At 43.8% G+C, this 53,677-nt stretch carries 47 protein-coding genes, 1 tRNA gene, 1 riboswitch and 1 other annotated feature; of the genes, 30 read left to right on the top strand and 18 right to left on the bottom strand.

Annotated elements, in window-relative coordinates; genetic code table 11:
• Positions 1 to 153 precede the first annotated feature (153 nt).
• The 6 genes from Q8865_02005 to pheS form a co-directional block, all read right to left on the bottom strand.
• The gene (locus Q8865_02005) at positions 154 to 819 is read right to left on the bottom strand and encodes an SH3 domain-containing C40 family peptidase (GenBank protein ID MDP4152203.1); all 666 of its coding nucleotides are present in this window, start codon (positions 817 to 819) and stop codon (positions 154 to 156) included.
• Positions 820 to 950: 131 nt separating this feature from the next.
• A complete protein-coding gene (locus Q8865_02000; protein ID MDP4152202.1) occupies positions 951 to 1,241 on the bottom strand; it encodes a hypothetical protein in 291 nt (96 codons plus the stop codon).
• A 117-nt stretch (positions 1,242 to 1,358) separates the two neighbouring features.
• Positions 1,359 to 1,958, bottom strand: a complete 600-nt coding sequence (locus Q8865_01995; GenBank protein ID MDP4152201.1) for an ECF transporter S component — start codon at positions 1,956 to 1,958, stop codon at positions 1,359 to 1,361.
• An 85-nt stretch (positions 1,959 to 2,043) separates the two neighbouring features.
• Positions 2,044 to 2,171: riboswitch (FMN riboswitch) on the bottom strand.
• Positions 2,172 to 2,220: 49 nt separating this feature from the next.
• On the bottom strand, positions 2,221 to 2,469 hold the full coding sequence (locus tag Q8865_01990) for an IreB family regulatory phosphoprotein (GenBank protein MDP4152200.1): 249 nt from the start codon (positions 2,467 to 2,469) through the stop codon (positions 2,221 to 2,223).
• Between the two features lie 78 nt (positions 2,470 to 2,547).
• The gene (gene pheT, locus Q8865_01985) at positions 2,548 to 4,932 is read right to left on the bottom strand and encodes a phenylalanine--tRNA ligase subunit beta (protein ID MDP4152199.1); all 2,385 of its coding nucleotides are present in this window, start codon (positions 4,930 to 4,932) and stop codon (positions 2,548 to 2,550) included.
• A gap of 17 nt (positions 4,933 to 4,949) precedes the next feature.
• The gene (gene pheS, locus Q8865_01980) at positions 4,950 to 5,969 is read right to left on the bottom strand and encodes a phenylalanine--tRNA ligase subunit alpha (protein MDP4152198.1); all 1,020 of its coding nucleotides are present in this window, start codon (positions 5,967 to 5,969) and stop codon (positions 4,950 to 4,952) included.
• Positions 5,970 to 6,002: 33 nt separating this feature from the next.
• Positions 6,003 to 6,222 (bottom strand) — a binding site (T-box leader).
• A 139-nt stretch (positions 6,223 to 6,361) separates the two neighbouring features.
• Here pheS and Q8865_01975 point away from each other — a divergent pair.
• From Q8865_01975 to Q8865_01960, 4 genes are all read left to right on the top strand, one after another.
• On the top strand, positions 6,362 to 6,877 hold the full coding sequence (locus tag Q8865_01975; protein MDP4152197.1) for a hypothetical protein: 516 nt from the start codon (positions 6,362 to 6,364) through the stop codon (positions 6,875 to 6,877).
• The gene (gene alr, locus Q8865_01970; protein MDP4152196.1) at positions 6,878 to 8,086 is read left to right on the top strand and encodes an alanine racemase; all 1,209 of its coding nucleotides are present in this window, start codon (positions 6,878 to 6,880) and stop codon (positions 8,084 to 8,086) included.
• Positions 8,087 to 8,305: 219 nt separating this feature from the next.
• Positions 8,306 to 8,659, top strand: coding sequence for a type II toxin-antitoxin system PemK/MazF family toxin (locus tag Q8865_01965; GenBank protein ID MDP4152195.1), 354 nt, complete (start codon positions 8,306 to 8,308; stop codon positions 8,657 to 8,659).
• 17 nt (positions 8,660 to 8,676) lie between these two features.
• Complete coding sequence (locus tag Q8865_01960; GenBank protein ID MDP4152194.1) at positions 8,677 to 9,150, top strand: hypothetical protein; 474 nt, start codon at positions 8,677 to 8,679, stop codon at positions 9,148 to 9,150.
• 49 nt (positions 9,151 to 9,199) lie between these two features.
• Here the strand turns inward: Q8865_01960 and Q8865_01955 are convergent, their stop codons facing one another.
• Positions 9,200 to 11,179 carry a DUF6259 domain-containing protein gene (locus Q8865_01955; protein ID MDP4152193.1) on the bottom strand — a complete coding sequence of 660 codons (1,980 nt, stop codon included), beginning with the start codon at positions 11,177 to 11,179 and terminating at the stop codon, positions 9,200 to 9,202.
• A gap of 170 nt (positions 11,180 to 11,349) precedes the next feature.
• On the opposite strand from Q8865_01955, the gene Q8865_01950 reads away from it, so the two are divergent.
• Positions 11,350 to 12,288 carry an AraC family transcriptional regulator gene (locus tag Q8865_01950; protein MDP4152192.1) on the top strand — a complete coding sequence of 313 codons (939 nt, stop codon included), beginning with the start codon at positions 11,350 to 11,352 and terminating at the stop codon, positions 12,286 to 12,288.
• A 44-nt stretch (positions 12,289 to 12,332) separates the two neighbouring features.
• Here the strand turns inward: Q8865_01950 and trpA are convergent, their stop codons facing one another.
• The 9 genes from trpA to Q8865_01905 form a co-directional block, all read right to left on the bottom strand.
• A complete protein-coding gene (gene trpA, locus Q8865_01945) occupies positions 12,333 to 13,121 on the bottom strand; it encodes a tryptophan synthase subunit alpha (GenBank protein ID MDP4152191.1) in 789 nt (262 codons plus the stop codon).
• On the bottom strand, positions 13,114 to 14,301 hold the full coding sequence (gene trpB, locus Q8865_01940; GenBank protein ID MDP4152190.1) for a tryptophan synthase subunit beta: 1,188 nt from the start codon (positions 14,299 to 14,301) through the stop codon (positions 13,114 to 13,116). Before trpB ends, trpA begins: the two co-directional genes overlap by 8 nt.
• Positions 14,301 to 14,921, bottom strand: a complete 621-nt coding sequence (locus Q8865_01935) for a phosphoribosylanthranilate isomerase (GenBank protein ID MDP4152189.1) — start codon at positions 14,919 to 14,921, stop codon at positions 14,301 to 14,303. The genes trpB and Q8865_01935 overlap by 1 nt, the downstream gene beginning before the upstream one ends.
• On the bottom strand, positions 14,914 to 15,696 hold the full coding sequence (trpC, locus tag Q8865_01930; GenBank protein MDP4152188.1) for an indole-3-glycerol phosphate synthase TrpC: 783 nt from the start codon (positions 15,694 to 15,696) through the stop codon (positions 14,914 to 14,916). Before trpC ends, Q8865_01935 begins: the two co-directional genes overlap by 8 nt.
• A 9-nt stretch (positions 15,697 to 15,705) precedes the next feature.
• Positions 15,706 to 16,716 (bottom strand): anthranilate phosphoribosyltransferase, encoded by a 1,011-nt coding sequence (trpD, locus tag Q8865_01925; protein ID MDP4152187.1) that lies wholly within the window; start codon positions 16,714 to 16,716, stop codon positions 15,706 to 15,708.
• 2 nt (positions 16,717 to 16,718) lie between these two features.
• Entirely contained in the window at positions 16,719 to 17,285 is a 567-nt protein-coding gene (locus tag Q8865_01920) for an aminodeoxychorismate/anthranilate synthase component II (GenBank protein ID MDP4152186.1), read from the bottom strand.
• Positions 17,286 to 17,294: 9 nt separating this feature from the next.
• Positions 17,295 to 18,767, bottom strand: a complete 1,473-nt coding sequence (gene trpE / locus Q8865_01915) for an anthranilate synthase component I (GenBank protein MDP4152185.1) — start codon at positions 18,765 to 18,767, stop codon at positions 17,295 to 17,297.
• 420 nt (positions 18,768 to 19,187) lie between these two features.
• On the bottom strand, positions 19,188 to 20,459 hold the full coding sequence (locus Q8865_01910; GenBank protein MDP4152184.1) for an adenylosuccinate synthase: 1,272 nt from the start codon (positions 20,457 to 20,459) through the stop codon (positions 19,188 to 19,190).
• Positions 20,460 to 20,704: 245 nt separating this feature from the next.
• Positions 20,705 to 22,810, bottom strand: coding sequence for a glutamine synthetase III (locus Q8865_01905; GenBank protein MDP4152183.1), 2,106 nt, complete (start codon positions 22,808 to 22,810; stop codon positions 20,705 to 20,707).
• Between the two features lie 370 nt (positions 22,811 to 23,180).
• Between Q8865_01905 and Q8865_01900 the strand changes: the two genes are divergently transcribed.
• From Q8865_01900 to Q8865_01860, 9 genes are read left to right on the top strand one after another with little or no spacing between them, the layout of a single operon-like run.
• On the top strand, positions 23,181 to 24,281 hold the full coding sequence (locus Q8865_01900) for a glutamine amidotransferase family protein (GenBank protein ID MDP4152182.1): 1,101 nt from the start codon (positions 23,181 to 23,183) through the stop codon (positions 24,279 to 24,281).
• Positions 24,281 to 25,786, top strand: coding sequence for a glutamate synthase-related protein (locus tag Q8865_01895; GenBank protein ID MDP4152181.1), 1,506 nt, complete (start codon positions 24,281 to 24,283; stop codon positions 25,784 to 25,786). Before Q8865_01900 ends, Q8865_01895 begins: the two co-directional genes overlap by 1 nt.
• A gap of 11 nt (positions 25,787 to 25,797) precedes the next feature.
• Positions 25,798 to 26,226, top strand: a complete 429-nt coding sequence (locus Q8865_01890; protein MDP4152180.1) for a 4Fe-4S dicluster domain-containing protein — start codon at positions 25,798 to 25,800, stop codon at positions 26,224 to 26,226.
• Positions 26,227 to 26,230: 4 nt separating this feature from the next.
• A complete protein-coding gene (locus Q8865_01885) occupies positions 26,231 to 27,466 on the top strand; it encodes an FAD-dependent oxidoreductase (protein ID MDP4152179.1) in 1,236 nt (411 codons plus the stop codon).
• On the top strand, positions 27,459 to 28,169 hold the full coding sequence (locus Q8865_01880; protein MDP4152178.1) for a glutamate synthase: 711 nt from the start codon (positions 27,459 to 27,461) through the stop codon (positions 28,167 to 28,169). Before Q8865_01885 ends, Q8865_01880 begins: the two co-directional genes overlap by 8 nt.
• Before the next feature lie 27 nt (positions 28,170 to 28,196).
• Complete coding sequence (glnA, locus tag Q8865_01875) at positions 28,197 to 29,528, top strand: type I glutamate--ammonia ligase (GenBank protein MDP4152177.1); 1,332 nt, start codon at positions 28,197 to 28,199, stop codon at positions 29,526 to 29,528.
• Between the two features lie 29 nt (positions 29,529 to 29,557).
• Entirely contained in the window at positions 29,558 to 30,127 is a 570-nt protein-coding gene (locus Q8865_01870) for an ANTAR domain-containing protein (protein ID MDP4152176.1), read from the top strand.
• 1 nt (position 30,128) lies between these two features.
• On the top strand, positions 30,129 to 30,989 hold the full coding sequence (dapF, locus tag Q8865_01865) for a diaminopimelate epimerase (protein MDP4152175.1): 861 nt from the start codon (positions 30,129 to 30,131) through the stop codon (positions 30,987 to 30,989).
• The gene (locus Q8865_01860) at positions 30,982 to 32,175 is read left to right on the top strand and encodes an LL-diaminopimelate aminotransferase (protein MDP4152174.1); all 1,194 of its coding nucleotides are present in this window, start codon (positions 30,982 to 30,984) and stop codon (positions 32,173 to 32,175) included. The genes dapF and Q8865_01860 overlap by 8 nt, the downstream gene beginning before the upstream one ends.
• Before the next feature lie 46 nt (positions 32,176 to 32,221).
• Here Q8865_01860 and Q8865_01855 read toward each other — a convergent pair whose 3' ends face one another.
• A complete protein-coding gene (locus Q8865_01855) occupies positions 32,222 to 32,686 on the bottom strand; it encodes a DUF3788 domain-containing protein (protein MDP4152173.1) in 465 nt (154 codons plus the stop codon).
• Positions 32,687 to 32,772: 86 nt separating this feature from the next.
• Positions 32,773 to 32,848: transfer RNA gene (locus Q8865_01850), tRNA-Trp, on the bottom strand.
• A gap of 193 nt (positions 32,849 to 33,041) precedes the next feature.
• Between Q8865_01850 and rlmB the strand changes: the two genes are divergently transcribed.
• The 16 genes from rlmB to Q8865_01770 form a co-directional block, all read left to right on the top strand.
• Entirely contained in the window at positions 33,042 to 33,806 is a 765-nt protein-coding gene (gene rlmB / locus Q8865_01845) for a 23S rRNA (guanosine(2251)-2'-O)-methyltransferase RlmB (GenBank protein ID MDP4152172.1), read from the top strand.
• 11 nt (positions 33,807 to 33,817) lie between these two features.
• The gene (locus Q8865_01840; GenBank protein MDP4152171.1) at positions 33,818 to 36,040 is read left to right on the top strand and encodes a hypothetical protein; all 2,223 of its coding nucleotides are present in this window, start codon (positions 33,818 to 33,820) and stop codon (positions 36,038 to 36,040) included.
• Positions 36,041 to 36,219: 179 nt separating this feature from the next.
• Complete coding sequence (gene fusA / locus Q8865_01835; protein MDP4152170.1) at positions 36,220 to 38,310, top strand: elongation factor G; 2,091 nt, start codon at positions 36,220 to 36,222, stop codon at positions 38,308 to 38,310.
• 126 nt (positions 38,311 to 38,436) lie between these two features.
• Positions 38,437 to 39,261: a ChbG/HpnK family deacetylase gene (locus tag Q8865_01830; protein ID MDP4152169.1), complete on the top strand. Its 825-nt coding sequence runs from the start codon at positions 38,437 to 38,439 to the stop codon at positions 39,259 to 39,261.
• Positions 39,261 to 40,604, top strand: coding sequence for an AMP-binding protein (locus tag Q8865_01825; GenBank protein MDP4152168.1), 1,344 nt, complete (start codon positions 39,261 to 39,263; stop codon positions 40,602 to 40,604). The genes Q8865_01830 and Q8865_01825 overlap by 1 nt, the downstream gene beginning before the upstream one ends.
• 10 nt (positions 40,605 to 40,614) lie before the next feature.
• Positions 40,615 to 41,406 (top strand): glycosyltransferase family 2 protein, encoded by a 792-nt coding sequence (locus Q8865_01820; protein ID MDP4152167.1) that lies wholly within the window; start codon positions 40,615 to 40,617, stop codon positions 41,404 to 41,406.
• Between the two features lie 15 nt (positions 41,407 to 41,421).
• Complete coding sequence (locus Q8865_01815) at positions 41,422 to 42,363, top strand: glycosyltransferase family 2 protein (GenBank protein ID MDP4152166.1); 942 nt, start codon at positions 41,422 to 41,424, stop codon at positions 42,361 to 42,363.
• Positions 42,350 to 43,576, top strand: coding sequence for a glycosyltransferase (locus tag Q8865_01810; GenBank protein ID MDP4152165.1), 1,227 nt, complete (start codon positions 42,350 to 42,352; stop codon positions 43,574 to 43,576). Before Q8865_01815 ends, Q8865_01810 begins: the two co-directional genes overlap by 14 nt.
• Positions 43,576 to 44,757 (top strand): glycosyltransferase, encoded by a 1,182-nt coding sequence (locus tag Q8865_01805; GenBank protein ID MDP4152164.1) that lies wholly within the window; start codon positions 43,576 to 43,578, stop codon positions 44,755 to 44,757. Before Q8865_01810 ends, Q8865_01805 begins: the two co-directional genes overlap by 1 nt.
• 46 nt (positions 44,758 to 44,803) lie before the next feature.
• Positions 44,804 to 46,213: an O-antigen ligase family protein gene (locus Q8865_01800; GenBank protein MDP4152163.1), complete on the top strand. Its 1,410-nt coding sequence runs from the start codon at positions 44,804 to 44,806 to the stop codon at positions 46,211 to 46,213.
• 46 nt (positions 46,214 to 46,259) lie between these two features.
• Positions 46,260 to 47,669 carry a hypothetical protein gene (locus Q8865_01795; protein ID MDP4152162.1) on the top strand — a complete coding sequence of 470 codons (1,410 nt, stop codon included), beginning with the start codon at positions 46,260 to 46,262 and terminating at the stop codon, positions 47,667 to 47,669.
• Positions 47,670 to 47,683: 14 nt separating this feature from the next.
• Complete coding sequence (locus Q8865_01790; GenBank protein MDP4152161.1) at positions 47,684 to 49,999, top strand: EAL domain-containing protein; 2,316 nt, start codon at positions 47,684 to 47,686, stop codon at positions 49,997 to 49,999.
• A 13-nt stretch (positions 50,000 to 50,012) separates the two neighbouring features.
• Entirely contained in the window at positions 50,013 to 50,879 is an 867-nt protein-coding gene (locus Q8865_01785) for a metallophosphoesterase (GenBank protein ID MDP4152160.1), read from the top strand.
• Positions 50,880 to 50,992: 113 nt separating this feature from the next.
• On the top strand, positions 50,993 to 51,982 hold the full coding sequence (locus Q8865_01780) for a glycosyltransferase family 2 protein (GenBank protein MDP4152159.1): 990 nt from the start codon (positions 50,993 to 50,995) through the stop codon (positions 51,980 to 51,982).
• On the top strand, positions 51,979 to 53,490 hold the full coding sequence (locus tag Q8865_01775) for an oligosaccharide flippase family protein (protein ID MDP4152158.1): 1,512 nt from the start codon (positions 51,979 to 51,981) through the stop codon (positions 53,488 to 53,490). Before Q8865_01780 ends, Q8865_01775 begins: the two co-directional genes overlap by 4 nt.
• A partial coding sequence (locus Q8865_01770) for a hypothetical protein (protein ID MDP4152157.1) occupies positions 53,487 to 53,677 on the top strand: 191 nt, incomplete at its 3' end. The genes Q8865_01775 and Q8865_01770, both read left to right, overlap by 4 nt.

The following is a 53,677-nucleotide window of genomic DNA, read 5'->3' as shown; positions in this document are numbered from 1 at the left end:
AGTACGTAGACCCGTTTACGGGTAGCAAGTAACACACTTTTGCAAGTGGCAGACCGTACCAGCGCCTTGAGGCGCCGCCAGAAAAACAGGGCTTTGCCCGCATATGAAGAACCCCCGGCTTTGCCGGGGGGTAACTATTCTAATATAATTAAGTTATGAAATAACTCTTTTTGCACCGTAATAATAAGTCTTATAGTATCCGCTGGTCATACCAGTTATTCGCACAGAGCCTCGCGGATTATTGGAATGAATGAATTTGCCGCCGCCGACATATATGCCGACGTGCTGTATACTGCTTTTTCCGGGAGCGGAAAAGAAAACAAGGTCGCCAGGCTGAAGCTCGCTTTTATCGATTTTTTTAAGTGAAGATGAGGCGTATTGGCTCTTTGCGCCTGTCGGCAGCGAGACGCCGAACTGTTTATACACATAATAGACAAGACCAGAACAGTCAAAACCCTTGGGGGTTGTCCCGCCATATATGTATTTTACGCCTAGATATTTTTTCGCATAATCGACAACCTGTTCCCCTCTGCTTTTAGATGGGGCGTCGGATGCTTTAATATAGCTGGTCGAAACATAACCAGTTTTTCCGCTTGCGCTAACTTTGTCCCAACTGTCGTCCTGACTGATGATTTCTACAGTATCTCCCTTATAAAGGTGAGATAAAACTTCTCCGTTTAGCGACGGCAGCGCTCTGAGCCGGACACCATTACCGGTTATGGTGCCAGATTTCAGGGAAGCGGCGCCCGTTGGCAGTACAGCTAAAGATATAAAAATAAAAAGGGCGATTATAAGATAAAAAACGTGTTGTCTTCGCATCAAAACCTCCTATGTTTGCCTTTTGGCAAATTAATTGGTTAGATTGTACAACTAACGCTTTCTATTATAATCGCCGGTTGTTTGTGATGTCAACGCAAACCAGAATATTACCAGAATTTCACTCTGAAAGCCTATTCAGCCAGAGCTCTTGTAAGCCAAATAGAAGCGACATCGAGTGCGTTATAAAGTCCGTCTTTTTCGGCTTTTTTTATAACCCGATCTTTAGCCGGAATGTCGGTTGAGGTGCGCTGAAGTTCTACGTGCACCTTGCCGGCGGTTGTTTTTCCGTCAACATCCTTGGTGTCTAAAACCTGCATCATGATGACGTAGTCGTCTGAAATACTGCCGTAATAGATAATATCACCACAGCGAACAAGCGGTTTTCCTCTGTATAGTAAAAAATCATCTGCTTTTTTCTTCACCTATTTCGCCCCCACCAAATACTTTAGTAAATATTAGTATACCACGATGAACAATATATGTAAAGAAAAATAGCATATTTTTGCGGACAAATAGAAAAAATGTCCACGAGTCGAATACTATCGGATTTTGCGGATACCATGTATCACCGGAGACAGTTTTTTGTAAATAAGCAGGGTAACGACACTTATGACAAGACCTTTAAAGATATTGAATGGGACAACTGCATACAAAATGTATGTGTTCACGTCAACAATAAGGGAATTGACCGACGCACATGCTTCTAATATCTTATCGATAGGCATCAGTTTTGAATAGAAAGGGATCATTATATATTTGTTTGAGAGCGAGCCCATTACAGTCATTACGGCGATTCCAAGCGAACATCCAAGAAAAGCACCCATTCGCGAATGGCGAAGTTTATAGACATATCCTGCTGTGAGAGACATCGAGCCGATGACGAGAAAGTCTGCAAGCTGTCCTACTCCTCCGGTCTGGGACATAGGAAGGTGAAGAAGGTTCTTCAGCAGTGCGATGATGACCCCAGCCCAGGGGCCGAGTGCAAAGGAGCCAATCAAAACAGGCAGGGCGCTGATGTCGATCTTGAGGAAGGACGGGATAAGCGGCAGTGAAGTCTCAAGAAAGGCAAGCACAAAGCTTATTGCTGTAAGCAGCGCCATTACTGTGAGCTTTCTCGTTGTGATAGAGTTTTTGTTCATTTTGTTCCTTCTTTCTGATAAGAACGGGGGGAAAAATAAGAAGGCCCTGTTTTGCAAGCAAAACAGGGCGCGTTTTTAAGTAAAAGCGTATACTTCTCTCATCCGGACTGTACCGTCGGCTTTGGAATCTCACCAAATCAGCTATGGCTCACGGGCTTAGAGCAAATGCTCATCACCGTCGGTAGGGAATCGCACCCTGCCCCGAAGATACTTATCTAATTTTAATAATATTATAAAGTCATTTAAGGATTTTTGCAAGACTTTATTTTTGGAGATATGAGCGGACAAGCGTTTGAAGCAGCTCATCCCTGTCAATTTTACGGATAAGGCTTCTCGCGTTGTTGTGGTTTGTAATATAGGTGGGATCTTCAGATAGAATATATCCGACAATCTGATTTATCGGATTATACCCTTTTTCGCGCAATGAATCATAAACCTGCTGCATAATGTCTTTGATTTCACGTTCTTTTTCTTCTTTGATTGAAAAGGTAATTGTGTTGTTATCGTTCATGATATTACCTCCATTCCACCTGTACCTTAGCTTAATTGTATATCAGTTAAGCTAATTTTTCAAGGGAAATTTAACAAATCAGGAGCGCAAAATGCATCCTAACTCCTTTTCAAGGCGGGTTATTATTTTTTTCATGACATTTTCTGTTTCTGCATCAGTCAAAGTTCTGTCTTCTGCCCTCAGAACAACGGAGTATGCGACGCTCTTTTTGCCGGCTTCAATCTGCTTGCCTTTATAAACGTCGAACAGGCTGCAGCTTTCCAGTATCTTTTTTGCTGTTTCGCATATAATTTTTTCAATGCTCGCAACGGGAAGTTCCTCGTCACACAAAACGGCAATATCACGGGTGACGGCAGGGAATTTAGGAAGCGGTTTATAAGTCTTATCACCGGGATTGAGCGAAAGTATTGTATTAAAATCTATTTCAGCAGCATAAACGGGCACTTCGATCTCGTAATTGTCTGCAACAGTCGGGTGTATCTGACCGATAACGCCGAGAACAGCGTCTCCTTTTGTCAAGACCGCGCAGCGGCCTGGATGATAGCAGGGATTAGTTTTGAGCGGAGCTGTCTCTACACCTTCAATACCTATAGTACGCAAAGCCTCGATGATTATGCCTTTAATAACGTAGAAGTCGCCGGAACCATACATTCCGGCTGTCAGCACCTTTTTCTCTTCCGGAAGTGTGTCGGCGTTTTCGCCGGGCAAAAATATTTTAGCAAGTTCAAAAAGCGCTGCTTTGGGATTGCGGCGGTTATAGTTCAGTGACAGAGCCTCAAGAAGTGACGGAAGTGCGGTGGTACGCATTACACTTGTATCCTCGCCGAGCGGATTTGTTATAACAACAGACTTTCTTAAGTTTGAATTTGCGGGAATTGCAAGCTTGTCGTATTCTTTAGGACTTATGAAGGAGTAACTGCACATTTCAAACAGACCTAAAGATGCCACAGTGTCAATAAGCTTTCTCTCAAGCTTCTGCACGGGGGTATATCTGCCCTCAATGCTTTCACCCTTGAAGACGGTGGAGGCGATGGAGTTATAGCCGTAAATCCTTGCGACCTCTTCCGCAACATCCGCCATGGCCTGAACATCTCCCCGGAATGTGGGAACAGTGATATTATTTTCTGGCGTTACTTCAAAATACAGACTGCGCAGAATTTTTTCCTGATCCTCGCGGCTGATGGCAGCGCCTAAAAAGCTGTTTATTTTGTCCGGCTCGAAGGGCAGGACACGGGGGCGGGAATCTGTATGGTTTATATCTATTATTCCGTCAACGACCTCGCCACAGCCGAGCTGTTCGACAAGTTCGCAAGCACGGTTTATTGCAAGTAAAGAAATATTGGGATCAAGCCCCTTTTCGAAACGGCCGGAAGCCTCGGTTCTAAGTCCGACTTTTTTAGCCCCGCGGCGAACGGTCGCGGCGTCAAAGTTTGCACTTTCAAATATGATCATGCCGGTAGTTTCTTTTATTTCACTGTTCTCTCCACCCATGACGCCGGCGATGCCGATAGATTTCTCATCATCGGCAATCATCAGAACACTGCTGTCGAGCTTGCGTGTCTGACCGTCAAGTGTGACGATGTTTTCACCGTCTTTAGCGCGGCGCACGATTATATGTTTCCCGCCTATATAATCACGGTCAAACGCATGCATTGGCTGACCGTACTCAAGCATTACATAGTTCGTTATATCTACGATATTGTTTATCGGGCGGACGCCGCTGTGCCTTAAACGCTCGCGCATCCAGCGTGGGGAAGGACCTATCTTGATATTTTTGACCGCACGTGCACAGTATCTTGGGCAAAGATCGGGTGCCTCAACTGTAACTTTAACGTAGTCATCTACGTTGCCGCCATTGCCTTTTACGACCGGCTCTTTGATATCCGCCTTAAGGCCGAAGGTTGCCGCTGTTTCACGGGCAAGACCTATTACAGAAAGACAGTCGGGACGGTTTGAGGTTATCTCAAATTCTGTTATGGTATCGTCAAGTCCTAAGGCAGATTTGATATCCTGCCCTATCTCACAGGGTTCCTCTATAATGAATATGCCGTCCTCAATTGCGTATGGAAAGTCAGAGACAGTCAGCCCGAGTTCGGACAGTGAGCAGAGCATTCCGTTTGATTCTACCCCGCGCAGTTTACCCTTTTTTATGACTGTTCCACTTGGCAGTTTTGCACCGTTAAGGCAGACGGGGATGATGTCACCGGCCTTGACGTTTTTAGCGCCAGTAACGATTTGGATCGGCTCGCCCTTGCCCACATCTACAGAGCAGATGACGAGTTTGTCTGCGTTGGGGTGTGGCGTGACGCTTAATAAGCGGCCGACAACAACGTTTTCAATACCTTCTCCGGCAGACTCATAGCCCTCGACCTTTGAACCCGACATTGTCATTCTGGCGGCATATTCTTTAGGTGTAACATCTATATCCACATAGCATTTAAGCCAATTTGCTGAAAGTTTCATTGTGAACCTCTTTTCTATTAAAGCTGTGCCAGAAAACGGACGTCGTTTTCATACAGCATACGAAGATCATCGATATTAAAGCGCTTCATTGTGATACGGTCAAGTCCGAGACCAAAAGCAAATCCGCTGTAGACCTTGGGGTCTATGCCACAGTTTTGAAGTACCTTCGGGTGAACCATTCCGGCGCCCAGTATCTCGATATAACCCTCGCCTTTACAGAGACGGCAGCCTTCGCCGTGGCAGGCAAAGCACATAACGTCCATTTCGGCGCTCGGTTCGGTGAAGGGGAAGTGATGGGGACGGAACCTGAATTGCGCTTCCGCGCCGTAAAGTCTTCTAGCGAATATTTGAAGTGTTCCTTTAAGATCGCCGAAGGTTATGCCCTTATCGACAACAAGCCCCTCTATCTGATGGAATACAGGGGAATGCGTGGCGTCGATTGCATCTGAACGATAAACCTTTCCGGGGGCTATGATGCGAATGGGGGGCTTTTGCTGCTCCATCACGCGTATCTGAACAGGCGACGTCTGGGTGCGCAGCACCACATTGTCCGAAATATAAAAGGTATCCTGAGTGTCGCGCGCCGGATGATCTTTCGGAATATTGAGCGCCTCAAAATTGTAATAATCGAGTTCGACTTCCGGCCCGTCCGCAATAGAAAAGCCCATGCCGATGAATATTTCCTCGATTTCACGCATGACCTTAGTAAGCGGATGGATCCTTCCGAGACTTCGCGCTGTGCCGGGCATAGTCACGTCGATAGACTCACTCGCAAGTCTTACGGCAAACGCCTTTTCCGAAAGGACTGCGGCACGCTCACCCATTTCCTTCTCAATCATTGATTTGATCTCATTTACAAGCTGACCCATTTTAGGTCTTTCCTCAGGTGAAAGACCACCCATCTGACGCAGAATAGCTGTAAGCTCGCCTTTTTTGCCAAGGTATTTGACACGAAGCGACTCAATATCCGCCTCGCTCTGCACTGTTTTTAGCTCGTTTAAAGCGAACTCTTTGATCTTTTTTAATTGCTCTTTCATACACACACCTCTAAATAAAAAAATCCCCGCCCGCAAAGGGACGGAGAATAAACCGTGGTACCACCCTAATTCCCGCAAGAAAGCGGGCACTTAAGAACCTTAACGCGGCAAACGGCGCAGGCTAATTTATTTTTCACCCGCGCGGCTCGGAAGCGAACTTCAATTTTGAATCAGATAAAGGCACTTTCAGCCGATGGTGCCCTCTCTCTAAAAAACGATAATCAAAATTTACTCTCTTCGTCATAACCGTTGATACATTATCCTAAAATAAATATACCATTAACGAAAAACGATTTCAAGGTCAATGTCATAATTTATATAATATTATTTGTCTATCGAAGATAAGTATGCTAAAATAGTAATAATCATTTTCATGGGGGAACGGAAAATAAATGGAATATAAAATGGACCTTTTCAACGAACACCTTATCAAGGTGAGAAAATCTTTTGGACAAAGCCTTTCACAGGCTCTGATAATAGTTACAGCAGTTTTTTCATCAGTCCTTTTTACAGTGCCTTATTTCGGAACAATCATTCCTCCGCTTTTCTGGTTCGGAGCTTATTACGTTATGCGATATTTCAGCGTTGAATATGAATACAGCTTTACTAACGGCGGCCTTGATATAGATAAGATATACGCCCAGAAGAAAAGGGTGCATGTTTTAAGCGTAAATGTCAAACAGTTTGAAATATTGGCTCCCGTAACTACGGAGACATTTGCAGCAAGAATGCAGGATAAAAATATAAAAAATAGGGTAGACGCTTCATCACATGCCAACACGGCCGGGACTTATTTTTCTGTTTTTAACTTGGAGGACAAGGGCAGGACAATATTGTTTTTTGAGCCGCCGGAAAAAATGATAAATGCTATTAAGTCATATATTCCGCGCCGGGTGGTTGACGAATAAATGTTAGAAAGGTCAGTGGACACATTGGGTTTTGACAAGGCAAAGCTTCGCACATGGGCGGAGGTTGACTTGGATGCTATCGTACACAATTTTCAGCTTGTAAGGGGGCTTGTCGGTTCTTCTAGAAAAATAATGTCTGTGATAAAGTCAGATGCTTACGGACATGGCGCAGCCGCTGTCGCCAAAAGGCTTATCAAAGAGGGAACAGACTATTTTGCAGTTGCAGACCTGGACGAGGCTCTGGAATTAAGGCAGAACGGTATAGATATACCCATATTGATACTCGGATACACAGATCCACGGTGTGCGTCCGTTCTTGCCAAAAATAAAATAGAACAGACCGTTTTTTGCAAACGGTATGCGAAAGAACTGTCGGACTCAGCGGCATTGCAGAATTGCAGTGTAACTGTACATATTAAAGCAGATACCGGAATGAACAGGATCGGGTTTGCCTGCCAGTGCGAAGAGATAATGGAAGACTGCGCAAATGAAATCGAAGAGGCGGTAAAATACCCGTGCCTTTCAGTCAAAGGGATCTTCACACATTTTGCAATCAGCGACGAACCGAAAAAGGAATTTACCAAACAGCAGTTTGAACGGTTTATTAAATTGATACATATATTGGAGATCAGAGGAGTCACATTCCCTTTGAGACATTGTGCAAACAGTGCGGCGATCATCAATTTTCCCGAAACATATCTCGATATGGTGCGCCCCGGCATTATGCTTTACGGACTTGCCCCGTCACCGGACAGCCCTTATGACAAGCTAAAACCGGCAATGACGATCAAATCAACTATTGCGTTTATTAAAACATTAAAATGCGGACAGACTGTAAGCTATGGCAGGACATATTGTGCTGAAAAAGATCTGAAAGTTGCCGCAATACCGATAGGTTATGCGGATGGATACCCCACCGCTATGTCCAGTAAAGGAAAAGTGATCGTTTCTGGCAGGCGAACTTCTGTTCTGGGGCGCGTTTGCATGGATCAGATGATAGTCGACATCTCTGATATTGACGCTTCACAGGGGCAGACTGTAACTGTTATGGGGACTGAGGGCGACGAAACGGTTTCCGCCGATGAAATCGCTTTGATCCGCGGCTGTATCAATTATGAGGTCGTCTGCGGTGTAGCACGCCGCATCCCAAGAGTATATTACGAAAATGGAAATCAGGTTTTTAGCGTTAATTATCTTTTAAAAGAATAAAAAAAAGGTCAAATTATATAAAAAAACGGTACCAATCAAAAGTTTGAAACCTTGCGTTTCTCACAAATAAGCTCATCTCTGTATAATATGTTACTGAAACACACGAATCTTAACACAAAAAATTTTTATTTGTGATTAAAATGGGCAGTGTCATGGCAAGAATAATAGTGGAAGATTTATCTTTCAATATTATTTGTCAACAGCGGAGAGTGAGCATTTGTGACTATAAAAAGAGGAGATATTTACTATGCCGATCTAAGCCCTGTTGTTGGTTCGGAGCAGGGCGGGGTGCGTCCGGTGCTGATTGTTCAGAACGATGTCGGCAATAAATACAGCCCAACTGTTATTGCCGCCGCTATTACAAGCCAGCTGAACAAATCACGCCTGCCGACACACATACCAATAAACTCAGGCAATGTCGGACTTCAGAAAGATTCCGTTGTATTGCTGGAACAAATCAGGACCATCGATAAAAAGAGGCTGAAAGAGAAGATGGGACATTTGGACGAAAATGTAATGAATAGGATCAATGAAGCTATATCCATAAGTTTCGGACTCGAAGGCCTCGATTAAATGAAACGGAGGAAGAAATGAAAAGGAAGAACAAAATACTTATTTCTGCAGTATTTTTGCTGATAATAGCCGGTATAGCTACGGCTTTTGCGGCAACTGCGGGCAGTCAAGACGATCCGCTTGTAACGAAGACTTATGTTGATAATATAAAAGCGGAATTAACTCAGATGATCAACTCTATATCTTCAAATACCACCGGTTCGACTGGAGGCACCGCTGAAAGCGGGTTCACAGCGGTTCAGCTTAATGCGGGGCAGACAGTAACAGCATCCAGCGGCGGAATCGAAGTACTTACAAGACGCGGAGATTTTGTCGCGGTAGATCCTGCGGGTGACGGGATAGTCAATCTGACATCCGGAACAGAGCACCATAACAACGAAATGCTTACGCTTCAGAACCTTTATATGATACCACGTGCTGACGGCAGGGGTGTCAAGGCTCAAAGCGACGGGGCTTGGGTGATGGTGCGTGGAAAATACACGGTAAAATAGAGCTTCATATATAATAAAACGGGATGCAGCAATTTGCTGCATCCCGTTTTTATATAATCACGCAGGCGACGCCGTTTGCCTTTAGGTGAACGGTTTTGCCAGAAATGCTCACATCACAAGGAGTCTTGTTTTCATTCCAGAGTGCAGCCATTCTTTCGGAATCAAATCTATATTCCGCCATATGCACTTTTTCGGGCAGAACGACATCAGTCTCCACTACGTATTTTCCACGATAGAAAAAGCGGCTGTATTTCCTGCGAAGATCGATCAGATATTTGATGTAATTTGCATATTCAGGCTCTCCGGCGATCCCCACAGCACGCCCACGGTAAATGGAAACATCAAACCGGTGTCCGTGTATGAAGGCAAAATTCAACTCATCTTCAAAATCGCTTCTGCAGTCGTGTATGAACCGATTGGTCATGATGGTTTCAGGGAAGGTGCGCCGATAAAGTTTCGGAAAATTAAGCTCGGCGCCCCCTTGGCCTTTCGGTCTGCGATAAAAATTGCCGAAATCACAGCCATGATTGTAGTCGACGTTGCAGGAGAAAATGTCTACTGTATTTTCCGAGCCGAGAGCTTTGTCTCCAGAGCATAGGCCGTGTAATGCTTTGAGGTTCTGAATGCGGAACCACGGATCCATATCCACTCTGCTTTTATGCTTGTGCTCGGGGTTGAAGCAGAGCCAGCATTTATGCCCTCCAATCTGATCGAAGAAAATTGAATCAGGGTTGAAGAACAGCTTTTTTTGCCCGTTTTCGAGCAGCTTATTTTGCCATTCGTCGGTTGCCTGACAAGCAAGCACAAAGGTTTTATAGCCGAAGGTTCTTAGAACGGTTCCGTTGTTTGCAAACTGATAGTGATCTTGGTATTCGTTTTCGTCTATATCGACCGAGCAGATTTTGTGACCGATCTCTTTGTAAAAATCTGTTGCCCGGTCTATCAAAATGCCATTCGTATAAAGAATTGTCCGTCCGCCCATCTCTTGAATATCTGCAATAGCTTTTTTTAGTGCCTCCTCGCCGCCAAGCGCCGGATCGGGTTCATAGATCGGGTAACCGTTATCAAAACGACCTTTCCACCAGCCGAATATCATCAACGTATCCAAACCAAACCGTGCGCCTTCCCGGTACAGGCGCGGCAGATCCGCATATTTCCAAAAAATCTCTCCGTACTGATGTTTTAAAATTACCCGCTGCCATCCAGTCATATTCTGAACCCATTCCGGCTTTGGCTGCGGGCGGCACCAAGAGCTGTGAGCCCAATTGCCATATATGTCAGAGCCGATCTTCCAATTCCCTTTTCTGAGAGCCACGACAGAATGCCCGCAGGAGATTGTTTCACCTGTTTTTGCGAAGGGGTAATGCGCAACTCCTGAAACAAGACGGGGTGATTTTCCTCTGGGGCTGATTCCGCTAAGAAGCGAGCAGATCCGCATCTGTTCGTCATGCCGTCCGATATAGAGAAAATGACCGCCGCTTTCTAAACCGAACCAAGCCATTGAAGCGGGACGTGGGTAGAGGAGAGGCGACCAGATTTCGTTATAGTCCGCCGCCATGTATTCGGTATGGCCGCTCTCAAGAGCCGACCAGGGATTTTTCATCCGCTCGCCGAGCCCCAAAGGACGGTACAGAACATCGTTTTCACGATCTTCATCACAGGCACATGTGAAATCAAAAAAAGGAAACTGGACTTCGTTGACGCGGACGTCCTCTTTATTCTCTACATCAGCCCAGAATTCAAGAAGACCCCCGTTTTTTGCTATATGCAGTGTAAGTTTAACAGCAAAGCACTGCCCGTCATTTGCGGTGACTTTGTCATAATGCACGATTGTTTCTTTTCCATTGGTTCTTACTGTTCCCGTCTGCCTCGAGGATTGTATCAGTATTTCCCTGTAGTACCCGTCATCCAGATGCAGACGCCAAAAGTCGGCGTTTTCGTTATTTCGGAGCGGAAGTCCCTGAGCGCCCCAAACAATCCGGTTAGCATCATCATTGATCTGAAAAGTGAGTATGTTTTTTTCTAACATGTTGCCCTCCTCTTTGTTTGCTATTTTGGATTCAGTATATCACGGAGCTAAACATAGACAAATGCACAGAAGGCTTATTTTGTAGTACAATATTAAACAACCGTATTGAAATATTATAATATTTAATATACAATATACACTATAAAAAAATGGAATAGTGGAAAGAATAAATGGAAAACTTGTTGTATAATATTAACCTGTCAGAACTTCCCCAGACCTTGATGCTGGGGAGGATACGCCAGCCTCTCGGTTGGAGGAACACGGGAAGGAATGCGCCGGCGAATATGTTGATTCTTGTTACAAACGGCAGTATTTCCTTTTGTGAATGCGGGGAAACTAAAAATTTGACACCAGGTGACTGCCTGCTTCTACCGGAGGGAAAGTTTTATACAGCCGCGTGTAGGGAGGAAGCATGCGAATATATTTTTATACATTTTTCTACTATCCGGCCGATACAAGCCATACCGCAGGAATCGGCTGCAAAATTCATGGGAGATCTGATCGCCCAGCAGACTGCATTTCGAGGGAAATATCCATATTCTCTTCCCCCGACGGCTTATGACGGCGTTTTCCTGCGTCCAAAAACTTCGTTGGGACAAAAAGAGGATGCGGCAATGCTGCTGATCGTCAAGTGTGAAGGATATCGCTTTGAAACAGGAATAAACCGCAAACTTAAGACGGATCTGTGTCTTGCAGAGCTTCTTCTGCTCTTAAGCGTACAGCAGGTGGAAGGTCTGTCGGCTCCCTCATCGATTCCACCCGCACTTTACAAACTGCTGACCTTAATTCAGATGAATTACAGCCGCGCGCTTTCCCTTCAGGAACTGAGTGATACATTTAACTTGTCGAAGCAATACATTATTAGGTTATTTAAACAGCATCTCGGGTGTACGGTAACGGAATACATCAACAGCATCAAGCTGTATCACTCTCTGGAACTACTGAAATATTCGACCCTGACAGTCGGCAAGGTTGCCGAGGCGCTTGGTTACAGCAGCACGTATTACTTTTGCAGGCTGTTTAAAAAAACCTACCACATGACTCCAACCGAATATATGAAATCGGAAATGGATTCGGGCCTGCCGGGTGGGGCATTACGAAAAAAATAACAGCTTGCCGGTTAATAGGCAAGCTGTAAAAGATATACCTTTATCTAAATACTGTCTCTCAGCGCTTTTGTAAATTCGCCGACTGAAGTGACAGCTTCGTCTGGAGTTTTTGCCGTCGCCACTTTGTTGACGACTGCGCTTCCGACGATCACACCGTCGCACAGGTGTTTTACATCCGACGCCTGCTGTGGAGATGATATGCCGAATCCGATGCAGTAGGGGATGGGGCAAACGGACTTGATGTCTGCAAAAAAGCCCTCAAGGTCTGTATCAAAGCGGCTTCGCATGCCGGTTACGCCGAGGGATGACACGCAGTATAAAAACCCTGTCGAGCTTTCACATATCATTTTGAGCCTGTCATGCGAGGTCGGCGCGACAAGGGAAATGCGGTGAACGTTATAGCGCTTTGCGTAATCCTCGATCTCATCTTTTTCCTCAAACGGTATGTCGGGGACGATGACGGCGTCTATGCCCACCTCGGCACATTTGCTGAAAAATTTTTCACTGCCGTAAACAAGGATACTGTTGTAATATAAAAGGTAAAGGATAGGAACCTGCGTAACTTTTCGCAGGCTTGAAACGGTTTCCATTATTATATCGAGATTTATTGTGTGCTTGAGCGCCCTTAGGTTTGCCGCCTGTATGACCGGCCCTTCCGCCATTGGGTCTGAAAACGGAACGCCTAGTTCGATTATATCTGCTCCGTTTTTCTCCATTTCAAGCACTAAACGCTCTGTGGTTTTGATGTCGGGGTCGCCCGCGGTAACGAAGGTTATAAGCGCTTTCTTGCCGGATGCTTTAAGCGCTTTGAATTTTTTATCTATCCTATTCATTGATATTTACCCCCATGTATTTTGCGACTGAGTGCACATCTTTATCTCCGCGCCCGGACAGGCATATGACCATTATGTCGTCCTTTGAAAGCTTCGGTGCCATTTTCATTGCCTGGGCAACCGCATGAGCGCTTTCTATAGCCGGAATGATGCCCTCTATTCTGGTAAGGTATCGGAACGCGTTAACCGCTTCGGCGTCTGTTATCGGGTAATACTGAGCTCTGCCGGTTTTGGCAAGGTATGCGTGCTGGGGACCGACACCTGGATAATCGAGCCCCGCGGAGATGGAATAGACAGGCATTATTGCACCGTATTCGTCTTGAAGGTAGAGAGACTTAGTACCGTGCAGGACTGCAACCGTCCCCTTTGTGATGCTTGCGGCATGTTTATCGGTATCTACGCCGAGCCCTGCGGCTTCTGCACCGATAAGATGGACGGAAGGCTCGTCGATGAAATCGCAGAAAGCGCCTATTGCGTTGCTGCCCCCGCCGACACATGCAACGACATAGTCCGGCAGACGGTGGGTTTTGCTGTAAAGCTGCGCTTTTATCTCTTTGCTTATGATACGCTGAAATTCTCTTACAATGGTAGGGTAGGGGTGCGGCCCTATTGCGGAGCCGAGCACGTAAAAGGTGTCGTCAGCCCTTGCCGCCCATGTGCGGATAGCCTCGTTAGTGGCGTCTTTGAGGGTTGCGGTGCCGCTTGTGACGGGCGTGACTTTTGCACCGAGCAGGTTCATGCGGAAAACGTTAAGCTCTTGACGGCGTGTGTCCTCTTCGCCCATAAAGACTTCACATTCCATATCGAAAAGTGCGGCGGCGGTCGCGGCGGCAACTCCATGCTGTCCTGCCCCTGTTTCGGCTATGATCTTTTTTTTGCCCATCCGCTTTGCAAGCAGAGCCTGGCCTAAAACGTTGTTTATCTTGTGCGCACCTGTATGATTTAAATCCTCACGCTTTAAATATATTTGAGCGCCGCCGAGATCCTTTGTCATACGCTCGGCGTAGTAGAGAAGCGACGGTCTGCCCGCGTACTCCCTATAATAAAAATCAAGTTCCTTTAAAAAGTCTTCATCCTTCATCGCCGCATTGAATTCACGTTCCAGATCGTTCAATGCGTGCATCAGTGTTTCCGGCGCAAATACGCCGCCGTATTCGCCAAATCTCCCTTTACTGCCCATTATGACTGCACCTCTCTGATATTATTAATACATTGTTTTATTTTTTCTTCATCCTTAAAACCGTCTGTTTCCGCGCCGCTGCTTATATCGATACAATAAGGTGAGAAACGCTTAACGGCATTGGCGGCGTTTGAATGATTTATGCCGCCAGCTATTATTACCCGGTCGGTATATGAAATATTGATAGCGTTCCAGTCGAACGTTTGACCTGTACCGCCGTAAACGCCGGGGGAAAACGCATCGAGCAAGAATCTGTCGGCAGGTAATTTAAAAAGCGTTTTCTCAGATATGCTGTCTGATACTCGGATGGCTTTCCATATTTCCTTGTCCCAATGTTTTCTTAAGTTTGAAATATATCCGGCATCTTCGTCGCCATGAAGTTGAATTATATCAAGTCCCGCAAGCCTTGCGGTTTTTAATATATCTTCTACGGGACTGTTCACAAAGACGCCGACGGATCGAATATTGTGATTTAATGCAGATATAAGCTTTGAAGCGGTGTCGGCGTCGACCTGACGGCGGCTTTTTGCAAATACAAACCCTGCAAAGTCAGGTATATGTCTGTTTACCGCTTCAATATCCGCCATGCGGGAAAGCCCGCAGATCTTAACTTTAGTCATGATCGCCGCCTCTTATTGCAAAGACGCCCTCCGTAACGCTTGCATATCTCATAAATGCCTCTCCAACAAGCGCAGCGTCGGCTCCGGTCGATTTAACATAAATCAGGTTAGCTGAAGTTAATATACCGCTCTCAGCGACAACCGTTACTGAAGAAGGGATAAGTTTTTTCAGCCTTGCTGTCGTGTTGAGATCGACGCTGAATGTTTTCAGATTCCTGTTGTTTATCCCGATGAGTGGGGGATTTACACGAAGAGCTTTTTCAAGCTCCATTTCATCGTGTACCTCGATAAGGGGAGTAAGTCCGAGAGATACGGCTATGTCGTAGAATTCTTTCAAGTCCGCATCACTGAGCAGAGCCGTTATCAGAAGAACAGCGTCCGCACCGAGCAGATATGCTTCGTATATCTGATACGGCTCGATTATAAAGTCCTTGCGGAGGAGGGGCTTAAATGAAATTTTGCGTATTTCCGATAAGAATGTCGGACTGCCGAGAAAAAAATCCTCTTCGGTGAGCACTGACAGAGCCTGAACGTCGCTGTTCATATATTCGTGCGCTATTTCAAGATGGTCAAAATCTGGGCGGATAAGCCCTTTTGAGGGAGAGGCTTTTTTTACCTCACCTATGAGAGAGATCCTGCCGTCCTGCTTTAAAGCGCTTGAGAAGTCAAGCGGTGTACGTGAAAGAGGGAAGCATTTTGCCTTTATTTCGTCGAGCGAATAGGGCTTGTTTTTTAAACGCTCGGCCTTTTTTGCGGCGATTGTATCTAAAATCATAAATTCCCCTTATATCTCGTTTGTGAATTTGACGACCTCTTTAAGCTTGCCAAGTGCTTTTCCGCTGTCTATTGCCTCAGCCGCCGCCTTGATGCCGTTTTCGAGCGAGTCTGCAAAGCCTGCTATATAAATTGCGGCGCCTGCGTTCATTAGAACGGTATCTCTTTTTGCGCCCTTCTCGCCACCGAGTATTGAAAGGGTGATGGCGGCATTTTCTTCTGCTGTGCCGCCTTTAATATCGCCAGCACTCGCATCATGGAAACCAAGGTCAGACGCGGTGATAATATAATCAAAGATTTTACCGTCTTTGATCTCGGAGACTGTGTTTGGCGCGGTAGTCGTCAGCTCATCAATGCCCTCACAACATAGAACCATGCCGCGTTCAACACCCATATTCAGCATCACGTTAGCGATAGGATGGGTTAGCGTTTTATCGAACACGCCTATAACCTGCCTTTTGGCATCTGACGGGTTTGAAATAGGACCTAGAATGTTGAACACACTGCGTATGCCGAGCTCACCCCTGACGACTGAAACATTTTTCATAGCCGGATGAAATGTACGAGCAAACATAAACCCTATTCCGCACTTCTCAACGCAGAGCTGAACTTTTTCGGGCGGCAGCATTACGTTTATGCCGAGAGCTTCGAGTACGTCTATGCTTCCGCTGCGGCTTGAAATGGCTCTGTTTCCATGTTTGGCTATCGGCACGCCTGCGGCTGCGGCAACGAAAGCGGCTGTGGTCGAAATATTGAATGTGTTGACTCCGTCGCCTCCTGTGCCGACTAAGTCGATATATGCGTTGACGTTTGGCTGTATATGGGTCGCTTTGTTTTTCATTACCTGGGCGCAGCCGGTAATCTCCTCGATCGTTTCACCCTTCATGCGCAGAGCGGTTAAAAATGCGCTGATCTGAGCCGGAGTAGCTCCGCCACCCATCACCATATCCATAGCGCCTATTACTTCTTTACGGGAAAGGTTTTCACCTGTTACAAGCTTTTGAATAGCAGTTTTTATCATGATTATCTAACCTCCAGAAAGTTTTTTATAATTTTGATACCATTATCAGTCAAAACAGATTCGGGGTGGAACTGGATGCCGAAAATAGGATATTCTTTATGCCTTATTCCCATTATGCAGCCGTCCGGGCTATTTGCCGTGACTGCAAGACAATCGGGCAGTGTCACAGGATCGATAACAAGGGAATGATAGCGGCCGGCACGTATCGTATCGGGCAGACCCTTAAAAATTTCAGTTTTATTATTGATTGTTATATCGTCAGCCTTGCCGTGCATTATCTGGGGCGCTTTGACTATAAGCCCACCGAAGGCTTCACCGATAGCCTGATGACCAAGGCATACGCCGAGCATCGGAATCTTCGAGTTTGCTTTGATAAGGTCTATACAGATGCCTGCGCCTGCCGGATAGCCGGGGCCGGGGGAAAGCACGATATGCGACGGGTTTTCGGAAAGCACCTCTCCGGGGCTGAGCTTGTCATTGCGGTATACTTTTATGTCAGGATTTATGCTTCCTATATACTGATAAAGGTTATAGGTGAATGAATCGTAATTATCGATTATAGTTATCATATTTTCCTCCTAGTCGGTGATTTCTCCGGCCTCTTCGATTGCCTTAAAAATCGCGGCAGCTTTGTTTAATGTCTCTTCGTATTCGGTTTCGGGAACCGAATCATAGACGATACCCGCGCCTGCGCCTATATAAGCGTGTTTGTCTTTGAATACAGCGGTTCGTATCGTGATGCAGCTGTCAAAGTTGCCGTTAAAGCCGATATACGAGATAGCGCCTCCATAGCAGCCGCGTCTTACAGTTTCAAACTCGTCTATTATTTCCATTGCTCGAACTTTCGGGGCGCCCGACAGAGTACCGGCAGGAAGCGCGGCACTGAGCGCGTCAAATGCTGTTTTACCGGGGCAAAGTCTACCTTCGACGTCGCTTACCATATGCATGATGTGCGAGAAGCGCAGAATATATTTGAAGTTTGTAACCCTGACTGAACCAAACTCTGAAACCTTTCCGATATCGTTTCTCCCGAGGTCAACCAGCATCACGTGTTCCGCATTTTCTTTTGGATCTTCTTTAAGCTCAGCCGCCAAAGCATCGTCTATTTCCTGTGTGGTGCCGCGCTTTTTCGATCCCGCAATGGGGCTTGTTTTGACAACGCCATTCTTTACGCTTACGAGAAGTTCGGGCGAAGAGCCGGCAATCTGATAACTGTCAAATTTAAGATAGTACATGTAGGGGGATGGGTTGATCACTCTCATTGCCCTGTAGACATTGAGCGGATCGACCGATATTTTCGCCGAAAAACGCTGTGCCAGCACGACTTGAAAGATATCGCCGTTTTTTATATACTCCTTGGCGCGTTTCACGATATCGCAGTATTCGCCGCGTGTCATACTGCTTTTGATAACGGGGAAATCACGGTATTGAACTGCGGCGGGCTGCTTTTTAACAAAGCCGTCCAGCTCGCTTTTGATCTCTGAAATGCGGCGTTGTGCCCTGCTGTACTGCGTTTGAAGGTTGCCTGTTTTGTGAAGGTTCACGATTATGATGATTTTCTGCTTTAAATGGTCGAAAGCTATTATCTCATCCATAAACATAAAGTGTATCTCGGGCAGATTAAGATCGTCATGGGGAGGATTCAAAAGTTTTTCAAACCGGCGCACGGTGTCATAACCAAAGTAGCCGACTGCGCCCCCGCTGAAAACCGGAAGTTCAGGTAAGGAGGGGGAACGGTATTTTTCGCAAAATTCCCGAAGCTTTGAAAAAGGATCGCCGGTATACTCGGTGACCTCACCGTCTGCGTTTGTGATTTTAATGTTATCGCCTTTGCTCTGGAAAGTGAGAAAAGGATTGCGGCCTAGAAATGAGTATCTTGCCATTTCCTTTGAGCCCTCGACACTTTCAAGCAGGAAACAGTAGTGCTCGGATTCGATTTTTTTAAATACACTTATCGGCGTTTCTGTGTCGGCGTAATACTCTGCGCAGACAGGAATGATATTGAATTTTTCCGAAAGTTTGCGGACATCCTCTAAGTTTGGATAGAACATCTCAAACACTCCAATCTAAATTTTTTATTATTAACCGCCGATCTTGGGAAAGTTAAATGTAAATTTCTGCAATGATGCTGCGGAGAATTTTAAAATAAAAAAAGCTTGCCCTTAAACGAATTTAAGGGCAAGCTTATAATTTTAATTATAAAAAGCCTGCGGTACCACCTTAGTTGGGTATAACAATACCCGCTTTGCAGATGCAATCACATCCTCACCCATGTAACGCTGGAGAAGCGTTGGGGTCTACTTGCCTTGCGGCGTTGGTCCCACCCTCATCAGTCCAACGGCTTATGTGCATATCAATGCCGGTTCCCACCACACCGACTCTCTGCGAATGCTTTTGCACGGCCACTCTGAATCAACGGTTTAATTATTAATTTCTCATATTATAACAGAGATAATATTACTTGTCAAGAATTATCTGTAAATTATTTCATCACGCTTAGGACCGTTTGACACCATCTTTACAGGCACGCCGATCTTTTCTTCGATATATTTGACGTAATCCTGTGCTTCTTTTGGAAGCTTGTCAAATTCTTTGATGCCGCGGATGTTGGTTTTCCAGCCGGGCAGGGTTTCAAAAACGGGTTTTGCCTTATATTGAAGAGATGTAACCGGGAACTCGTTATAGATTTTTCCGCCTACGTCGTAAGCAACGCAAACAGGGATCTCATCCATATAACCCAGGACATCGAGACCGGTTATAACAAGCTCAGTCGCGCCCTGCATACGGCAGCCGTACCGTGTGGCGACTGCATCGAAGTAACCGACGCGTCTCGGCCTTCCGGTTGTGGCACCGTATTCGCCGGCGTCACCGCCGCGGCGGCGCAGCTCCTCAGCCTTATCGCCGAACAGCTCGCTTACAAACGGACCCTCGCCGACAGCGCTTGAATATGCCTTTGTGATAGAGACGATTTCTTTTATTTCATACGGGGGGATGCCAGCGCCGACTGCGGCATAACCTGCAAGCGTTGATGATGAAGTAACAAACGGGTAAATGCCATGGTCAGTGTCTTTGAGTGAGCCAAGCTGTCCCTCGAGCAGTATGTTCTTACCTTCTTTTATTGCATTATATAAAAACAGCGATGTATCAGCGACATATTCACGGAGCAGCTCAGCATAGCGATGCAGCGTGTCCATGACCTCTTTTGCGTCGATTGGCGGTTTATTATACAGATTTGTAAGGGTTATATTAAGTTTATCGCAATAACGTTTTACCTTGTCCCCAAGCTCGTCGTCATAGTAGAGCTGCCAAACCTGAATGCCGACTTTGGAATACTTATCAGCATAGAAAGGCGCTATTCCGGATTTGGTTGAGCCAAACGCTTTGTCGGCAAGACGAGCCTCTTCATAAGTATCGAGCAGAACATGATAAGGCATAAGAAGCTGAGCTTTGTCAGAGATCATAAGCTTAAATTTTACTCCGCTTGTGCGGACATGCTCAATCTCTTTCATGAGATAATCGACATTGAGCGCAACGCCGTTTGCGATTATGTTTGTTACGTTTTCGTTGAAAATGCCGGACGGAATTTGGTGCAGGGCAAATTTCCCAAACTCGTTTATAATTGTGTGACCGGCATTAGATCCTCCCTGAAAACGGATGACTATATCGGCATGACCGGCGCACATGTCGGTGATCTTGCCTTTTCCTTCGTCGCCCCAGTTGGCGCCGACAATTGCTTTAACCATAGTTTAACCTCCAACGAACTAAATCAAATTGTGAAACCATGCATTATTATACATATTTTATTATAGTAAAGCAAGAGTAAGTTGCTTTAGACAGGAAAAAGACCGCCCCGTTTTGAGACGGCCCTTCTCCTTGAGTATAGTATATGAATGGGAAGCAGGCTAATTTAAATGCCGGGGAATATAAAAAGACGTGTTAAAGCAGCTGCTTTAACACGTCTTTGTGTCAATTTAATTATAGATTATTCTTATACTCTGAAAAGAAGGTCTCCATAGGTTGGGAATGGCCAGTATTTTTCAGCAACAAGCGGCTCGATTGCGTCTGCAGTTTCTCTTAATGTGCTCATAGCCGTAAATACCTTTTCTTTGTAGAAGACGGCTTTCTTGTCAAATTCGTCAATATTTTCAGCCTTTTCAACTGCCTTTTCAAGAGCTAAAATATCCTTATACAGTTTTCCTGCCAGGGTAGAAAGCTTTTCAATAACAGCATCTTCTGATGAAGTGTCTGCTTTGCCGCCGATAGCCTTCAGGGTAGCAACTGTATCAGCAAGAACTTTTACGTATTCAGTTGTTGCAGGAAGTATTTCTCTCTTTGCGATTTCAAGTGCTGTAAGAGCTTCGTAGTGTATTGTCTTAGCATAGTTTTCCATGACGATTTCATAACGTGAATACATCTCAGCTTCTGTCAGAATCTTATGCTTTGTAAACAGGTCGATGTTCTTCTTATCAACAAAATGAGGGAGAGCTTCAACTGTAGATTTCAGGTTTAGAAGACCTCTCTTTTCAGCCTCAACGACCCACTCATCAGAATAGTTGTTGCCGTTAAAGATGATGTTTTTGTTCTCCTTGATGGTCTTCTTAATGAGAGCATTAAGCTCTTTTGTGAAATCTGTTGCTTTTTCAAGCTGATCAGCAAACTGAGAAAGGATCTCAGCAACCATTGTATTTAAGACAAAGTTCGGGCCGGAGATGGAGAATGTTGAACCGACCATTCTGAACTCGAATTTGTTGCCGGTGAATGCGAACGGGGAAGTTCTGTTTCTGTCGGTAGAGTCTTTCGGGAAGGTTGGCAGCGCATCAACTCCAACTTCCATGAAAGTTTTGTCTTTCTTCTTATAAGGAGTGCCGTTTTCAATTGATTCAAGAACAGCGGTCAGTTCCTCGCCGAGGAAGATTGACACGATTGCCGGAGGTGCCTCGTTAGCGCCCAGACGGTGATCGTTTCCTGCGTTAGCGACAGAGATTCTAAGAAGATCCTGATACTCGTTTACTGCTTTGATGACAGCACAGAGGAAAAGTAAGAACTGAGCGTTTTCCTTTGGAGATTCGCCCGGCTCGAGCAGATTCATGCCTGTATTGGTGGATATGGACCAGTTGTTGTGTTTGCCGGAACCGTTAACGCCTGCGAACGGCTTTTCATGCAGCAGGCAAACAAGACCGTGACGGTCGGCGATTTTTTTCATAATGTCCATAGTAAGCTGGTTGTGGTCGGTTGCGATATTTGCACTTGTGAAGATAGGAGCAAGCTCGTGCTGAGCGGGAGCAACTTCGTTATGCTTTGTTTTAGCAAGAACGCCAAGCTTCCAAAGCTCCTCGTCAAGATCTTTCATGTATGCAGAAACCCTTGTCTTAAGGCTGCCGAAATAATGATCCTCCATCTCCTGACCTTTTGGAGGCATAGCCCCGAAAAGTGTCCTGCCGGTGAAAAGAAGGTCTTTTCTCTTTGAAGCAAGTTCTTTGTCAACAAGGAAATATTCCTGTTCTGGACCAACTGTGGTTGTAACTCTTGTTACCTCAGTATGACCAAAGAGTGCAAGGATGCGCAGAGCCTCTTTATTTATTACTTCCATTGAACGAAGAAGTGGGGTCTTTTTGTCAAGCGCTTCGCCGCTGTAGGAGCAGAAAACAGTCGGTATGTATAAAGAACCATCTTTTACAAAAGCGTAGGAGGTCGGGTCCCATGCAGTATATCCTCTGGCTTCGAAAGTTGCGCGTAAACCGCCGGAAGGGAATGAAGAAGCATCTGGCTCGCCCTTTATGAGTTCTTTTCCGGAAAACTCTGTGATTACAGATCCGTCTTTCATCGGAGAAATAAAACTGTCATGCTTTTCAGCCGTAATACCTGTCATAGGCTGGAACCAATGGGTATAATGGGTGGCTCCCTTTTCGATAGCCCAATCCTTCATCGCATTTGCAACAACAGTTGCAACGTTGCTCTCAAGGGGTAGGCCTTCGGTGATCGTCTTTTTAAGAGCCTTATAGGTATCCTTTGGAAGTCTCTGACGCATTATGCTGTCATTGAATACATCCTGTCCGAAAATTTCTTTGATGTTTACGCATTTACTTTCATTCATATTAGCATCTCCTCAATAAAAATCGTGAGTGTATTTTAAAAAAAAGAGCGCCGTGTGCGGTTACACACAGCGCCATTGCTGTTATGCTAATATGATATTACTGCCAAAAAGCAATGTCAACAGTTTTTTAATAAAATTTTGGTTTTCGTGCAAATTGTTCGAATATTTATAAAATTTGGCGCTATAAATCTACATTATTATGTATAAAAATAAATAATAGTTGTTGACATCCCTAATCTCTACAAGTATAATATCATAGAGGAACAAAGACGTTCTGAATCGCGCTTCCTAAGCGAGGGTTTGGAGCGCCTTTTTTTATCTCCGAAGAATAAAACATGGAGATAACTACCACAAATGGGAGGAACCACGTGTGCTTAAAAAAGAAGGAGAAATCAGAATACCATCAGGCTGCGCCATTTCCGGCTTTATAAGCCGAAACGGTAATCGTATCAGCGGTGACAAGATCGTTGAATCTATCGCTGTTATGCATGACCGTTCAAATGGCCTTGGCGGCGGCTTTGCTGGATACGGCATATATCCGGAGTATAAAGATCAGTACGCATTTCACATTTTTTATGACGACCAGAACGCTAGGGTGGAAACGGAAAGATATCTTGAAAAAAACTTCGATGTTGCAAATTCCAGCCGTATACCTGTGCGTAAAAACAAAAATATAAAGAATGAACCGCTCATTTGGCGCTATTTTGTAAATCCGCTGCCTAAAAAGCTGCGTGACGAGCAGACTGACGAACGTCAATATGTCGTCAACAAAATTATTGAAATAAATGGAAGCATAAACGGAGCTTATGTATTTTCCGGCGGAAAAAACATGGGTGTGTTCAAAGCAGTCGGATTTCCTGAAGATGTCGGCGATTTCTACCGTCTTGAAGAGTATGAGGCTTATTGCTGGACGGCGCACGGCAGGTATCCTACGAATACGCCGGGCTGGTGGGGAGGCGCGCATCCGTTTGCGCTTCTCGATTATTCAATCGTCCACAACGGAGAAATTTCTTCATATGATGCAAACCGCAGGTTTGTCGAGATGTTTGGTTATAAATGTAGTCTTTTGACCGATACCGAGGTTATTACATATATAATCGACTATCTTGTTAGAAAGCAGGGACTTCCGCTTGAGAAGGTCGCAAAGGTAATTGCCGCACCGTTCTGGACAGAGATCGAGCATATGCCGGAGCGTGAACGCGAGGAACTTAAATTCCTGCGCAATATGTACTCAAGTCTGCTTATCACAGGTCCTTTCTCGATTATCCTCGGATTTGACGGAGGAATGATGGCTCTTAACGATAGACTAAAACTGCGCTCTATGGTTGCCGCTGAAAAGGGAGACATGGTCTTTGTGGCAAGTGAAGAGTGTGCCATCAGGGCAATAGAACCTGATGTAGATCGCATATGGGCGCCGCGCGGCGGAGAGCCCATAATCGTTACACTGGATAGTAAGGCAGGTGCTTTATAATGGCTATTAATTTTATAAATCCCGAATTTGACGTTTTGCGTGACAAAGACCGCTGCATAAAGTGCAAAGTCTGCATGAGACAGTGCGCAAACGAAGTGCATTCATATGATGCTGAGCTTGATGTTATGCGCGCAGACGAATCAAAATGCGTCGACTGCCAGCGCTGCGTCAGCCTTTGCCCAACAAGGGCGCTTAGAATAGTTAAACATCCTCAGGTGTTTAAAGAGAACGCCAATTATTCGGCAGAGCTTATACAGGATATATATCGTCAGGCTGATACAAGCGGCATGCTTCTTGCAAGTATGGGCAATCCAAGACCCTATCCGATATACTGGGACAAGATGCTGATAAACGCATCTCAGGTTACAAACCCGTCAATCGATCCTCTGCGCGAGCCGATGGAGACGAAAGTGTTTCTCGGCAAAAAACCTAGAGATATTGAGTATGACGAAAAAGGCAATATAAAGATCCCGTCCATCCCACAGCTTGAGCTGAATGTTCCGATCATGTTCTCAGCTATGTCTTACGGTTCAATAAGCAGAAATGCACACGAGAGCCTTGCTAGAGCGTCAGAAGAACTTGGTATATTCTATAACACAGGTGAGGGCGGGCTTCATAAAGACTTTTACAAGTATGGTGCAAACACCATCGTTCAGGTTGCTTCTGGACGTTTTGGTGTTCACTCTGCTTACCTTAACGCAGGCGCCGCTATAGAGATAAAAATGGGACAGGGTGCAAAACCGGGCATCGGCGGACATCTTCCAGGCGCGAAGATACTTGAAGACGTTTCAAAGACACGTATGATCCCGATGGGTACAGACGCTATTTCGCCTGCTCCGCATCATGATATATATTCAATTGAAGATTTGCGCCAATTAGTATTTTCATTAAAGGAAGCAACAGATTATAAAAAACCGGTCATCGTTAAGATCGCCGCCGTTCATAACGTCGCGGCAATCGCAAGCGGTATTGCAAGAAGCGGCGCGGATATAATTGCGATAGACGGCTACCGGGGCGGCACAGGTGCTGCTCCTGAAAGGATACGCGATAACGTCGGAATACCGATTGAGCTTGCTCTTGCAAGCGTTGATTCACGTCTGCGCGACGAAGGCATAAGAAACGACGTTTCTGTTGTAGTTGCAGGCTCTATAAGAAGCTCTGCAGATGTTGTTAAAGCTGTCGCACTTGGCGCAGACGCCGTTTATATCGGAACGGCAGCTCTTATTGCGCTTGGCTGTCACCTTTGCAGAAGCTGCCATTCAGGCAAATGCAACTGGGGCATTGCAACACAGCGCGCAGAACTTGTAAAACGTCTCAACCCTGAAGTCGGGTATAAACGTCTTGTAAACCTCGTTACCGCATGGAACCGTGAAATCAAAGAGATGATGGGCGGAATGGGCATCAACTCGATAGAAGCTCTTCGCGGAAACCGTTTGATGCTTCGCGGAGTAGGACTGAACGAGAAAGAACTTGAAATTCTCGGCATCAAGCATGCGGGCGAATAAGGGGGATAAAAATGAAACGTGTATATGTTAATGAAGAGTGGTGCCTTGGCTGCCATCTCTGCGAATATAACTGCAGCTTTGCAAATTCCGGCGAAAAGGATATGGCTAAGACCTTTTTGATGGGCAGGCAGTCAGTGCCGCGTATCACAGTTGAGGAGGGAGACGGCATATGCTTTGCCGTTTCCTGCCGTCACTGCGATGAGCCGCTCTGCGTTAAAAGCTGCATTACCGGCGCGTTGTCTAAAAAAGACGGCGTGATCTGCGTCGACCAGTCTCGCTGCGTCGGCTGTTTTACCTGCGTTTTGACATGCCCGTTCGGGGCGGTTGTTGCAAATGAGGGTAAACCAATAAGCAAATGCGAACTCTGCGTAAGCCGCGGCGGTGAGCCTGCCTGTGTTTCAGGCTGTCCTAACAGAGCGATCGAATATAAGGAGGGCTAATACTGTGAATTATGTTATTATCGGCAACTCCGCTGCTGCTGTCGGATGTGTCGAAGGTATAAGAAGCGTCGACAAAAAGGGCGGCATAACGATCATCTCGGATGAGCCGCACCATACATATTCCCGCCCTCTGATTTCTTATTATCTGTGTGGAAAAACCACTCCCGAGAAAATGCTGTACAGAGATGCGGACTTTTATGAAAAAAATGGCTGCACATGCATGCTTGGGAAAAAAGTTGTTAAAATAGACGCAAAGGATAAAAAGGTCGTTCTCGACGACGGTAAAGCAGTGTCATATGATAAACTGCTTGTCGCAACAGGATCACGTCCGTTCGTTCCGCCGATGACCGGTCTTGACACCGTAAAAGATAAATTCACATTCATGTCCTATGACGATGCACTGGCACTCGAAAAGGCTGTCTCTCAGGACAGCAGAGTTTTGATCATAGGCGCCGGTCTTATCGGACTTAAGTGTGCGGAAGGGCTGTACGGAAGAGTTAAGAACATTACAGTTATTGACCTTGCGGACAAGGTGCTCTCAAGCATACTGAATAGTGATGGTTCCGCCCGCATGAAGGCTCATCTTGAGTCAAAAGGGCTTGTCATAAAACTTTCAGACAGTGTTGACCATTTTGACGGAAATACGGCATACACTAAAAACGGCGATACCATACCGTTTGACGTTTTAGTCGTTGCAGTTGGCGTCAGACCTAATACAGAGCTTCTTGCGCAGGCAGGCGGCAAAGTCGGAAGGGGCATCCTTACCGATCATACCCAGAAAACGAATCTTGACGATGTTTACGCCGCAGGTGACTGCTGTGAGAGCGACGACATCACTAAAAACCAGAGCCGCATACTTGCCCTTCTGCCTAATGCTTATATGCAGGGCGAAACGGCGGGCGTCAACATGGCCGATGGGGAGAAGAGCTTTGATAATGCCATGCCGATGAATGCTATCGGGTTTTTTGGACTTCATATCCTTACTGCCGGTTCATACGACGGTGAAGAACATATAAATCAAGATGAAGAAAGTTACAAGGATCTTTTTGTAAGCGACGGTTTGCTTAAAGGATTTATCATTATCGGAGACATCCAGCGCGCCGGTATTTATACTTCGCTCATCCGCGAGAAGGTACCGCTTGAATCAGTTGACACGACTCTGCTTTTCAAAGCTCCTCAGTTAATGATGTTTGGAAGGGTGGAGAGAAAGGCGAAACTGGGGGTAAAAAACAATGATTGATGCTAAAGGATTGTATTTTATTGATTTGAATCATAAAATAAAAGAGAGTCCCGAGACGAATCTTGAGGTTCGCAATGTTCTGGGGCAGCGTTATATTGGGACAGGTGTTTTCGGCAAAACGCTGACGGTTTACGGAACTCCCGGCAATGCGCTCGGCGCTTACCTTGACAGGACAGATATAATCGTTAATGGAAACGGGCAGGATGCGACCGGAGATACGATGGACAACGGCAGAATCATTATTCACGGAAACTGCGGAGATACGACCGGATACGCTATGCGCGGCGGATATATATTTATTAAAGGAAACGCAGGTTATCGTGTCGGTATCCATATGAAAGAATATAAAGAGCATAAGCCCGTAATAGTTGTGGGCGGCAGAACAGGTGATTTCCTCGGCGAATATCAGGCCGGAGGCATCATAGTTGTTCTGGGTATAGGCGTCGAGGGCTGTCCTGTAGGAGCGTTCTGCGGAACTGGACTGCATGGCGGAAAGATCTATATTAGAAGTACCATACAGCCGACCGATCTTCCAAAACAGGTGATCTGCGAAAAAGCAGAAGATGTATCTGAAATAAAAGAGTATGTTGAAGAATATGCCCGCCTTTTCGGTGAAGACGCAGGCAAACTGTTAGCTTCGGAATTTTTCGTACTTCGTCCTAATTCTAAGAATCCATACAAGCAGATGTACACTAACGTATAATCCGATTTAAGGAAAGAAGGTATTTCCATGGCTGGTACGAGTGATGATATCATGGAGTTTATTAATGAGAATGATGTCAAATTTATAAGACTTCAGTTTTGCGATATATTCGGAAGACTTAAAAATATTGCCATAATGCCGTCTCAGCTTGAACGTGCGTTTAATTATGGCATTGGTTTTGACGCATCCTCTATTTCAGGATTTTTAAATATTGAGGAATCAGATTTGTTCCTTATTCCTGAGCCTTCTACTATCAGCGTACTGCCATGGAGACCACAGCAGGGAAGAGTTGTCCGCTTTTACTGTAATATATACAGACCGAATGGTGATCCTTTCGAGGGAGATTCACGTATTTTATTGGAACGGGCAGAGAAAGAGCTTTATAAATATGGTTTTACATGCAAGATCGGTGCTGAATGCGAATTCTATCTTTTCAATACCGATGAGATAGGGCATCCAACTACTACCCCTCATGATAAAGCCGGCTATTTTGATGTTGCTCCGCTTGATAAAGGCGAAAATGTGCGCCGTGAAATATGTCTAACTCTTGAAGAAATGGGCATAACTCCCGAAAGCTCACATCACGAATCAGGACCGGGACAGCATGAGGTCGATTTTATGCATGATCGTCCACTTTTGTCTGCTGACAATCTTATAACTTTCAAGTCTGTTGTTCAGACGATTTCTGCACGTGCGGGATTACATGCTACATTCATGCCGAAACCGATGATAGATAATAGCGGTTCCGGGCTTCATATTAATATGTCTCTTTTCCGCGGGGAGGAAAACTTGTTCTGTGCTGACGGCGGCAAACATTCTGAAGAGGCGGAGAGCTTTATTGCTGGAATCCTGGATCATGTCGCTGAGATGACAGCGGTCTTAAACCCGCTTGTAAATTCATATAAACGTATAGGGGAGTTTGAAGCACCGAGATTCATAACATGGTCTCATTGCAATCGTTCCCCGCTTATCCGCATTCCGGCCGCTAGCGGCAATACGAGCAGGATGGAACTTCGCAGTCCCGACCCCGCCTGCAACCACTATATGGCGTTTGCCCTTCTTATTCATGCAGGGCTTGACGGAATAAAAAGAAAGCTGCCTCTTAAACACAGCGATGATATTAATCTGTTTACAGCACCGGAAGAAGTTCTAAAAAATATTCCCTGCCTGCCTCTTGAGTTTGAAACTGCACTCGATTTATTTGAAAACAGCAGTTTCTGCAAGGGAATACTGGGTGACTTGGTATTCAACAAATATTTAGCCGCTAAAAGAAAAGAATGTGCCGATTACTATGCTAGTAAACGTGATAATCATAAGATTACTGAATTTGAAATGAGTCGGTATTTTGAACAGTGTTAACCGCTGCGCTGTGAGTTAGGGGGTATGGTATGGACAGAATCCTGATCGTATCGGGTAACGATAGAAGCAGCAAACTTATGAAAGATTGTCTTTCCGAATTCGGCTTTGTTCATATTGATACTCAACAGAGCGGCTCATCCTCGAGACGCTTACTTATTGACCGCGAATATGATTTAGTAATCATCAACCCCCCATTAAAGGATGAAGCAGGAGAAGAACTTGCTGCAGAAATCTGCACAAAATCGGCATCAGGGGTGATAATGGCGATAAAGGCGGAGGATGCTGACGCTATTGCTGAAAAGATGGAGAGCTATGGTGTTCTGGTAATTTCAAAACCGTTCAGCAAAACGGGACTTTACCAATCGGTAAAATTTGTTCTTGCGTCTGTTAGAAGGATGCAGAATATAAGCCGTGAAAAGGATAAGCTGCAAAAGCGAGTCGAGGACATTAAGATTATTGACCGTGCAAAATGGCTGCTTATTGAGCGGCTTCATATGACTGAACAGGATGCTCACCGTCATATAGAGAAAGCCGCTATGGATAAGAGGATGACCCGGCGTGAGGTTGCGGAAAAAATTATAAGTTCTATGGAGGTATGACGTGAAGTTTACTAAAATGCATGGAATCGGAAACGATTATATATATTTCAACTGCCTGTCGCAGATGCCTAAAAACCTGTCAGAAACAGCGATAAGGCTAAGTGACAGGCATTTTGGTATCGGCGGGGACGGAATAGTCTTGATCCTGCCGTCGAATAAGGCTGACTTTATGATGCGCATGTTCAATGCCGACGGAAGCGAAGGCAAAATGTGCGGCAACGCGATCCGCTGTGTTGGGAAGTATGTATATGAAAAAGGACTTACCTCAAAAACTTCTCTTTCAATCGAGACATTGAGCGGCATCAAATACCTTACTTTAAAAATAGACTATAATACCGTGTCTGCCGTAACAGTTGATATGGGCGAACCGATACTTGAAAGCCGAAAAATACCCGTCCGTTTCGGCAAGGGCAAAGTAATTAACGAAAAAGTGCAGATTGCCGGCGGAGAGCATAGTATAACATGCGTTTCAATGGGTAATCCTCATTGTATTGTTTTCTGCGATGACGTGAAGGGACTCGATCTTGAAAAAATCGGGCCGGATTGGGAAAACGATAAAATGTTCCCTGACAGGGTGAATACTGAATTCGTTAAAGTCGTTGATGATAAAACTCTTGAGATGCGTGTGTGGGAGCGGGGAAGCGGCGAGACTTTGGCATGTGGAACCGGCGCATGTGCCACCGCTGTTGCGGCTGTGCTTTGCGGGATATGCCAAAAGGGACAGGAGATCACCGTCAGACTTCGCGGGGGAAATCTTGTGGTTATATATTCTGAAAATGAAACTGTGTATATGACCGGTCCTGCATCATTTGTGTTTGAAGGGGAAGTAGCAGATTTAAAAACGGAGGCGCTTAATGTTTAAAATCAATGAAAATTATCAGAGGATCAAAGAGGGCTATCTTTTTTCCAACATAGCAAAAAAGGTTGCGGTTTACTGTGAAAAGCATCCTGAAAGGGAAGTCATAAAGCTAGGCATTGGAGATGTAACGCTGCCTCTTTGTCCTGCGGTTACAGACGCGCTTGCCGAGGCATCGAGGGAAATGGGCAAAAAAGAATCTTTTCACGGTTACGGACCGGAACAGGGTTATGACTTTGTTAAAAACGCTGTTAAGGAATATTACGCTAAAAACGGCGTGACTCTTGAAGAGGGCGAGATATTTATAAGCGACGGCGCTAAAAGTGATCTTGGAAACATTCTCGATATACTGTCGCAAGATAATATTGTCGCTGTTCCCGACCCCGTTTATCCCGTTTATGTAGATACGAATGTTATGGACGGGCGCAAAATCGTTTATCTGAAGGCAGACGAAACAAACGGTTTCTTGCCGCTGCCTGATGAAACGCTTAAATGCGATATAATTTACTTATGTTCTCCAAACAATCCGACTGGGGCGGCATATGACCGTGAAGGATTAAAAAAATGGGTAGATTTTGCCGCTAAAAACGGTGCTCTTATCCTTTTTGACGCGGCTTACGAATCATTTATCTCGAATCCTGATCTTCCGAGAAGTATTTTTGAAATCGAGGGCGCGAAATCCTGCGCAATTGAATTCTGTTCGCTTTCAAAAACAGCAGGATTTACGGGGACACGCTGCGGCTATACGATTGTTCCTTTTGACTTGGTGTCAGGCGGTATGTCACTCAACAAAATGTGGCTGCGCAGACAGACGACAAAATTCAACGGCGTAAGCTTTATAGTGCAAAAGGGAGCCGCCGCCGTATTCAGCGAGGAAGGACAGCGTCAGGTCAAAGAAGCGGTCGCTTATTATAAAGAGAATGCCAAATTAATCTGTAACGCGATGAAAGAGCTTGATATATGGTATACAGGCGGAGAAAATTCCCCGTATGTATGGCTCAAATGCCCCGGCGGCATGAAATCCTGGGATTTCTTTGACTACCTTCTTGAAAACGCAAATGTTGTGGGAACTCCGGGTGAGGGGTTCGGCGAAAACGGCGAGGGATTTTTCCGCCTTACAGCTTTCAACAGTCGTGAAAACACGATAAAGGCGGTTGAACGTCTTAAAAAGGCTGTTGCATCTTTAAAATAATTATTTATGAAAAAATCCTCCTGTAATAACAGGAGGATTTTCGATTTTATAGGTAAAGGTTTGGCGTTTTTATGTTGGGTTTTTTCTTGATACATATTAGTTTTTGAACATCAGACAGCTCAGCGTCGCTTTCGACCCTGTAGTGGATCCATCCGCCTTCTCCACAGGGATAGCGATTGTCCCAAAGTTCTTTTGTTTTTGGAAGGAGACTGTTTAGCTGTTTGTTAAGCCTGTTGAGTTCACTTTTCCCAATAGTTATAGTAACTGTAAAGTATCCCTTCTCAAAAAAAAGATAGCATAAAAGCTTGCTTTTTTGGGAAAATTTATAACCCCATCCGTAATTATTGCCAAACGGGAATTTTAACTCTCTTGCTATTTCATAACTGCTGTTAAGAAAAGCTTCGAATTTCTGCAACCTTTTTACAGCCGATTTACCAATAAGGTTTTCAATTTCCGTTTCTGTGGGTACTATGTTTTTGTCTAAAAATCTCTCGATAGTACTCGTGTACATAAAGTCACCCCTAAGTATGAACACTAAAATTGTATAATTATTAAAACAAGACTAAAGAGCTGGCATTGCTTACCAGCTCTTTATATTGGCAGGGGCAGAAGGAATCGAACCCTCGACACGCGGTTTTGGAGACCGCTGCTCTACCAGCTGAGCTATACCCCTAGATTAAGTTGCTATAATATGATACATAAAACAAAGTGCAAAGTCAAGAAAAAACAAAAAAATTCCTGGTTTTCTTTTTATTTGTCACCTTTTTTACAAATAAGCATAAATTTCCGATGTATTAATTGAACTTAACATACAAAATGATATATAATAAAATAAAATATACTTTTTGCAAATTATGGAGGTTTTTTTGAAAAATCAGGATAATTTAAACAGTGAAGGAATAATAGCGGGAAGAAATCCGGTGCTTGAGGCGCTGAAAAGTAAACGACCGCCTGAAAAGATATTTGTTGCAAGGGGAGAAAGAGAAGGCTCGATAGTACGTATCATCTCTCTTGCAAGAGAACTGAAAATTCCGGTGCAGGAGGCTGACAGAGTTAAACTTGACCATCTTGCAGGAATATCGGCACACCAAGGTGTTGTTGCATATATCCAGCAAAAAGAATATGTTGAGGTTAAGGATATTCTTGAATCAGCCAAAGAAAAGGGCGAGTCGCCCTTTGTCGTAATAGCCGACGAGATTACCGACCCGCACAATCTTGGCGCTATTATTAGGACAGCAGAAGCTGCAGGGGCACATGGCGTGATCATATCTAAAAACCGCAGTACAGGCATAACAGCTGCTGTTGTAAAAGCTTCAGCGGGCGCTGTTATTCATATGCCTGTTGCTAAAGTATCAAATATTGCTGAGACAATCGAGTCGCTTAAAAAAGAGGGACTTTGGATTTATGGTGCCGATGCAGAGGGAACATCAAATCTTTTTGAGACGAATTTGTCCGGTTCTGTCGGCATTGTTGTCGGAAGCGAGGGCGAGGGGCTTGGCAGGCTTGTAAAGGAACGCTGTGATTTTCTGCTGTCTATTCCGATGGCTGGGAAAGTCAATTCACTAAACGCATCTGTCGCAGCCGGAATATTAATGTATGAGGTCGTTCGGCAGAAAAATATAAAACGGTAGGTGGGGGAGTAATGAAATATTGCGATCTTGATATCGACGAACTCAAAGAAATCGGTTCGGAATATGACAAAACTTATGTTGAAAGTGACATAGATATAGACGCCTTGGTTTCCGGTGCTGCCGCTGATAAAGACGTTATGGATAAGACCGCTGGCTCATATATAGCGATGATAAATAAAATCGCTATGGTTACTCCGGTGCCTGACAGCAAAATGGGCTTTGAAGAGGAATATAAGGAACATTTAATTTCATCTGAAACTTGCGATAGTGAGCAGAATGCAATTAAGAATGAGGAAAAAAGCCAAAAAAAGAAACATAAATTTATAGTTACCCTTCCTCCGGAAGCTGCAGAGGATGACGAAGAAGATGGTGTTTCGTTTGACGAGATGATGAAGCAATCGGCTTCTCCTCCATTTGAGGATGAGGAACTTACTGATGAAGAGGCTGAAAATTTAAGAGAAAACCTGCTGTCCGGTACTGTCAAAAGGGTGAAGAGGATTAACGATGCCGTAAATATGCCTCATCCGCTTGATGGCAAGGATTATGAAACCGTTAAAAGAACTCTCGACAGGAAAACAGGAGGGCTCAAAATCTCCCTTTTGCTGATAGCCATTTCAACCATTGCGCTTTCGTATCTGGGGCTGTCTCAAAACCTGTCTATGCTGGCTGTCCCAAGCTTCGTATCATATTCGCACAGCATAAAAGTATTCATGCTCTCAAATTTATGCCTATTAGGCGTTGTATTTCTGTGCTCCATCCCGATATTGAGGGAAGCGGTATACACAATAATTAAAAGAAAGCCCGGAGCGGCGTTTCTTATATCGACAATGCTTTTTGCGGCCCTGGCGCAGGCTGTCCTTGTTATAGTGCTTCCAGGATTTACGGCCTATTCATACAGCGCCATCCCCGCTGCGGCGATTTTCATATATCAGTATTATGAGCTTGAACTTACGAAAAAGGTAAGGATAGATTACAAGCTGATATCTTTTAAGCCTGATAAGACATGCGGTCAGCTAGTTGATATTGAAGGTCTCAGCAGGGCAGTTACAGAAAACGATGAGTCTGTGACGGCTTATGTTTCGAAAATTCCTAATATTGACTCTTGCGATTTTTTCACGAAGGCTTTTACAAAACGCAGTTACAATAGTTTTGTCACCATTGACTCCTGCATTATCTTTACGCTGGCATTTGTCTTATTTGTTGTTTCGTGTATAATCGGCACGCTTTCAGACGGGCTGACAGCTTTTATTGTGACCATCGCATTCACAGCTCCTGTCATATTAGGCGTGGTCGACAAACTGCCATTTACTACGCTGTCAAAGAAGCTAAAGCTGTCAGGCGCTTCGATTATGGGGTATGAGGCTGTCTCAAAGATGTCACAGGCTGATGCGCTTATCGTCAGCGATCTGGATATATTTCCGTCAAAGTCTCTTAAACTATGCGGCATAAAACTATATAATGGTGCCGAGATGGAAGAAGTCGTGGTGGATGTCGCAAGTATATATAACACAATAAAAAGCCCAATGACGGCAGTTATGATCGAGGTCATAAACAGCCGTATGGAGCTTTTAAAAGAGGTCAGTGAGATCGAATATCTCGATGAGAGGGGATTTTCAGCAACAGTAGATGGAAAACTGCTTCTCATCGGCAACGCGGATCTTATGGCTGTGAACCTTGTCAGGATTCCGAAAGACGGGGTCGCCGATAAGATCAAAGAGGGAGGAAAGGTGCCGCTGTTTATTGCGGTCGACGGAAGGCTTGCAGCGATCTTCTCACTTAAATATACTGAAAACCGATTTGTAAAGCGTTACCTGAAAAAGATATTGGCAACAGGCGTCAAAGTCACTGTAAAGACCTGTGACCCGAACCTTACGCAGGAATACATCTGCGAAAGATATTATCTGAACAAAAGGCTGGTTAGAGTGCTTCCATACAGGCTTATTGAAAGTGTAAACGATTTAAAGCCACAAAATGGGACGCCGCCGATTGTGACGATCACAAAGGACGTTGCATCGTATCTTCGTGCGCATGCAGCAACAATAAAGATAAAGAATCTGATATACATAAATATTCTTATTTGCATTGCCGCGCTTGTTGTCGGGGGCGCCGCCGCAGTATTTTTACAGTTTGTAGGCGGATTTAATGCGGCAACACCGCTAAGTGCATTCGTGATGGAGCTTTGGTGGGTCGTTCCGGTAGCACTTATAACAGCTTTTTCAAAAGCAGGAGTTTAAATTATATCTAATAGCAAATTTTTTCAAGAACTTCTAAAAAACAGGCAATTAGCCTGTTTTTTTGTTGCATTTTTGTTATATATAAATTATAATGTAAGCAATGTTATCACTTTGTTTGTGCAACATTGACAAATGATTTGTTGGCATTGAATAATACAATCAGAATTGGAGGTTTATCTATGAAGCAGTATCCTGTTAAGGACATTAGGAATGTTGCACTCCTTGCGCACGGGGGTGACGGAAAGACTACGCTTGCTGAGGCTATGCTCTATATTTCAAAGGGCACAGACCGTTTCGGCAAGATTTCCGAGGGAAATACTGTCGGCGATTATGATTCCGAGGAAATCAAACGTCAAATCTCCATTTCCACAACCGTCATCCCGGTTGAGTGGAAAAGCACGAAGATCAATTTGCTAGATACACCTGGTTATTTCGATTTTGTCGGCGAGGTGGTCAGCGCCACCCGTGTTGCAGACGGTGCTCTGATCCTTGTCACAGGCAAGTCCGGCGTTCAGGTCGGCACCGAGAAATCGTGGAAATTCTGCATCGATGCAGGCATTCCACGAGCATTTTTTATCTCAAAGATCGACGAGGAAAATTCTGATTTTTACAATGTCATTGAACAGTTGAAAGAGCGTTTCGGCGCTTCTGTTTGTCCTATTGAAATTCCTATGTTTGAAAATGACAAAGTAAGCGGTTATGTGAATTTGATTGAACTTAAGGCAAGAAAATATGAAAAAGGGACAGCGGTCGAGGTGCCTGTTCCCGAATCATTAAATAAAAAGATTGAGGCTCTGCGCGGTATGATAAATGAAGCCGTTGCCGAAACCAGTGAAGAGAATCTCGATAAGTTCTTTTCCGGCGAACAGTTTACGCCTGAGGAGATCATTTCGGCTCTCAAAATGGGCGTTTCGGCGGGCAGCATAACGCCGGTACTGTGCGGTTCAGCCTTCGATATGTCTGGGATAGATGATGTCCTTGATATGGTCAAAAACTTCTTCCCGTCGCCGCTTGAGGGGCGCGAGGAAAAGGCAAAGGCGGCAAACGGTGAAGAGATAGTTATAAAACCGGAAGAAAACGCCCCTCTTGCGGCACTAGTGTTTAAAACGATTGCCGACCCGTTCGTCGGGAAGATGTCATATTTCAAAGTCCTGTCGGGTGTAATGAAAGCCGACTCTACAGTGCAGAACGCAAACTCCGGCGCGCCTGAAAAAGTGGGCAAGCTCTATTTCACAAGAGGGAAGAAACAGATTGAAACCGCCGCCGTCGGTACAGGCGATATCGGCGCCGTCACAAAGCTTGCGGGGACGAACACTGGCGATACGCTATGCACTCCGTCACGCCCGGTCACTTTCGAAGGAATAGATTTTCCCGCCCCATGTTTTTCGCAGACAGTTACAACAAAGACAAAAGGTGACGACGAAAAGATATCCTTAGGGCTGCAGCGCCTGATGGAAGAGGACAGGACTTTCAAATTTAGGATTGACAAGGAAACAAAACAGCAGCTTATTTCAGGTATGGGCGACGTTCATCTTGACGTACTGGTTTCAAAGCTGAAAAATAAATTCGGAACGGTGGTTGAACTTAAGACGCCGAGAGTTCCATACAGGGAGACTATCAAAAAGAAAGTCAAGGTGGAAGGCAAACATAAAAAACAGTCGGGCGGCCACGGTCAGTACGGACACGTATGGATAGAGTTTGAACCGGGCGAGAGCGAGGGGCTTACTTTTACCGAAAGCGTATTCGGCGGCGCTGTGCCGAGAAACTTCTTCCCCGCTGTAGAGAAGGGACTGCAGGAGTGCATAAGCAAAGGTGTGCTTGCGGGATACCCTGTTGTACATTTGAAAGCTACGTTGGTAGACGGCTCTTACCATCCGGTCGATTCCTCAGAAATGGCGTTTAAAGTTGCGGCCTCTCTTGCCTATAAAACAGGGCTGACACAGGCATCACCTATACTACTTGAGCCGATCGGCAACCTTAAGGTCTTCATTCCGGAATCCTACATGGGTGACATAATCGGTGATATAAACAAACGCCGTGGCAGGATTCTAGGCATGAATCCGTCCGGCGATGGGATGCAGACGGTAGAAGCCGAGGTGCCTTCGGCAGAAATGAACAGCTATGCGATAGATCTTCGATCTATGACCGGAGGCAGAGGCTCATTTTCATTCAAGTTTGAAAGGTATGAGGAAGCTCCGGCAAATGTTGCACAAAAAGTTATAGAGGACACAAAGGCAAGGGCAGCTGCCGAGAACAACGAAGAGAAGTAATCTTTTTATACCTGCGGCTTAAGAGCAGATTATGGTCTTAAGCCGCAGTTTTATATTAAATAGCTTGCAGATATAATAAAAAAGATATAAAATGTACGCATGATAATAATTGGAAAGGGAAACTAAATGGAATCCGTTATAATAACGGCTGACGATTACGGTATGTCTCCGGCGGTGAATAAGGCTATAGAGGCATGCGCGAAATCTGGCGCTGTTACATCGACGAACGTTATGGTGAATTTGGGATACTATGAGAGTGCCGCAGAGCTTAAAAATAAGTATCGCGGTATTTCTATCGGGATTCACTTTTGCCTTACGACAGGAAAGGCTCTTCTGCCGCACAGAGAGATTCCCACTCTCACAGAGGATGATGGCTCTTTTTTTACCCTTTCGGAATTAAATGCTCGGCTTAAGAGGGGGAGCGTCGATAAAAAGGATGCTGTAAAGGAGCTGACCGCTCAGTACGATAGGTTCAGGGAAGTCGTGGGACAGCCGGACTATTGGTGTTCTCACGAACATGTGCACGTAGCTCCCGGGCTGTTTTATACTATTTCGGAGCTTTCACAGCATTTTTGCATCAGCGCGATGAGAAATAACAGAAAAATATTTGTAGGGGGAAAACCCGCAGCTCTCTCAAGGGCAAAATCCGCAGTATTGGGGCTTATGGCGGGGGTAGAAAAGAGAAAAGGGGTTTGGATGCCCGACGGGCTTTTGACCTTTGTTAATAAAGAAGACAAGCTTAATTTAGATGCATATAAAGGTATTAACCAGGGCGGATATCGTTTTGCCGAGCTTATGATACACCCTGCGACTGAAATAGACAGTCTATATTTTGGAAAGCTTTCTGAAATGAGATTTTCAGAGTATAAGTTTTTTTCCGACCCTCTTTTGCCGCAAAAGCTTCAAAGCTTTGGAGTCAAACTCAGTAATTTTGAAGGAGAAGGCAGCTGATGTCTTTTTTAAAAAAAGTGTTTGTAAAAGCGCCCTTTTTTGTAAAAAGGATCTTTATAAATGCAGAGGCGGTAAGACGGGACTATTTCCGCCGCTATGGCGATTATAACGAGCTTTTAAAAAACGCTGATATTAATTACATAATGACTTCGGGATATAATGTGGAGAAAGAAGAACTTTTCAGAAAACTTATTGAGAATGCGTCTTTGCACGTGCCCAAATACCGTAATTGCACTGCTTTAAGCCTTTCTGAAATAGGAAAGCTGCCGCTTTTACATAAAAGTGATATAAGAGAACACTATGATGAATATTTATCTGATAAGATAGATAAAAAAACCTGTTTCAAAGGCATAACAAGCGGCTCGACAGGAACAGCAGTTTCATATTACCGTGACAGGGAAAGCGTAAGGCTAAGCCAGCTTTACGCTGAAAAACTGCTTGAGTTTGCAGGATTAAGACAGGGGGACAGGCGAGCCCGCATATCCGGTGTAAGCCTAATCCCGTTTGAATGTGAAAAACCGCCCTTTTGGGTCTATATAGATAGATATAAACAGCTTCAGATGTCGGCATACCATATTAAATCAGGCAATGCTGGCAAATACATTAACGCTATGAGGCGTTATAATGTGACTTTCGGCACAGGATACGCGACAGCGTGGCTTTTCCTTGCTGAATACGTGTTAAAAGAGAATCTGACCGTGCCAAAACTCTCTGCAATCGTTACAGACAGCGAGGGTATCACGCAAAGCCAACAGGAAAAAGTAGAAAAAGCATTTAACTGCCCTGTTTATCAGACATATGGCCTGTCCGAAACGGGACAGCTTGCTTTTCAGTGCAGACACGGAAGTTATCATATCGTTCCATCCGTGTGCCATATAGAGATTCTTGACAGTGACGGGAAGCCTGCCCCTAAGGGAACGCTCGGCGAGATAGCTGTCACAAGTCTTATTGCAAATGATACGCCGGTGATCAGGTATCTTACGGGAGACCTCGGGGTAATGGGGAAAGAGCCATGTGCTTGTGGATGGAATACCGATTATCTTGAACATATAGAGGGACGGGTGGACGATTATATCCTGACTCCCGACGGGCGCAGGATAGGGCGTCTTTCACATATTGCTAAAACTATGAAGGGTGTGCTGCAAAGCCAGATCGTTCAGACAGCGCCGGACAGCGTTGTGATACGCGTTGTTCAGGATAGAGATTTTGACGAAAGCTCGATGGAGGAAACGGTTAAAAACGCGGCAGCGTATCTTGGCAATATGAAAGTAAGATGGGAAAATACAAACGAGCTTGAACGGACTAAAAACGGCAAGGTTCGATTTGTCATAAGAAAAATATAAGGAGAACAGTATGGCAAAAGTCCAGGTTTTAGTTGCCGCTATGAACGAAAGTGAAGATGACGCTTTATATTCCCGAATGCGTCTCACGACTGACGCAGTGATCGCGAATCAGTGCGGGAAATGCGGAAAAACTGAGCTAAAGGTAATTGATAATGAGCTTGTTATTATTTCGACTGAGCAGAAGGGCGTAGGCAGAAACCGCAATACGGCACTTTCATATGCAACGGGGGATATCCTTGTTTTCGCCGACGAGGATATGGTATACGAGGATTCGTATGACAGCATGATTAAAAAGGCGTTTGAAGAACTGCCGGATGCAGACTGCATCATTTTTGACATTAAAAATGACAACCCAAGAGGAGTTGAAGCACCAAACGTAAACAAGATACGCAGGCTTCATATCTTCAATTCCATGAAGTTCGGGGCGGCTCGTCTTGCCGTAAGGCGAAACAGTCTCTGTCGGGCAAACGTATGGTTCAGCCTTTTGTTTGGAGGAGGCGCACGATACGGTTCAGGCGAGGATTCCATATTTATTGCTGACTGCATAAGAAAAGGGCTAAAAATCTATACATACCCTGCTCTTATTGCTACTGTAAATCAGGAGGATTCAACCTGGTTCACAGGCATAAACGACAGTTATTTTTACGATAAAGGCGCACTTTTGGCGGCGATATTTCCAAAGCTTATGTTTATTATGTCATGGGTTTTCGCCTTCAGATTTAAAAAGTCAGCGGATGAGTTCAGTGTATTTAAAATACATAAATTGCTGAAAAACGGTATGCGCGGTTTTAAGAAATTATAAATAGGAGTGCTCGTTATGGAAAATATCCTAGTCAGCGTAATTATTCCTACATATAAACGGGCGGAATTTCTGCAGCGGGCTATAAACAGTGTGCTTGCTCAGACGTATAAAAATGTAGAGATATTAGTCGTAGACGACAATGGAAACGGCACCCCTTACCGTAAAGAGACTGAAAAATTTATAAGCAAGCTGTATGCAGATAATGACAAGATAAAATATATTAAAAATGAAAATAATATCGGCGGTTCTTATACAAGAAACCGGGGCGCGGAAGAATCGACCGGGGATTATATATGCTTTCTTGACGACGACGATATTATTGCACCAAAAAAAATCGAAGATCAGCTTAAATATATGGTTGAAAACGATCTTGACTTGTCTTTTACAGACGCTAAAATATGCAACCAGGACGGTCATATAGTGGACGTACGGGATCATAGCAGATATGTTAAAAGCCTTGATAATGAGTCACTTTTAAAATATCATTTGCTTTATCATCTTGCCCTTACAGATTCATATATGTTTAAAAGAGACGGTTTTTTCCGCACGGGCGGGTTTGAAAACAGGTTTGCCTCACAGGAATATATGCTTATGCTAAATGCTATTGAAAGGAATCTTAAGATCGGATATTTAAGGGGGATGTACGCTATCCAATATCTGCATGAGGGTGAACGGATATCGTCGTCACGAAATAGGGCGAAGTTTGATAAGGATTTGTATAATATTAAAAAACAATACTTTTATATTCTTTCAAATAGGGAAAGACGTTTTATCCGCTTTCGTTATCATGCCGCACTGCTTGCCTATAATATCAGGAGAGGCAGGCTTATAAATGCTTGTGCACACGGTTTAGCGGCGTTTTTTATTTCACCGGTATACTTTTTCCGAGAGTCCGGTTCCATGTTTTTGAGAGTGAAAAGGCTGAATGCCACGGGTGACGGAAATGGTGGATTATGACCTGCTTGCGCTGGGCGGACTATACCCAAAGGGACACGAGGAAGAGGTCTTAAGAAAGACCGTATATGGATTGCAGTTTGCCTCTAACGCGCATCTTTGGAACATTATAAACGGTCTTGACAGCGTTTTGGACAGGCCTGTTAGTATCCTGAATATGCTGCCTGTCGGCTCGTATCCAAAGCGCTATCGCGATATGTATATTAAGGAATACGCGTTTTCTCATGCGGAGGGAGCGAGGGATTTAAACGCGGGTTATTTGAATATCACAGTGGTAAAAAAGCTGTCGAGGATGCTTGCAGTTCGAAAGCATATAAAAAGATGGCTCAAAAAAGATGACGGAAAAAAAAAGGTGCTTATAATCTATGCTGTTGTAAGCGAATATCTGGCGGCTGCAAAAATGATAAAAAAACTGCATCATAAGGTGCATGTGTGCCTTATAGTGCCAGATCTTCCGGCTTTCACAGACGTCGACAAGAGCCAGGGCGTTATTCTAAACAAAATGGCGGAATATAAAACAAATAACGCTTTTCGTAAAATCAAATATATAGACAGCTTTGTTCTTCTGACAGAAAGTATGCACGATTATTTTGGCATAACTAAGCCATATATTGTAATAGAAGGCATTACCGACGGAGCTTTAAGAAATGTTCACGAGATAGAATCTGATGAATTAAAAACTATTGTATATACGGGAACGCTTGCAAAAAAGTTTGGGATAATGGAGCTTTTGAATGCTTTTTCGAAGCTTGATGGAGAGAAGTTCAGGCTTGCCATATGCGGAGACGGAGAGGCAAGACAGGACATTTTGCGTTATGCTGAAAGCGATGACAGGATTCGTTTTCTTGGGGCAGTTTCAAGGGAAGAGGCGCTTAAAGTGCAGCGGGAGGCGACACTTCTTGTAAACCCGCGAAGGGGAGACGAAGATTTCACAAAATACTCTTTTCCTTCAAAGCTTATCGAGTATATGGCGGCGGCAAGACCTGTTATCTGCTTTAAATTGCCGGGTATACCGGCGGAATATGATGATTATCTGTGTTATTTCGAAGGGGAAACGCCGGATAAAATGGCTGAAAGTATGAAGCGGATATTAAATAAGAGCAGAAGCGAGCTTGACGATATAGGTAAGAAAAATTATAAGTTCGTTTCGGAAAATAAAAACGTACATATTCAGGCACAAAAAATAATTGATATGATTTCAAAGGCGGAGGGATGATGAAAAAGAAGATTCTGATTGCAAGCTATCCGCTTGAAGCGGGTGGAACAACAACGAGCCTTTTGTCACTTTTAAATGAAATAGATTATGAACGATATGACGTCGACCTGCTTCTGCTTAAGAAAAAGGGTGAATTTCTCGACCGAGTGCCAAAGGAAGTCAACATTCTTGAACAGGCGCTTCCAGTCTTGCCGAAAATAATTGATAAACTATACAAATTGTTGGTGTTTCTGATAAAGGGCGTTTTCTTTAAATATGTTTACTACAGTGTAAAAAATGATAACCATCATCTCATCAAATTTCAGATTTTATCCACACAGGGATGGGGCGCGGTTTCTCGAAAACTTAATATGCATTATGACACCGCAATAGGATTTATGGAGGGCTGGCCCGATTTTTATATTGCGAAAAAGGTGAATGCTGACAAAAAGTTCGCATGGGTGCACGTCGAATATGCAAAATCAGGGCTTGATCCGCGCATCGATAGAGGTGTGTTTGAAAAAGCGGACAGTATAGTACTTGTTTCACCATTCTGTAAAAGCAGTTTTGACATTTGCTTCCCTGAGTTTGCCAGTAAATCAGTGATTATGGAAAATATCATATCTCCTAATGTTATCCGGAAATTGGCAGATGAACCGGTTGATTTTGATACTGACCCCGCGGCTCTTACTCTCATAACCGTTGCACGGCTTCGCAATGAACATAAAGGGCTTGACCGCGCTGTAAATGCACTTGCAAATCTGCGGAGAATTGGTTACAATGTAAAATGGTATATCATTGGAGAGGGAGAGGACAGACAAGCGCTTGAGGATGCTGCAGCAAATAGCGGCATAGAGGATTATTTTATCCTTTTGGGCGGACGAAAAAACCCTTATCCATACATTAAAAAAGCAGATGCATTTGTTTTGCCATCGAGATATGAGGGAAAGCCTATGGCTGTCACAGAGGCACAGATTTTGGGTATTCCCGTTATTGCCACAGCGTATGGCTCGGCACATGAGCAGATCGAGGACAATGTTAACGGGCTTGTTGTCGAAAATAACGACGGCGCGATTTATGACGCTATAAAAAAGGTGCTTGATAAAAAAGTCGATTTGGCGGTATTTGCAGAAAATCTTAAAAAGGGAAACTTTGATAACAAAGATGCTGTTTTAAAATTTTACAGACTTATCGACGAATAAAGAGAAAGAATTGCGGAATATAATTGAGGTGTTATTATTGGGCAATGTGATGACGAGCAGTGCGAAAACGCTTACTAGCGTATCGTCACGCCAAAAGCTTCAAAAACAGGATATTCCGCTTTGCGCAGCGGTTGGGCTGATGTTCCTGCTTGCTTTGCTGCCATCATTTAATGTTTACATAACTTTTGTATTAGCACCGATAATATTATGGCTCCTATTTACCAGTGATGACTATTATGCTCTGCTGCCGATATTCCTTTTTTTCTCGGAGCAGCTTATACTTACTGTAAACAATCCAATATTCAGGATATATTCATACCTCTTTTTTGCAAAATTTATTATATCAAAAAAGAAAGTTGACATAAATCCAATATTGCTCCCAACGGTGCTTGTAATAGTCCTCTATTCCGCATTTGCGCTTATGCACGCGGATACTTCTATAATAATAAAAAACTATCTTTTAAAAAATCTCAAGCCGCCCTCTAACTTTATGATAAATTTCAGGCTTGTTTTTAAAACAATGGTAGACATGACGTTTATCATGCTTATGGCTCAGATTTTAAAGGCAAACAGGAAGCTTTCAGACAGATTTTTTATCGTTTGGGTGCTTGCGGCGGTGGCATCTGGAATTTACGGATTTACCGCACATAATATATTCGATTACAACATGGGATTCAGCTCGAATACCGGTGCTGAAATTTCGGTTGTTCGATATAACGGCAGTTTCAACGATCCTAATTACATGTGCTTATTTATGACGAGCGCAATATTCGCGGTCGTGACGCTGGATGTTTTTAAGAAACGATATTTGAAGTATTCTTTGTTAGCTATACTTTACTTTTTCGTCTTGGCCTCGGGAAGTCTGACTGCTATTATCGTAAACATACTTGCCTGGGCGGTTTATATAATTTTGAAATATAAGAAAGCATCGATATTAATTCTGCTTGTTGCCGCTGTTGCGGGGCTTGGCACCTTTTTTACTGTTACGCATGCGCCAGTTTTGAAAAATCTTTCAGTTGTTCAAAACCTTGAAGAGCGTGTCAACCGTCAGTTCAAATCCGGAATAGAAAATTCAAGCGCGGATACGCTCACGAGCAACCGTTCAAAGCAATGGGAGTATTATATTAATTATTATAAAAAAGAAAACATTTACAAAAAGCTGTTCGGAGGGAATATTGTCACTTCAATGTCTCTAGATCCGGTTTTTGTTAAAGAAAACAATGCGGGCGTGCCCCATCAAGCATATCTAGGATTTCTCATTGATTTTGGGGCTGTTGGCCTCATTTTGGTTGTTGGATGCTTTATTTTGAAAAATGTAGTCTATATTTTGCATTACATACGAAGCAAGAGTGATTACATGCTGATGCTGCTAATGATAAACTTTCTTTGGGCTGTTTATGCAATGACACTTGATTATTTCGCAAACTGGAAGCTTATGTTCTGCTACTTTCTGTAATAAATAGATTTTGTTTAAGCTTAAGGCAAATAGGAGGAATAATTAGATGCTGATGAAAATATTCCGGTTCATGTGGGAAAAGAAGTGGGTTATAACGATAGGATCACTTCTGTTTTCAGTGTTGTTTATTGCATATGCATGCTTTAATACATATTTTACGGAACATATGATCGTCTCTTTCATATATCCTAATTCGGAAAAGGGATATTACCCTGATGGGAGCCGCTTTAATATCTATGACCTTGTATCAACCGAAGTTCTTGAGCGTGCGGTCAAGGAGTATAATGCAGCCTCGGGACAGAAAGAGATCTCGGTTGACGACGTTAAAAAGAATATCTCGCTTACAGATTATCTCGCAGGTTCAGTTCAGGAAAAAGTCACACAGGCAAGAAGTCTCGGACAGGATTATACATATTTTACAAATGAATATATTGTATCTATTCGTCCTACTCATGTTTTTGATATACACAACAAAAGAAAGCTTTTTGGACTGATCCCCAATATAAATAACAAGCTGTTTCTTGACAAGCTTTATGAGAGTTATTCTTATTATTTCATGAACGAACATACAGAGATGAACATAGTTCCAAGGATTACGCAGAATATACAGTATGACGATTATGATTATGTAGAGATGGCGGACATGTTCGACAAGCGTGCAAATATATGCATTAACTATCTTAATTCAAAAAACGCTGAAAACGAGGCGTATCGCTCATCCGTCACAGGAATGTCCTTTAAGGATCTGATTACAGGTTTCCAATCTCTTCGTGACGTGAACATACAGAATCTTAAGGCATTTGTATCATCAAGTAAGATCTCAAAAAACCCTGTTGATCTTATAAACAAGTATAAGACCCAGATTGAAAAGCTAATGCTTCAGTACAGCAAGGCGAAAGATGAGGCAGATATATCAAGCACAGCGATGAATCAATATGACCATACTTTTGATGAAAATATAGTTATAACCGGTATCAACGATCAGATGGGATTATACCAGGCACGACCTAAAACTGCTTATGATACGGTTACTAAGCAGGCTCTGGATGCAGGCGTGCGGGCGTCAGATATCCAGAAGGATATTGAGGATGATCAATGGCAGATACAGCAGTATGGCGATCAGTCTGCATCAGGCGACGATCAGAAACGACTGTTTTCAACGGCGGATAATATGATAACCGGAATAGAAAAAGAAAGCCAGCGCCTCATTACTCTCGCAAATAATACTGTAGATGACTATTTGAGCTATAAATCAAGCGATTATGTTAGAAAGACACATATGGGGAAGTCTTATATTAGTATGTCTGTCTTGATGAAAACCTTGATTGTATTCATAATTTCAGCACTTGCCATCTCGTTGTTTTTATATTTGTTTTTACCGGCAAGAAAGGAATTCTATGACAGAAAGGAATTTTATAGAGAAAAGGCGCGCGCATACAGCCAAACGCTGAAGTAGAAGGGAGTGAGCTTATGACATCGATTTCAATAATTGAACTTTTAGATTATATCCGAAAGCACGTTAAACTTATCATAGTAAGCTTGCTCGTGTGTGCCGTCGCAAGCCAGTTTGTCATGTTCAGACAGCAGAGGTATACAGCAACTGTATCAATAAAATATACGTTTGACGATGCTGACAAGGGGAAAAACCCGAAGGGCGGAAAGCTGGACGCGTATGAGATCATGTCGCCTATCGTTATTGAGAAGGCTATTTCAGCTTTAAGCCTGAATACAAGCGTCGAACGTATAAGAAACAGTATTACAGTTACTCCATTTATCGATGATACTACACAGGAAAAGCAAAAAGCCCTGACAGAAAAGGGAGAAGATTTTACATACTACCCTACGGAATATGCGATTTCGTTCTCTCATTCGGGTAGATTAGGAGCACAGTACGGCAAGATATTTTTGAATAAACTTCTTGAATCATATGATGATTATTTCCGCCAGACCTATACGGGTCAGCGCAAGATACAGGACGCTTTCACAAGCACTAACTATGGAAATTACGATTACATGGAGATTTGTGAATTTTTCGAAGGGCAATTTGACGAAATACAGAAAACGCTTAATGATCTCAATAAAGAAAATTCAACGTTCCGCTCTCCGAAGACTGGGCTTACATTTTCTGACTTGAATTATTATTTCTCAAATCTTCGCACCACGGATTATGACAAGTTGTATGCAAACGTGCGCATGGGGCATTTGTCTAAAGACAAAGAACTGCTTATTAAGAAATATAAATACAGGATAGAAGATCTGGAACTTAACAGCAACAAAAAGCAGGAAGAGGCAAACACTGCTTACAAAATCCTGCAAGACTTTTATAAACAGTATAATAATAATGGATCAAGCGCAAGCCAAAACAATAAAGTTGGTTCACAGCAAAACAGCGCCGCTTCACAACAAAACAGCGCCGCTTCACAGCAAAACGGCGCCGCTTCACAACAAAACGGTAATACAACTAACAACAATACGTCATCGCAGAACAATGCGGTAACTGGTAATCAGATAGTTAAAGATGAAAATTTAAACAACACTATGACAACATATGATGAGATCATGCTTCAGTATGTCGACGATGGTGTTGCGTCGTCAACCAATAAGGAGGATATAGCTTACTACAAGAGCCTAATAGACGCATATTCCGCTGATCAGATATCTGATGAAGTCAAGAAAACATATACTGACGAAGTTAGTAAGCTTATAACAAAGATAGATAAACAGGCTAAGAATTATATTGAGCTAGCAAATGCTACGCTTAGCGACTACAATACTTATAAGGGAACGCAGTATATATCATACCTGTCGCCTGTTGAAACAAAAGCGGCTTTGTCACGGAGCACTGTAACAGCGTTTGCACTTGCCGCCGGATTCTGTTTTGGCATAATACTTGCCGTTGGCATAGAACTCTTTAAGAAATTGAAAGAACAGGCTGAAATGCAAAAGAGAGTCGAAAACATCACTTTGCTTGATGAGGGAATCGTTCCGGTCGACACATCTAAACTTTCACCGATTGCAAGAAAACTGTTCGATCAGGCGGTCAATCATTTTTCAGACTTTGAGCTACATTATCAACCGATAACAGATAGCGGCGGCGTTTATGTGGGTGCCGAAGGGCTTGCACGATGGAAAGATGCCGAACTTGGCATGGTCATGCCAAGCGAATTTCTTCCTATTGCCGAAAAATATGATATTATGGCTTCACTGGGAGAATGGATCTTACGTAAGGCATGCGTACAGTGCAAACAGTGGAATGAAAATGGAATGCCGGATTTCTGGGTTAGCATCAATTTCAGTTTGAGCCAGATAAGCGGACCTATGTTTATGGATGGCATTTTTAAGGCACTGAACGAGACCCATGTCGATGCGAAAAATATTATTCTCGAAATATCGAACTGCGGTGAAATTGACAATGTTGAAGAGGTTGCTAAAAAATTCACTGCACTAAAAACTGTAGGAGTCAGGGTTTCTATTGATAATTTCGGCGAAGTTGCGTCTTCGGTGGATTCACTTAGCAAACTGCCTGTCGATCTTGTTAAGATATCAAGGGAAAGCGTCAGCAATATGATGAAAAACTATGGCAGTCTTAATTTTATTTCAAATATAGTAAATATGGCGAATCTCATGGGCTTCAAGGTATGTGCCGAGGGTGTTGAAGAAAAGACACAGGCAGATAAACTGACTGAACTTGGCGTTGATTATCTGCAGGGCTATTATTTTGGCAGACCTATGAGCAATTTACAGCTGGAGGCGAAGAATAATAACAAGGCGGCTGTGACGGTATAACAGGGGGAACAATATGTTAAAAGCGGTTAAATCCATATTAAAATTTATTTTGCTTTATATCCTGATGACTGCGGTGATAATTACTTCTTTGGTTTTTTACATCCGTTTCGACGACAAGACAATCGACGTCACAAATTATGAGATCTATTCTCAAAAGCTGCCGCCTTCGTTTGAAGGCTATAAGATAATGCTGTTATCTGATTACCACGACGCCTATTACTATGAAAAGGTTGCAGATAAAATAAAAAAGTCTCACCCAGACGTGATATTTTTACTGGGCGATATGTGCAACAATGGCGACAAAGGTACGGCAAATACTGAAAAGCTTCTCGGACTTATACAGAACACTGCTCCGATTTACGGCATAACGGGCAACCATGAGGAATATGCAACGAAGGTGCAAAGCCTTCTTGATAAATTCAGGAAGTATAATGTCAAATATCTCTTAGGAGAATCGGCCGAGCTGACTAAGGGAAACAGCAGCATTCTTGTGTATGGTTTGAGAGATACATATTTAAGCGATCAGGAGATCGAAAACGATCCAAATTGGCTTAAAAACAATATGGATGCGCTTTCGAAGAATCTTAACACCAACCGTTTCAATATTCTGCTTATGCATAGGGCGAGCCTTTTCCCAGAGATCACGAGTTACGGTTATGACGCTGTATTTTCAGGTCATATGCACGGGGGCATCATCCGCCTACCTTTTGTAGGCGGACTCGTAAGCGAATCTGGAACCAGATTTTTTCCTGAATACACAAAGGGTCTTTATACTAAAGGCAGCACAAAAATGGTCGTGAGCCGGGGACTTGATTATGATAAATCAAGAGTCCGTATCTTCAATGGGCCGGAACTTGTGCTTGTCACTTTACGCAAATAAAAATCGGCGGGCTGCCCGTCTTATAAAGCAGCAACTGCGATACTAGACATAAGCTTAAAAAAACCAGCCTTAAAGGAGGCTTATGAAGTTTGCGCTGTTAATGGAGTCTTAATATGCCGACTGTCAGCATAATCGTCCCCGTTTACAATATCGAGGAATATATTGGAGCATGTGTTCGAAGTCTACTTAGTGAGAGCTTTCGCAATCTGGAGGTAATCCTTATCGACGACGGCTCAAATGACCGCAGCGGAAGTATATGCGACAGCTTTGCCGTGATTGATGACAGGGTCAAAGTTTTTCACAAGGAAAATGGCGGTGTAGGCAGCGCACGGAATGCGGGACTAAATCTGGCTGTTGGAGACTTTATTATTTTCCTTGACGGCGACGATATCATATATTCGGGAGCACTGCAGAAAATAATTCCCGCAGTGGCGGAACGTCATGCTGATATTACAATGTGTGATCTTTTGGCTTTCGATAACGGTACAGCAGTAATATATAAGCCTTTTAAATTTGATTTTGACACGAAGATAATGGAAGCAGGCGACTGCGCCAAGGTGCTTTCTAATTTATATAAAAACGGCAGTGTATGGAATATATCCAGAGCGGTGTATAACAGACGTTTTTTACAGACAAATTCGATATTTTTCGAAACAGACATCAATTCATGCGAAGATTTTGATTTTCATATGAAAGCTTATCAAAAAGCGCAAAGCTTTTTTGCTGTTAAAGAGCCGATTTTTTGTTACCGCAAAAAAAGAAAAGGTTCTTTAAGCACCAACAAGACGTCTCAGTTTTTTATAGATACGATTTCGACGTTGGCTAAGTGGTCGTTTTACTTGCAACAGAACTATGAATATAAAGATATTAAAATAGTTTTGAATGTAATTGCACGTACCTGCTATGGCGAAATCTCCGATGTGTTCGCATTAAAAGGCATTGACGGATTGGAAGCCGCTATTGCGACCTTGGAACAGAATAAGGACGTTTTGAGGCATGTGAACGGTATAAAAAGAAAAATTGCATGCCTGATTTACGGAACATTTGGCTTTAAAGCAGGTAAAAGGATTTACAATATGACACACTTTCTGGAGCGGGTATGAAAAATCAGCTTAAAATCGGCAGTGTGCTGACTTATTTGAATGTTTTTTTGAATATTGTCGTAAGCCTGTTTTTGTCTCCTTTGACTGTATCGTCTCTTGGACAGGCTCAGTACGGTCTTTATCAGCTTGTGTGGTCTACCGTCGGCTATATGGCTGTTATGGATTTCGGACTTACAAATTCGGTGGTGCGCTATATCGCAAAGTATCGCGAAAAACGGGACAAACGCTCTGAAGAAAATTTTCTTTCGATGGTTTTCATAATTTACGGCGTTATTACACTGATTGTTCTGGCGGCGGGGGCGGCGCTTTATTTTAATCTTCAGAATATATTCGCAAGGTCGCTTAGCACTGGTGAGATCACTCTTGCAAGGCGGCTTTTTGTAATAATGCTTTTCAATATGACGATGCAGATCATATTGAACGTGTTTCCGGCAGTTATCAATGCCTATGAGCGTTTCATGTTTCAGCGCTCGCTGACTATTGTAAGGTTGATCTTGAGGACAGCTTTGCTTACAGTATTGCTGCTGTCGGGATTTCAGAGCATGGCTATCGCGCTTATGGACACGTCTTTTACGGTTATTTTCTTTGTTATTCAGATAGTCTATGTGTTTATAGTTTTAAAGGTGAGGGTAAGACTTAACAGTTTTGATACCGCATTTTTTAAAGAAGTGTTTTCCTACTCGTTTTTCGTTTTCTTAGCGATGATAGTCGATCAGGTCAACTGGAAAGTCGATCAGTTTATTATTGGTCAGCGCCTTGGCGCCTCTGATGTTGCCGTTTATTCAATTGCGCTTCAATTCCCTTACTATTACATGTCGTTTGCGGGGGCTATCTCGGGAGTTTTCCTGCCGGCAGCGTCAAAAATGGCGGCGCGCGGTGATGACGACGACAGGTTCACTGATCTTATGATAAAAACGGGCAGGGCACAGTGGTTTGTTCTCGGTATCATTCTTCTAGGATTCATGGCGTTTGGAAAACAGTTTTTACTTTTATGGATGGGTGATAACTTCGCACAGGGTTATCCTATCGCACTAATGCTGATGCTTGCGCTGACAATACCGCTTTTTCAATCTGTCGGCATCTCAGTCCAACAGGCAAAAAGAAAGCATGCATTCCGCTCGTACGTTCTGCTTGCTATGGCTGTAATTAACGTGATACTGACTTATATTTTTGTAGGAATGTTCGGAATGATTGGTGCCGCGGTCGGTACGGTGATATCCTTCATTCTCGGAAACATCGTTGCAATGAATGTGTACTATAAAAAAGCCCTCAATATCGATTTAAAGAGATTTTTTACGTCGATATCAAAAGGCATGCTTATGGCTTCAGTTATAACAGTGCTGATAGGCATTGTGATAAACATGCTGCCAGTAGGCGGATGGGTCGGTCTTGGAATAAAAATTGCGATTTTTGCACTTACCTATCTTTATGTCTTCGGGATTGTCGGACTTGATAAATATGAAAAAGAGCAATATCTAGGCGGAATTAAGAGGGCTTTGAAACGATGAATGTTCTAGTTAGAGCTTACACCATTTTAAACGCGGGCGATGACCTGTATCTGCATACGCTCTTTAGACGTTATCCAGAGTGTTATTTTACGGTTGTGATTGAAGACAACAGTTTGTTAGATGCTTACAAAAAAGCTTTTTCGGCTTATCAGAATGTAACTATGCAAAAAAGACAAATGAGTTTTTT

The organism is Bacillota bacterium (assembly GCA_030705925.1).
Taxonomy (GTDB): domain Bacteria; phylum Bacillota; class Clostridia; order Oscillospirales; family Feifaniaceae; genus JAUZPM01.
Note: the sequence above shows the minus strand (reverse complement) of the source record. Positions and strands in the feature narration are given on the sequence as shown.

Coding starts and splice junctions, on each gene's coding strand:
- Q8865_02005 (MDP4152203.1), bottom strand. CDS start 819: ATGCGAAGACAACACGTTTTTTATCTTATAATCGCCCTTTTTATTTTT.
- Q8865_01995 (MDP4152201.1), bottom strand. CDS start 1,958: ATGAACAAAAACTCTATCACAACGAGAAAGCTCACAGTAATGGCGCTG.
- Q8865_01990 (MDP4152200.1), bottom strand. CDS start 2,469: ATGAACGATAACAACACAATTACCTTTTCAATCAAAGAAGAAAAAGAA.
- pheT (MDP4152199.1), bottom strand. CDS start 4,932: ATGAAACTTTCAGCAAATTGGCTTAAATGCTATGTGGATATAGATGTT.
- pheS (MDP4152198.1), bottom strand. CDS start 5,969: ATGAAAGAGCAATTAAAAAAGATCAAAGAGTTCGCTTTAAACGAGCTA.
- Q8865_01975 (MDP4152197.1), top strand. CDS start 6,362: ATGGAATATAAAATGGACCTTTTCAACGAACACCTTATCAAGGTGAGA.
- alr (MDP4152196.1), top strand. CDS start 6,878: ATGTTAGAAAGGTCAGTGGACACATTGGGTTTTGACAAGGCAAAGCTT.
- Q8865_01960 (MDP4152194.1), top strand. CDS start 8,677: ATGAAAAGGAAGAACAAAATACTTATTTCTGCAGTATTTTTGCTGATA.
- Q8865_01955 (MDP4152193.1), bottom strand. CDS start 11,179: ATGTTAGAAAAAAACATACTCACTTTTCAGATCAATGATGATGCTAAC.
- Q8865_01950 (MDP4152192.1), top strand. CDS start 11,350: ATGGAAAACTTGTTGTATAATATTAACCTGTCAGAACTTCCCCAGACC.
- trpA (MDP4152191.1), bottom strand. CDS start 13,121: ATGAATAGGATAGATAAAAAATTCAAAGCGCTTAAAGCATCCGGCAAG.
- trpB (MDP4152190.1), bottom strand. CDS start 14,301: ATGGGCAGTAAAGGGAGATTTGGCGAATACGGCGGCGTATTTGCGCCG.
- Q8865_01935 (MDP4152189.1), bottom strand. CDS start 14,921: ATGACTAAAGTTAAGATCTGCGGGCTTTCCCGCATGGCGGATATTGAA.
- trpC (MDP4152188.1), bottom strand. CDS start 15,696: ATGATTTTAGATACAATCGCCGCAAAAAAGGCCGAGCGTTTAAAAAAC.
- trpD (MDP4152187.1), bottom strand. CDS start 16,716: ATGATAAAAACTGCTATTCAAAAGCTTGTAACAGGTGAAAACCTTTCC.
- Q8865_01920 (MDP4152186.1), bottom strand. CDS start 17,285: ATGATAACTATAATCGATAATTACGATTCATTCACCTATAACCTTTAT.
- trpE (MDP4152185.1), bottom strand. CDS start 18,767: ATGTTCTATCCAAACTTAGAGGATGTCCGCAAACTTTCGGAAAAATTC.
- Q8865_01910 (MDP4152184.1), bottom strand. CDS start 20,459: ATGGTTAAAGCAATTGTCGGCGCCAACTGGGGCGACGAAGGAAAAGGC.
- Q8865_01905 (MDP4152183.1), bottom strand. CDS start 22,810: ATGAATGAAAGTAAATGCGTAAACATCAAAGAAATTTTCGGACAGGAT.
- Q8865_01895 (MDP4152181.1), top strand. CDS start 24,281: ATGGCTATTAATTTTATAAATCCCGAATTTGACGTTTTGCGTGACAAA.
- Q8865_01890 (MDP4152180.1), top strand. CDS start 25,798: ATGAAACGTGTATATGTTAATGAAGAGTGGTGCCTTGGCTGCCATCTC.
- Q8865_01880 (MDP4152178.1), top strand. CDS start 27,459: ATGATTGATGCTAAAGGATTGTATTTTATTGATTTGAATCATAAAATA.
- glnA (MDP4152177.1), top strand. CDS start 28,197: ATGGCTGGTACGAGTGATGATATCATGGAGTTTATTAATGAGAATGAT.
- Q8865_01870 (MDP4152176.1), top strand. CDS start 29,558: ATGGACAGAATCCTGATCGTATCGGGTAACGATAGAAGCAGCAAACTT.
- Q8865_01860 (MDP4152174.1), top strand. CDS start 30,982: ATGTTTAAAATCAATGAAAATTATCAGAGGATCAAAGAGGGCTATCTT.
- Q8865_01855 (MDP4152173.1), bottom strand. CDS start 32,686: ATGTACACGAGTACTATCGAGAGATTTTTAGACAAAAACATAGTACCC.
- Q8865_01840 (MDP4152171.1), top strand. CDS start 33,818: ATGAAATATTGCGATCTTGATATCGACGAACTCAAAGAAATCGGTTCG.
- fusA (MDP4152170.1), top strand. CDS start 36,220: ATGAAGCAGTATCCTGTTAAGGACATTAGGAATGTTGCACTCCTTGCG.
- Q8865_01830 (MDP4152169.1), top strand. CDS start 38,437: ATGGAATCCGTTATAATAACGGCTGACGATTACGGTATGTCTCCGGCG.
- Q8865_01825 (MDP4152168.1), top strand. CDS start 39,261: ATGTCTTTTTTAAAAAAAGTGTTTGTAAAAGCGCCCTTTTTTGTAAAA.
- Q8865_01820 (MDP4152167.1), top strand. CDS start 40,615: ATGGCAAAAGTCCAGGTTTTAGTTGCCGCTATGAACGAAAGTGAAGAT.
- Q8865_01815 (MDP4152166.1), top strand. CDS start 41,422: ATGGAAAATATCCTAGTCAGCGTAATTATTCCTACATATAAACGGGCG.
- Q8865_01810 (MDP4152165.1), top strand. CDS start 42,350: ATGGTGGATTATGACCTGCTTGCGCTGGGCGGACTATACCCAAAGGGA.
- Q8865_01805 (MDP4152164.1), top strand. CDS start 43,576: ATGAAAAAGAAGATTCTGATTGCAAGCTATCCGCTTGAAGCGGGTGGA.
- Q8865_01795 (MDP4152162.1), top strand. CDS start 46,260: ATGCTGATGAAAATATTCCGGTTCATGTGGGAAAAGAAGTGGGTTATA.
- Q8865_01790 (MDP4152161.1), top strand. CDS start 47,684: ATGACATCGATTTCAATAATTGAACTTTTAGATTATATCCGAAAGCAC.
- Q8865_01785 (MDP4152160.1), top strand. CDS start 50,013: ATGTTAAAAGCGGTTAAATCCATATTAAAATTTATTTTGCTTTATATC.
- Q8865_01780 (MDP4152159.1), top strand. CDS start 50,993: ATGCCGACTGTCAGCATAATCGTCCCCGTTTACAATATCGAGGAATAT.
- Q8865_01775 (MDP4152158.1), top strand. CDS start 51,979: ATGAAAAATCAGCTTAAAATCGGCAGTGTGCTGACTTATTTGAATGTT.